The organism is Rhizobium sp. FKY42 (assembly GCF_005222835.1).
Classification (GTDB): Bacteria; Pseudomonadota; Alphaproteobacteria; order Rhizobiales; family Rhizobiaceae; genus Neorhizobium.
The window spans coordinates 114389-171798 of record NZ_STGA01000021.1 but is presented as its reverse complement, the minus strand read 5'-3'; the positions used below and the strand labels follow the sequence as shown (position 1 = coordinate 171798).

At 56.7% G+C, this 57410-nt stretch carries 54 protein-coding genes (2 of these 54 running past the window's edge); 26 read left to right on the top strand and 28 right to left on the bottom strand.

From position 1 onward, the window contains the following. On the top strand, nt 1–941 hold the 3' portion of the coding sequence (glp, locus tag E8M78_RS08660) for a gephyrin-like molybdotransferase Glp (RefSeq protein ID WP_137134685.1). The gene continues 289 nt to the left of window position 1, outside the view; the window shows 941 of its 1230 coding nt (coding positions 290–1230); its start codon lies beyond the left edge, outside the window; the stop codon is at nt 939–941. 59 nt (nt 942–1000) lie between these two features. Next, a complete protein-coding gene (locus tag E8M78_RS08655; protein WP_137134684.1) occupies nt 1001–2461 on the top strand; it encodes a deoxyribodipyrimidine photo-lyase in 1461 nt (486 codons plus the stop codon). Between the two features lie 69 nt (nt 2462–2530). Here E8M78_RS08655 and E8M78_RS08650 read toward each other — a convergent pair whose 3' ends face one another. The 4 genes from E8M78_RS08650 to E8M78_RS08635 form a co-directional block, all read right to left on the bottom strand. Further along, nucleotides 2531–4159 carry a CTP synthase gene (locus E8M78_RS08650; RefSeq protein WP_170973370.1) on the bottom strand — a complete coding sequence of 543 codons (1629 nt, stop codon included), beginning with the start codon at nt 4157–4159 and terminating at the stop codon, nt 2531–2533. Nucleotides 4160–4294: 135 nt separating this feature from the next. Beyond that, nucleotides 4295–4687 carry a preprotein translocase subunit SecG gene (gene secG / locus E8M78_RS08645; RefSeq protein ID WP_137134682.1) on the bottom strand — a complete coding sequence of 131 codons (393 nt, stop codon included), beginning with the start codon at nt 4685–4687 and terminating at the stop codon, nt 4295–4297. A gap of 104 nt (nt 4688–4791) precedes the next feature. Further along, on the bottom strand, nt 4792–5562 hold the full coding sequence (gene tpiA, locus E8M78_RS08640) for a triose-phosphate isomerase (protein ID WP_137134681.1): 771 nt from the start codon (nt 5560–5562) through the stop codon (nt 4792–4794). A 146-nt stretch (nt 5563–5708) separates the two neighbouring features. After that, on the bottom strand, nt 5709–6593 hold the full coding sequence (locus E8M78_RS08635; protein WP_137134680.1) for an alpha/beta hydrolase: 885 nt from the start codon (nt 6591–6593) through the stop codon (nt 5709–5711). A gap of 207 nt (nt 6594–6800) precedes the next feature. Between E8M78_RS08635 and parE the strand changes: the two genes are divergently transcribed. After that, the gene (gene parE, locus E8M78_RS08630) at nt 6801–8861 is read left to right on the top strand and encodes a DNA topoisomerase IV subunit B (RefSeq protein ID WP_137134679.1); all 2061 of its coding nucleotides are present in this window, start codon (nt 6801–6803) and stop codon (nt 8859–8861) included. A gap of 47 nt (nt 8862–8908) precedes the next feature. On the opposite strand, the gene E8M78_RS08625 is transcribed toward parE, so the two are convergent. Both E8M78_RS08625 and E8M78_RS08620 read right to left on the bottom strand, forming a co-directional pair. Beyond that, nucleotides 8909–11461 (bottom strand): HWE histidine kinase domain-containing protein, encoded by a 2553-nt coding sequence (locus E8M78_RS08625; protein WP_137134678.1) that lies wholly within the window; start codon nt 11459–11461, stop codon nt 8909–8911. Continuing rightward, nucleotides 11454–11852, bottom strand: a complete 399-nt coding sequence (locus E8M78_RS08620; RefSeq protein WP_137134677.1) for a biliverdin-producing heme oxygenase — start codon at nt 11850–11852, stop codon at nt 11454–11456. The genes E8M78_RS08625 and E8M78_RS08620 overlap by 8 nt, the downstream gene beginning before the upstream one ends. A 355-nt stretch (nt 11853–12207) precedes the next feature. Here E8M78_RS08620 and E8M78_RS08615 point away from each other — a divergent pair, with 355 nt between their 5' ends. After that, nucleotides 12208–13359: an AI-2E family transporter gene (locus E8M78_RS08615; RefSeq protein ID WP_137134699.1), complete on the top strand. Its 1152-nt coding sequence runs from the start codon at nt 12208–12210 to the stop codon at nt 13357–13359. Here E8M78_RS08615 and E8M78_RS08610 read toward each other — a convergent pair. Then, entirely contained in the window at nt 13337–13798 is a 462-nt protein-coding gene (locus tag E8M78_RS08610) for a GNAT family N-acetyltransferase (RefSeq protein ID WP_137134676.1), read from the bottom strand. The two genes, E8M78_RS08615 and E8M78_RS08610, sit on opposite strands and share 23 nt — an antisense overlap. 78 nt (nt 13799–13876) lie before the next feature. On the opposite strand from E8M78_RS08610, the gene E8M78_RS08605 reads away from it, so the two are divergent. Then, nucleotides 13877–14287, top strand: a complete 411-nt coding sequence (locus E8M78_RS08605; RefSeq protein ID WP_137134675.1) for a hypothetical protein — start codon at nt 13877–13879, stop codon at nt 14285–14287. A 38-nt stretch (nt 14288–14325) separates the two neighbouring features. Here the strand turns inward: E8M78_RS08605 and E8M78_RS08600 are convergent, their stop codons facing one another. The 3 genes from E8M78_RS08600 to E8M78_RS08590 form a co-directional block, all read right to left on the bottom strand. Next, on the bottom strand, nt 14326–15459 hold the full coding sequence (locus E8M78_RS08600) for a DUF2336 domain-containing protein (RefSeq protein ID WP_137134674.1): 1134 nt from the start codon (nt 15457–15459) through the stop codon (nt 14326–14328). A 259-nt stretch (nt 15460–15718) separates the two neighbouring features. Further along, nucleotides 15719–16324, bottom strand: a complete 606-nt coding sequence (locus tag E8M78_RS08595; RefSeq protein ID WP_137134673.1) for a flavin reductase family protein — start codon at nt 16322–16324, stop codon at nt 15719–15721. Continuing rightward, entirely contained in the window at nt 16324–16911 is a 588-nt protein-coding gene (locus E8M78_RS08590; RefSeq protein WP_137134672.1) for a nitroreductase, read from the bottom strand. Before E8M78_RS08590 ends, E8M78_RS08595 begins: the two co-directional genes overlap by 1 nt. Nucleotides 16912–17006: 95 nt before the next feature. Between E8M78_RS08590 and E8M78_RS08585 the strand changes: the two genes are divergently transcribed. After that, nucleotides 17007–17975, top strand: a complete 969-nt coding sequence (locus E8M78_RS08585) for a hypothetical protein (protein WP_137134671.1) — start codon at nt 17007–17009, stop codon at nt 17973–17975. Nucleotides 17976–18033: 58 nt separating this feature from the next. On the opposite strand, the gene thrS is transcribed toward E8M78_RS08585, so the two are convergent. From thrS to E8M78_RS08570, 3 genes are all read right to left on the bottom strand, one after another. Then, nucleotides 18034–20055, bottom strand: a complete 2022-nt coding sequence (gene thrS / locus E8M78_RS08580) for a threonine--tRNA ligase (protein ID WP_137134670.1) — start codon at nt 20053–20055, stop codon at nt 18034–18036. A 109-nt stretch (nt 20056–20164) separates the two neighbouring features. Next, nucleotides 20165–20545, bottom strand: a complete 381-nt coding sequence (gene yidD / locus E8M78_RS08575) for a membrane protein insertion efficiency factor YidD (protein WP_137134669.1) — start codon at nt 20543–20545, stop codon at nt 20165–20167. Between the two features lie 3 nt (nt 20546–20548). Next, nucleotides 20549–20992 (bottom strand): iron-sulfur cluster assembly scaffold protein, encoded by a 444-nt coding sequence (locus tag E8M78_RS08570; protein ID WP_137134668.1) that lies wholly within the window; start codon nt 20990–20992, stop codon nt 20549–20551. A gap of 268 nt (nt 20993–21260) precedes the next feature. On the opposite strand from E8M78_RS08570, the gene folE reads away from it, so the two are divergent. The 3 genes from folE to E8M78_RS08555 all read left to right on the top strand — a co-directional run bounded on the left by folE (nt 21261) and on the right by E8M78_RS08555 (nt 23417). Next, on the top strand, nt 21261–21869 hold the full coding sequence (folE, locus tag E8M78_RS08565) for a GTP cyclohydrolase I FolE (protein WP_137134667.1): 609 nt from the start codon (nt 21261–21263) through the stop codon (nt 21867–21869). Between the two features lie 21 nt (nt 21870–21890). After that, the gene (gene hisI / locus E8M78_RS08560; RefSeq protein WP_137134666.1) at nt 21891–22352 is read left to right on the top strand and encodes a phosphoribosyl-AMP cyclohydrolase; all 462 of its coding nucleotides are present in this window, start codon (nt 21891–21893) and stop codon (nt 22350–22352) included. 105 nt (nt 22353–22457) lie between these two features. Beyond that, nucleotides 22458–23417, top strand: a complete 960-nt coding sequence (locus E8M78_RS08555; protein ID WP_137134665.1) for a patatin-like phospholipase family protein — start codon at nt 22458–22460, stop codon at nt 23415–23417. A 38-nt stretch (nt 23418–23455) separates the two neighbouring features. Here E8M78_RS08555 and E8M78_RS08550 read toward each other — a convergent pair whose 3' ends face one another. Together E8M78_RS08550 and E8M78_RS08545 are read right to left on the bottom strand one after the other, a co-directional pair. Then, nucleotides 23456–23890, bottom strand: coding sequence for a CBS domain-containing protein (locus E8M78_RS08550; RefSeq protein WP_137134664.1), 435 nt, complete (start codon nt 23888–23890; stop codon nt 23456–23458). A 108-nt stretch (nt 23891–23998) separates the two neighbouring features. Beyond that, nucleotides 23999–24826, bottom strand: a complete 828-nt coding sequence (locus E8M78_RS08545) for a rhomboid family intramembrane serine protease (protein ID WP_137134663.1) — start codon at nt 24824–24826, stop codon at nt 23999–24001. A gap of 163 nt (nt 24827–24989) precedes the next feature. Here E8M78_RS08545 and E8M78_RS08540 point away from each other — a divergent pair, with 163 nt between their 5' ends. The 6 genes from E8M78_RS08540 (at nt 24990) to E8M78_RS23795 (ending at nt 30605) form a co-directional block, all read left to right on the top strand. Beyond that, complete coding sequence (locus E8M78_RS08540; protein WP_170973369.1) at nt 24990–25577, top strand: PAS domain-containing protein; 588 nt, start codon at nt 24990–24992, stop codon at nt 25575–25577. 89 nt (nt 25578–25666) lie between these two features. After that, nucleotides 25667–26272, top strand: a complete 606-nt coding sequence (locus E8M78_RS08535) for a PilZ domain-containing protein (RefSeq protein WP_137134661.1) — start codon at nt 25667–25669, stop codon at nt 26270–26272. Nucleotides 26273–26850: 578 nt separating this feature from the next. Beyond that, complete coding sequence (locus tag E8M78_RS08530) at nt 26851–27459, top strand: transglutaminase-like cysteine peptidase (RefSeq protein WP_137134660.1); 609 nt, start codon at nt 26851–26853, stop codon at nt 27457–27459. Nucleotides 27460–27604: 145 nt separating this feature from the next. Then, a complete protein-coding gene (locus tag E8M78_RS08525) occupies nt 27605–28354 on the top strand; it encodes a hypothetical protein (RefSeq protein WP_137134659.1) in 750 nt (249 codons plus the stop codon). Nucleotides 28355–28546: 192 nt separating this feature from the next. Beyond that, nucleotides 28547–29971 carry an SPOR domain-containing protein gene (locus tag E8M78_RS08520; RefSeq protein ID WP_246658273.1) on the top strand — a complete coding sequence of 475 codons (1425 nt, stop codon included), beginning with the start codon at nt 28547–28549 and terminating at the stop codon, nt 29969–29971. Nucleotides 29972–30329: 358 nt separating this feature from the next. Continuing rightward, a complete protein-coding gene (locus E8M78_RS23795) occupies nt 30330–30605 on the top strand; it encodes a hypothetical protein (protein WP_137134657.1) in 276 nt (91 codons plus the stop codon). 36 nt (nt 30606–30641) lie between these two features. On the opposite strand, the gene E8M78_RS08510 is transcribed toward E8M78_RS23795, so the two are convergent. Together E8M78_RS08510 and E8M78_RS08505 are read right to left on the bottom strand one after the other, a co-directional pair. Continuing rightward, nucleotides 30642–31079, bottom strand: coding sequence for a DUF1489 family protein (locus E8M78_RS08510; protein ID WP_137134656.1), 438 nt, complete (start codon nt 31077–31079; stop codon nt 30642–30644). A 71-nt stretch (nt 31080–31150) separates the two neighbouring features. Further along, on the bottom strand, nt 31151–32548 hold the full coding sequence (locus tag E8M78_RS08505) for an L-serine ammonia-lyase (RefSeq protein ID WP_137134655.1): 1398 nt from the start codon (nt 32546–32548) through the stop codon (nt 31151–31153). Between the two features lie 454 nt (nt 32549–33002). Between E8M78_RS08505 and E8M78_RS08500 the strand changes: the two genes are divergently transcribed. Together E8M78_RS08500 and E8M78_RS08495 are read left to right on the top strand one after the other, a co-directional pair. After that, a complete protein-coding gene (locus E8M78_RS08500; protein ID WP_137134654.1) occupies nt 33003–33695 on the top strand; it encodes a DUF599 domain-containing protein in 693 nt (230 codons plus the stop codon). A 21-nt stretch (nt 33696–33716) separates the two neighbouring features. Further along, nucleotides 33717–34706 carry a DUF1624 domain-containing protein gene (locus E8M78_RS08495; RefSeq protein ID WP_246658269.1) on the top strand — a complete coding sequence of 330 codons (990 nt, stop codon included), beginning with the start codon at nt 33717–33719 and terminating at the stop codon, nt 34704–34706. A 43-nt stretch (nt 34707–34749) separates the two neighbouring features. Here the strand turns inward: E8M78_RS08495 and E8M78_RS08490 are convergent, their stop codons facing one another. Then, entirely contained in the window at nt 34750–35136 is a 387-nt protein-coding gene (locus tag E8M78_RS08490) for a MerR family DNA-binding transcriptional regulator (RefSeq protein WP_062554511.1), read from the bottom strand. Between the two features lie 83 nt (nt 35137–35219). After that, nucleotides 35220–36635: a magnesium transporter gene (mgtE, locus tag E8M78_RS08485; protein ID WP_137134653.1), complete on the bottom strand. Its 1416-nt coding sequence runs from the start codon at nt 36633–36635 to the stop codon at nt 35220–35222. Between the two features lie 197 nt (nt 36636–36832). Between mgtE and E8M78_RS08480 the strand changes: the two genes are divergently transcribed. Beyond that, nucleotides 36833–37330: a peptide deformylase gene (locus E8M78_RS08480; RefSeq protein WP_137134652.1), complete on the top strand. Its 498-nt coding sequence runs from the start codon at nt 36833–36835 to the stop codon at nt 37328–37330. Nucleotides 37331–37392: 62 nt separating this feature from the next. Then, on the top strand, nt 37393–37890 hold the full coding sequence (locus E8M78_RS08475; RefSeq protein WP_137134651.1) for a BON domain-containing protein: 498 nt from the start codon (nt 37393–37395) through the stop codon (nt 37888–37890). A 29-nt stretch (nt 37891–37919) separates the two neighbouring features. Here E8M78_RS08475 and E8M78_RS08470 read toward each other — a convergent pair whose 3' ends face one another. From E8M78_RS08470 to gyrA, 6 genes are all read right to left on the bottom strand, one after another. After that, complete coding sequence (locus E8M78_RS08470; RefSeq protein WP_137134650.1) at nt 37920–38351, bottom strand: OsmC family protein; 432 nt, start codon at nt 38349–38351, stop codon at nt 37920–37922. A 29-nt stretch (nt 38352–38380) separates the two neighbouring features. Then, a complete protein-coding gene (locus tag E8M78_RS08465; RefSeq protein WP_205910229.1) occupies nt 38381–39457 on the bottom strand; it encodes an alpha-hydroxy acid oxidase in 1077 nt (358 codons plus the stop codon). Then, nucleotides 39454–40107 carry a tetratricopeptide repeat protein gene (locus E8M78_RS08460; RefSeq protein WP_137134649.1) on the bottom strand — a complete coding sequence of 218 codons (654 nt, stop codon included), beginning with the start codon at nt 40105–40107 and terminating at the stop codon, nt 39454–39456. Before E8M78_RS08460 ends, E8M78_RS08465 begins: the two co-directional genes overlap by 4 nt. Continuing rightward, on the bottom strand, nt 40104–40790 hold the full coding sequence (locus E8M78_RS08455) for a Fe2+-dependent dioxygenase (protein WP_137134648.1): 687 nt from the start codon (nt 40788–40790) through the stop codon (nt 40104–40106). The genes E8M78_RS08460 and E8M78_RS08455 overlap by 4 nt, the downstream gene beginning before the upstream one ends. Before the next feature lie 77 nt (nt 40791–40867). Continuing rightward, nucleotides 40868–43153 (bottom strand): TonB-dependent siderophore receptor, encoded by a 2286-nt coding sequence (locus E8M78_RS08450; RefSeq protein ID WP_137134647.1) that lies wholly within the window; start codon nt 43151–43153, stop codon nt 40868–40870. Nucleotides 43154–43457: 304 nt separating this feature from the next. Continuing rightward, nucleotides 43458–46289 carry a DNA gyrase subunit A gene (gyrA, locus tag E8M78_RS08445; protein WP_137134646.1) on the bottom strand — a complete coding sequence of 944 codons (2832 nt, stop codon included), beginning with the start codon at nt 46287–46289 and terminating at the stop codon, nt 43458–43460. 277 nt (nt 46290–46566) lie between these two features. On the opposite strand from gyrA, the gene E8M78_RS08440 reads away from it, so the two are divergent. After that, the gene (locus tag E8M78_RS08440; protein WP_137134645.1) at nt 46567–47196 is read left to right on the top strand and encodes a MarC family protein; all 630 of its coding nucleotides are present in this window, start codon (nt 46567–46569) and stop codon (nt 47194–47196) included. Between the two features lie 76 nt (nt 47197–47272). On the opposite strand, the gene E8M78_RS08435 is transcribed toward E8M78_RS08440, so the two are convergent. After that, nucleotides 47273–47815: a single-stranded DNA-binding protein gene (locus E8M78_RS08435; RefSeq protein WP_137134644.1), complete on the bottom strand. Its 543-nt coding sequence runs from the start codon at nt 47813–47815 to the stop codon at nt 47273–47275. A 261-nt stretch (nt 47816–48076) separates the two neighbouring features. Here E8M78_RS08435 and uvrA point away from each other — a divergent pair, with 261 nt between their 5' ends. Both uvrA and E8M78_RS08425 read left to right on the top strand, forming a co-directional pair. Further along, entirely contained in the window at nt 48077–51004 is a 2928-nt protein-coding gene (gene uvrA, locus E8M78_RS08430) for an excinuclease ABC subunit UvrA (protein WP_137134643.1), read from the top strand. Between the two features lie 25 nt (nt 51005–51029). After that, the gene (locus tag E8M78_RS08425) at nt 51030–51851 is read left to right on the top strand and encodes a DUF72 domain-containing protein (RefSeq protein ID WP_137134642.1); all 822 of its coding nucleotides are present in this window, start codon (nt 51030–51032) and stop codon (nt 51849–51851) included. Here E8M78_RS08425 and E8M78_RS08420 read toward each other — a convergent pair. After that, nucleotides 51838–53325, bottom strand: a complete 1488-nt coding sequence (locus tag E8M78_RS08420; RefSeq protein ID WP_137134641.1) for an NAD(P)H-hydrate dehydratase — start codon at nt 53323–53325, stop codon at nt 51838–51840. The genes E8M78_RS08425 and E8M78_RS08420 overlap by 14 nt on opposite strands. 315 nt (nt 53326–53640) lie before the next feature. On the opposite strand from E8M78_RS08420, the gene E8M78_RS08415 reads away from it, so the two are divergent. The 4 genes from E8M78_RS08415 (at nt 53641) to hspQ (ending at nt 56892) form a co-directional block, all read left to right on the top strand. Beyond that, a complete protein-coding gene (locus E8M78_RS08415) occupies nt 53641–53979 on the top strand; it encodes a P-II family nitrogen regulator (protein ID WP_062554525.1) in 339 nt (112 codons plus the stop codon). A gap of 58 nt (nt 53980–54037) precedes the next feature. Beyond that, nucleotides 54038–55447, top strand: coding sequence for a type I glutamate--ammonia ligase (gene glnA / locus E8M78_RS08410; RefSeq protein ID WP_062554526.1), 1410 nt, complete (start codon nt 54038–54040; stop codon nt 55445–55447). Nucleotides 55448–55560: 113 nt separating this feature from the next. Beyond that, the gene (locus tag E8M78_RS08405; protein ID WP_137134640.1) at nt 55561–56475 is read left to right on the top strand and encodes a DMT family transporter; all 915 of its coding nucleotides are present in this window, start codon (nt 55561–55563) and stop codon (nt 56473–56475) included. Between the two features lie 87 nt (nt 56476–56562). Then, the gene (hspQ, locus tag E8M78_RS08400; RefSeq protein ID WP_137134639.1) at nt 56563–56892 is read left to right on the top strand and encodes a heat shock protein HspQ; all 330 of its coding nucleotides are present in this window, start codon (nt 56563–56565) and stop codon (nt 56890–56892) included. A 73-nt stretch (nt 56893–56965) separates the two neighbouring features. On the opposite strand, the gene E8M78_RS08395 is transcribed toward hspQ, so the two are convergent. After that, nucleotides 56966–57410, bottom strand: the 3' portion of a protein-coding gene (locus tag E8M78_RS08395; protein WP_137134638.1) for an invasion associated locus B family protein. The gene runs 191 nt beyond the window's last position; only the last 445 of its 636 coding nucleotides appear in the window; its start codon lies off the right edge, out of view; its stop codon occupies nt 56966–56968.

Sequence of the window (57410 nt, the reverse complement as noted above, 5' to 3'; positions counted from 1 at the left end):
TTTTTACCGGCGCTCCTTTGCCAGAAGGTGCCGACAGCATTCTCATTCAGGAGGATGCCGAGCGTCTGGCCGAAAACCGAATTCGCACGAAGTTTCCGATAACCGTCGGACGCCATATTCGTCCCCGCGGACAAGATTTTGCTGAAGGCGAGATCGTGCTGCGCGCAGGTGTCCGGCTCGACTATGCCCATTTGACCGTTGCGGCGGCGATGAACCACCCGGAGGTCGAGGTTCTGCGTCGGCCGCGCGTTGCGGTCTTGGCGACCGGTGATGAGCTGGTGCACCCCGGCGGCACTTTGCAGCCTTCACAGATCATCGCATCCAACACCTTCGGCATCAGCGCGCTGATTCGCGCAAACGGTGGCGAGGTCATCGATCTCGGAATCATTCATGACCGGCAGGATCTGATTGAAGATGCCATTTCCAAGGCCGTGGCGGAAAAAGTTGACGTACTTGTCACGCTTGGCGGGGCCTCAGTTGGCGATCACGATCTGGTACAGGCCAGCCTGAAGGCGCAGGGAATGTCGCTTGATTTCTGGCGTATCGCCATGCGCCCAGGCAAGCCGCTGATGGTTGGGGCGCTCGGAAATATGCGCGTGCTGGGCCTTCCGGGCAACCCGGTTGCGAGCCTTGTCTGCGGAACGCTGTTTCTGGAACCTGTCGTTGCGAAGCTTTCCGGCACACGACCGAAGACACATGCTGCCGAAGCCCTTGCCGGGAAACTGCTTGCGGCAAACGACCACCGACAGGATTACCTTCGGGCAAGACTGAGCCGCGACGCTGACGGCCGCCTGATTGCGGAACCGTTCGACAAGCAGGATTCTTCGATGATGAAGATTTTTGCCCATTCCGATTGCCTGATCGTGCGTCCGCCACACGCACCGGAACTTGCCGCACTGACGCCCTGCCCTATCCTTCTGCTGCGGGATTTCGACCGGTGATCCGCCATTTATGATGCGACGTAAATTCCGGTAATTGTTCGATAACCGGAGTTTACGCCTTGTCGTCAGATCATCAGCCGCCAATCCTTCTCTGGTTTCGCAAGGATCTTCGTCTCGACGACAATGGCGCACTGTCCCAGGCGTGCGAAAGCGGTAGGCCCGTCATCTGCGTCTATATCCGCGAGCCGAAGCAGGACGGTGTTGGTCCGCTGGGTGGTGCTCAGGAATGGTGGCTGCATCATTCGCTGGAGGCCCTGGCGACGGCTCTGGCCGATAAGGGTAACAGGCTTATCTTACGGAGCGGCGAAGCAGCCAAGGTGCTTTCCGGACTGGCCAAGGAGACGCAGGCCGAAGCGCTCTATTACAATCGCCACTATGAGCGCGATGCAACAGATAAGGACATCGTGAGCGCCGTGAAATCGACAGGACTGGACATCAAGCGCTTTCGTGGCCAACTGCTGCACGATCCAGAGACGATGAAGACCGGTTCGGGTGGCGCTTACCGCGTTTATTCGCCCTTCTGGCGGGCGCTCGAAAAGGATGGTAAGCCGCGCGATCCTGTTCCCGCTCCGTCCGAAATACCCGCGCCGAACTCCTTCCCAAAATCCGAGACGCTCAAGGAGTGGGACATGTTGCCCAAGAAGCCAGATTGGGCGAGCGAATTCGGACGGATGTGGCAGCCAGGAGAGGAAGGCGCGCATAGGAAACTGAAGACGTTCCTGATGAAGCCCATACAGACCTACAAGAGCGATCGCGATCACCCCGGCCTTGAGGATGCGACCTCTATGCTTTCCCCTCACCTCGCTTTTGGCGAAATATCGCCAGCTCGGATCTGGCACGAAACCAAGGGACTGCAGGCGACGGATGACGTGGTCCATTTCCGAAAGGAATTGGTTTGGCGGGAATTTTCCTACCATCTCCTCGTCGAGTTTCCGAAGCTTGCCACCGATAACTGGAACGACAAGTTCGACGCGTTCCCGTGGCATTTCAGCAAGGCCCAGTTTTCAGCTTGGACCAAAGGCAAAACCGGCTATCCGATCGTGGATGCCGGGATGCGCCAGCTTTGGCGCCATGGTTACATGCATAATCGCGTTCGCATGATCACGGCTTCCTTCCTGATTAAGGATCTGATGATTGATTGGCGCAAGGGCGAGGAGTGGTTCAAGGACACGCTTGTGGATGCTGATCCAGCCTCAAACGCCAGCAACTGGCAATGGGTCGCGGGATCAGGCGCTGATGCCTCCCCCTTCTTCCGCGTATTCAACCCAATCCTGCAGGGCGAGAAATTCGATCCGGATGGCGACTATGTTTGTCGTTTTGTGCCGGAACTACGTAAACTGCCAAAGAAGTATATTCATCGCCCCTTTGAGGCGCCGAAAGAGGTTCTTGAACGGGCTGGTATCAAACTTGGCGACACCTATCCCAAGCCCATCGTCAATCACGGTGAGGCGCGCGACAAAGCTCTGGCCGCCTACGCGCATGTAACGGGCCGCAGTGGTGAAGCAGATCCACGTGATTGAGCGTTTGAATGCGACAAGGGCCGGAGGATAATCACCACCGGCCCTTTGAATTTCAAATTTGATAATCGATCAGACCAACCGGCTCTGTTCCAGCGCCGCCGTGATGAAGCTGGAAAACAGTGGATGCGGGTCCAGCGGACGGCTCTTCAGTTCAGGGTGATACTGAACGCCGATAAACCATGGATGATCCGGATACTCGATCGTTTCCGGCAACAACCCATCCGGTGACATACCGGAGAAGACAAGGCCGCAGTTTTCCAGACGATCCTTATAGTCCACGTTCACCTCATAACGGTGACGGTGACGCTCAGATATATCTGTCGAGCCATAGATCTCGGCGATCTTGGTGTCGCGCTTCAGCGCCGCCTTGTAGGCGCCTAGGCGCATGGTGCCGCCCAGATCGCCCGCTGCCGAACGCTTCTGCAACTCGTTGCCTTTGACCCATTCGGTCATGAGACCAACGACAGGCTCCTTGGAAGGACCGAACTCAGTGGAGCTTGCGTCTTCAATGCCAGCAAGGTTGCGGGCTGCTTCTAGAACCGCCATCTGCATGCCGAAGCAAATGCCGAAATACGGCACCTTGCGCTCACGCGCAAAGCGGGCCGCATTGATCTTGCCCTGTGCGCCGCGCTCACCGAAGCCACCGGGCACCAGGATGCCATTGACCTTTTCAAGGTAGGGGGCCGGATCTTCCTTCTCGAAGATTTCCGACTCTATCCACTCGAGCTTGACCTTGACCTGGTTGGCGATGCCACCGTGATAGAGCGCCTCGATCAGCGATTTGTACGCATCCTTAAGGCCGGTGTACTTGCCGACGATCGCGATGGTAACTTCGCCTTCCGGTGTGCGGATGCGGTTGGAAACCTCTTCCCAAGGCTCCAGACGCGGTTTTGGTGCCGGTTCGATGCCAAATGCCGCCAGGACTTCCGAATCCAAGCCTTCCTTGTGATAGGCCATGGGTACGTCGTAGATATTAGACACGTCCAGTGCCTGAATGACAGCAGACGGGCGAACGTTACAAAACAGCGAAAGCTTGCGGCGTTCCGCTTCCGGAATCTCGCGGTCTGCACGCACAAGAAGGATGTCCGGCGCAATGCCGAGCGCCTGCAGTTCCTTGACCGAATGCTGCGTCGGCTTTGTCTTCAATTCGCCGGCAGCCGGGATGTACGGCATGAGGGTGAGATGCAGATAAACGGCGGTTCCGCGCGGCAATTCGTTGCCCAGCTGACGGATCGCTTCCACGAAGGGCATCGCCTCGATGTCACCGACGGTGCCACCGATTTCACAGATCACGAAGTCGTAGTCGTCATTGCCCTCGACCACGAAGTCCTTGATCTCGTTGGTGACGTGCGGAATGACCTGAACCGTCGCGCCGAGATAATCCCCGCGCCGTTCCTTGTCGATGATGTTCTTGTAGATCCGACCCGTAGTAATGTTATCGGTCTTCGTCGCAGAGCGCCCCGTAAAGCGCTCGTAGTGACCGAGATCGAGGTCGGTCTCCGCACCGTCATCGGTCACGAAGACTTCGCCGTGTTGAGTCGGGCTCATGGTGCCCGGGTCAACGTTGAGATAAGGATCGAGCTTACGTAGCCGAACCCGATAACCTCTGGCCTGTAGCAAGGCTCCGAGGGCTGCGGCCGCAATTCCTTTTCCGAGGGAAGAAACCACGCCGCCTGTGATGAATACATATCGCGCCATGGGAGTCACCGGATACCTTTTCACGATCGATTCCGCCAGCCCAAAAATTCTTCGGGACGGTTAAAGCTGTGGAATCTGAACAAAAGAAAACCGGCAGGCTTTTCGACCTGCCGGATGATGGGAGCGTGACGCGGCTTAGTTGCCGGTCGGAACAGACGACGGATTCGCCGGAGCCGGAGCTCCCGGTGCAGGCGCTGTGCCGTTTACCGGAGCACCAGGCGTTGCCGCCGGACCGAGCGAGTCAAGAATGCCGTTGCCCTGACCCTGCTGCGTTGCCGGGATGCGGTTCAGAATGTCCGTCGGACGAGACTCGTGACGCGCCATGATGCCAAGCGCCATGGAGGTCACGAAGAACAGTGTCGCCAGGATTGCGGTCGTGCGGGTCAGGGCATTTGCCGTGCCGCGCGCCGACATGAAGCCGGAACCGCCGCCAATGCCAAGGCCACCGCCCTCGGAACGCTGGATCAGCACTACGCCAACAAGCGCGAGCACGATCATGAGATGAATAACGATCAATACGGTCTGCATATCAGTCCAGTCCTGCGCGCGGATTGCGGCACATATAAAGCTTTGCTGGTCCTTTAGCTCAGCCGGACCGGCATTCCAAGGGGCTAGTGCCGATTAAACGAGATTTAACGCACCAATGCCTCATACGCGCCATAGATGGCGAGGAAGTCTGTTGCTTTCAAGCTGGCGCCGCCAACGAGAGCACCATCAACATTGCTAATGGCCATCAGCTCTGCCGCGTTGGAAGGCTTGACGGACCCGCCATAGAGAATGCGAAATTTCGCGCCTTCTGCACCGAAGCGGCTCTTCAGTTCATCGCGCATGAAAGCATGCGCCTTTTCGACATCGTCAACGGTCGGCGTGAGGCCGGTGCCGATGGCCCAGACAGGCTCATAGGCAATAACCGTGTTCTCGGCATTGGCATCGTCGGGAACCGACCCTGCGAGCTGGCGCTTGAGAATCTCGAGTGTCTGGCCCGCCTTGCGCTCATCCGCAGTCTCGCCAATGCAGATGATGGCGGTCAAATCGGCAGCATAGGCGGCTTCTGCCTTGATGCGAACCAGATGATCGGTCTCGGCGTGGTCCACCCGGCGCTCGGAGTGACCGACGATGACATGGGTGCCAAAGCAATCGGCAATCATTTCGGCTGAGATGTCACCGGTATGAGCGCCGGACTTGTTCTGATGGCAATCCTGCGCGCCAATCATCAGCGGACTATCGGTGCACAAGGCGGTCGACACATAGAGCAGCGTTGCCGGAGGGCAGATGAGTGCGTCAACCTTCTCAGCCAGCGGACCACTCACTCCGGCAGAAATCGCCTTGATCTGATCGAGCGAGTCCCGCGTTCCGTTCATCTTCCAGTTTCCCGCTACAAGCGGACGAACATCCGGCGTCATATCTGCGAATTCCTTATGCTCCCGGCCAGCAGGCGCTGGCCACCCCGTTAACTTCTCGAACCGTCATAACCGCAATGTAGCCGCAAGCCCATTGCTTTAAGAGGATCACTTTCAGGAATGTGGGTTTAACGAATGCGGTCATAGGATCAACCTGCCGCGAGCATAAAATTGAGAATTTCCCGCCAATCGCTCATGCGGATCGGCGTTCCATGACCACCAGTCTGGAACAGCCGGAAAATCGTGGGGTAACCGGCCTTTCGCATCTTTCGGTATAGCGCGATCTGCTCGTCCGCCTTGTATACGCTGTCGGCGCTGCCGTGGGAGAAATAGACCGGTATCTTCAGCTTGGCCGCAGGTGTCGTCAGAAACCCCGGATCCGAAGGCCCACCCATGACGACCAGTCCCTTGAGGTATCGAACAGCTTCCTTGTCGCGCGTCACACTCTGACAGATAAAGTTACCCATAGAGGCGCAGGCCAGAACAACGGGGCGACCAGACGACAACTCGAAGACATGACGAATGAGGCCTGCAATATCGGCTGCGCCATTGGGATCGAAGGATTTGACCGAGGGGGCGTAGTAGGCGCCGCCGCTCTGCACGACGAGATTTTTCAAACGGTTGAAGTTGCCCCCGAATGTGTAGTCATTCACTCCCAGCCGACGATCCCCGCCCCTGCCATGAATGAAGATGATGGTGAATGTGGCATCACGCACGCGCCCGACGCGCGCGACATCCAGGCGGCTGGAAGCAATTGTCAGCGTTTCGTTTGCCTGAAACTCCCGCACCCCAAGATCGACATAGTCTCGCTTGACGCGACGCTCCGGCTCTTCATCGCGCTGGTTGATGTCACGCAATTCCTGATAATCAAGCACCTTGAAAGCGCCCTCATCCTCCGTCTTCAGGGCAGTCTGGGAAGAGAACAAGGCATCCTTGAAAGGGCGAATCGGCCCATCTGCTGCTGCAGTAGCGGTCGCGAACAAACACAGGCAGAGGGCCGCCAGCACACGCAAACTCAAATGATCTGTGGACATAGGCGACCGGTTTCGTTTCCTTGAAGCAGCACGACTTGCGTTCTTCAGCGCTGCGGCGCAAATCCTGATGCGAACCATTCGTGAACGAACAGGTCGCGAGACGCCGTTTTATCTGGCACACTCGCCAGCGATTCGAAAGCCGATAAGGGTATTCAACGCGACTCCGTTCAGCATGCCATCCATTCAAGGCAAGGCCAGCGAACCCATATGGATAACAACGACCTTTTTGCCAGTCTCCCATCGCAGCCTGCAAAGCCATCAGAGCCGAAGGGCAAGGCCGAGGCTGCCAAGCCCGCGACGACTGCGGTTAGCACTGCGGCACCATCCCCGGCGGCCAACCCAGACACCTATGACGCCTCGTCGATCCGGGTTCTGGAGGGGTTGGAGCCGGTCCGCATGCGCCCCGGCATGTATATCGGCGGCACCGATGAAAAGGCGCTTCACCACCTGTTTGCCGAAGTCATCGACAACTCGATGGACGAAGCGGTGGCAGGCCACGCCAACTTCATCGAAGTCCATCTGGATGCTCAGGGCTTTCTGACAGTGACTGACAACGGTCGCGGCATTCCGGTGGAAAACCATCCGCAGGTACCAGGCAAATCCACGCTCGAAGTCATCATGACCAAACTGCATGCGGGGGGCAAGTTCGACGGTAAGGCCTATGAGACGTCCGGCGGTCTTCACGGTGTCGGCGTATCCGTCGTGAACGCTCTTTCAGACGTGCTGGAAGTAGAGGTTGCGCGCAACCGGAAACTCTATCGCCAACGGTTTTCTCGCGGTGTTCCGCAGGGCGGACTGGAAGAATTGGGTGATGTGCACAATCGCCGCGGCACCCGCGTGCGCTTTCATCCCGATCCGCAGATCTTCGGCGATCATGCGAAATTCGACGCAGGCCGAATTTTCCGCATGGCGCGCTCCAAGGCTTACCTATTTGGCGGTGTGGAAATCCGCTGGAGTTGCGATCCGGGCGTCGTCATCGCAGGCGGCGAGATTCCCGACAAGGCCGTGTTCCATTTTCCGGGCGGGCTGAAGGATTATCTCTCCGCGACGCTTGGCAAGGATTTCACAGTCACCCGTGAGATCTTTTCCGGAAAAACGGAAAAGACCGGCGGCCACGGTGCATTGGAATGGGCGGTCACCTGGTATGGCGGCGACCCGCAGATCCATTCCTATTGCAACACGATCCCGACACCTGAAGGCGGTACGCACGAGGCGGGCCTGCGTATTGCGCTGCTCAAGGGTTTGAAGAATTATGCGGAACTGACGCAGAACAAGCGCGCCAAGGACATTACGACCGACGACGTGATGATCTCGGCAGTCGGTATGCTTTCCGTCTTCATCCGCGAGCCGGAATTCGTTGGCCAGACGAAGGACAAGCTCGCTACCGTCGAGGCACAGCGCATTGTGGAAAATGCGCTTCGCGATCCGTTCGACCATTATTTGGCGGGAAATCCGGGCGAAGCGGCAAAGCTTCTCGACTGGGTCATCGAGCGGGCAGAAGAGCGCCTGCGTCGCCGTAAGGAAAAGGAAGTCAATCGCAAGACTGCCGTTCGCAAGCTGCGCCTTCCCGGCAAGCTGGCCGATTGTTCCCAGAACACCGCGGAAGGCGCGGAACTGTTTATCGTCGAGGGCGACTCGGCTGGTGGTTCCGCAAAGCAGGCCCGCAACCGCACGAACCAGGCCATTCTGCCGCTTCGCGGCAAGATCCTAAACGTGGGAAGCGCCAGCCGTGAAAAGCTATCGGCAAACCAGCAAATCGCCGATCTTATACAAGCGCTTGGCTGCGGGACCCGAACCAAGTACCGGGACGAGGATCTGCGCTACGAGCGCGTGATCATCATGACCGATGCGGACGTGGACGGGGCCCACATTGCTTCGCTTCTGATCACCTTCTTCTATCAGGAAATGCCGGAGCTGGTGCGCGGTGGGCACCTGTTTCTGGCAGTACCACCGCTTTACGTGATCCGGCAGGGAGCAAAGACTGTCTATGCCCGAGATGATGCGCATCGCGCGGAACTGATGGAGACTGTGTTCAAGGGCAAGAAGGTCGAGATTGGCCGCTTCAAAGGTCTCGGCGAAATGATGCCTGCCCAGCTAAAAGAGACCACCATGGATCCTGCCAAACGCACGCTGCTGCGCGTGGCGATTGACGAGGTGGATTTCGAAGGCACACGCGAAGCCGTCGACAACCTTATGGGCACCAAGGCAGACGCCCGCTTTCGCTTCATTCAGGAACGGGCTGCCTTCGCACACAACCTCGATATCTGATGATCACTCGAAAGATCCGGATCGGGTTTTTGGAGCTCGATCCGAACCTAGTTACTGCCTTCTCGCGCCGCAAGAATGCGTAGAAATGCGCCGACCAGAGCTTTTGCCTCGTAAGGCTTGCGGACAACCGGCGCCGAAAAGCTTGCCGGGACAACCGAACGGTCACTATAGCCTGTTGCGAAGATGAATGGCACACCTCGCCGCTCAAGCTCCTCGGCAATGGGAAGCGAAGTGCCCGTGCCGAGATTGACGTCGAGAATGGCGACATCCGGCGAAAAATTCTTCAGCCGCTTCATGGCTTCATCGACCGAGGGAGCGGTGGTGACGTTGTTCACGCCGTTCTCTGCCAACATGATCTCGACGTCTGCAGCGACCAGCATTTGATCTTCCACGAGCAGAACTTCGATGTCCTGCAGTACATCATTGATCTCTCGTGTCGAGGCGGAATTGAGATCCGCTTCTGAGGCAATTTCGCCCCCCTCACCGCCTTGAACATGTTTTGCCGGAACCAGGAACCGCGCCTGCAATCCGCTTTCGAGATATTCGACGGAACTGTCGCCAGAGAGTTCATAGGGGATGCTTCGCTCGATCAGAACTGTGCCGAAACCGGCTCGGCTGGGCTTTCTCACCAGTGGTCCGCCAGACTCGCGCCAGGAAATCTCCAGATCCCCCGCCTCCGTGCGCTTCCAGTTCACATCCAGCCTACCGCCGGCTTCCGAGAGCGATCCATACTTTGCCGCGTTGGTAGACATTTCATGGAGGACGAGCGCCATGACGGAGAAGGCACGGCTATCGAGCCAGAATTCGCCACCTTTCATCGAGATGGTGCGATGCTCACCGCTATAGGGCTTGAGTTCGGCCTCAAGCAATTCTTTCAGAGATCCACCATCTGCGCCGCGTACGACCTGATCATGCGCGAAAGACAAGGCTTGAATTCGCCCCTTCAGTGTCGAAACATACTCACCAATGTCGTGCCCTTCCCTGACCGGATGACCGACAAGCGCCTTGATGACCGCAAGAATGTTCTTGACCCGATGATTCAGTTCCTCGTTCAGCATACGCTGGCGCACGTCCGCCTTACCGCGCTCATCCGCAAGCAGCTCATTGTGATGAAGGACGACCTCAACGAGTACGGCGCGAATGGCCTCTGCGATCTCTCGCTCCTCTTCCGTCCAGCGTTGCGCCTTCAGATGAACCGTTTCCTTCCAGATGGCAAAGCTTTTGCGCGGCGTCAGTCGATCACCAAGGGGGCCAATCTCATAGGATTTCTCTGGATTTCCAGCCCAATTCAGCGTCTGGACAAGCTCTTTGCGGAAGAAGAACAGGTAGTCTTTCGGTCTTTGCGAAAGGGGTATAGCCAAAACACCGCAGGTGGCGGAGGCGTAGGATGCCGCTTCCGGCAAATGGAGCGTCAGTTGGTCCGTACCCCAGATACGCCCACCGGACACTGTTCCCACCAGTTCTGCAATTTTTGCGATATCGGGAAGTGGCGGCACAGACCCCATGCTCGTCCAGCCGCCCTCGAGCCACAGCCCAACACCGTCGCTCGGCATGATATGCGCAAACTCAGTCAAGGAATTGCGCAGCAATTGTGTGATGTCGGCGCTCTGTGAAGCGGCCTGAAGAAAGCGATCAAGAGAGCGGCGCGCACGATTGGCTGTGTCCAGAATTTGTTTCTGTTTCAGGACGCTCAGATGCAGCGATAAAAACTCGCCGAACATTTCCGCGGCCACCCGTTGCTGCATGGCCAACGACTTAGGCGAGTAGTGATGGCAAGCAACAAGCCCCCAAAGTTCTCCGTCCACGACGATGGAGATCGACATGGAAGCCGCTACGCCCATGTTGCGGAGATATTCACAGTGGATGGGCGATACGCTTCGCAAATGAGCGAAGGACAGATCCAGCGGTTCTTCCGATGCGCGACCGTTCGATAGAATTGGAATGCGCTCGTCTTGCGCGTCAGAAATGATGCGTATGGTATTCTTTAGATACAGGATACGTGCCTGTTGTGGTATGTCGCTGGCCGGAAAATACTGTCCCTTGAAGCTCTCAAGATCCCGCCGCTTGTGCTCGCTGACCACCTTGCCGGATCCATCATGCTCGAACCGATAGATCATGACACGATCATAGGCGAGCATCGCAAAAATCAGGCGAACCGACTTATCAACCAGCTCATCAATGCTACCGATAGAGCGAATCCGGCTGATGAGCATTCGTGCGGTTTCGAGAGGTTGGTCAGAATGTTTGGCGTGCGGCTCAAATTCCATGAACGCAGCCTGAGGAGTCCTGTGAACCGCTGCATCGAAAAATCCGCCAGGAAGCTCCAGGCCCATTCGCAACGCCGGGCGGCTAGGGTCATCGCTCGTCGCCAGTGCATTGCGCAGCGTATGGGCTACATCGGGCCCCACGGCGTCCTCAAGCCGACTGCCTTCTACCGGTGCCGGGATACCCAGCATGTCTGCAGCATTAGCGGAATAAGCAAGAACGTCGCCGCCGGTACCGTCACAAACGATGAGAGCGCCATGCGCCTGGATGCTTCCAGGTATATGAATCGGTTCCCGGTCACAATTTGTCAGATCGACCTCTGGCGCTTCATTCATTCACATTGTCCTTGAAGGCCGTCTCTGCCCATTGGAAGGCCAGGTCTGAAGCCCCTATTACCTTGTTCATATCGACATCGGGTGCGGCATCGAGGATCTGAAGAAAACGGGAGAATCCATCCGATGCGGCTTGACCCTGAAGATGCCTTGCCCCGTGCGTACCGCTCAGTCCAAGCTCAGTTGCCCTGCGGTACAAAACGCGCGCGCCCAGCGTAGAGCCTTCCAGTACGTAGAGCGTACCCAGCAAGCTTTCCAGATCGGCCCTGACGTAAATCGGATCGGCTGCCTTTTTCGGCGTAAGTGCCAGATCGTTCATATCCACGACAATAAGAGGGCTTATGGCCTGAGGACGCCAGGTTCCGAATTCAACAGGGAAACGGCATGATAACATTTGGTCATCCAAGGGCCTGCGGAAGGCATGCAGACCTTGCAAATATGCCTTGTAATGTACCAATGTACGAAATGAGCCTACGGCAGCGTCAACCGCTGCGTGGCGAGCTGACGTACGCTCCCGCAGGAGGAAGCGGCGTGAAGATGGGGGCATATATTGTAAAGCTGAGTTGACGTTACCCATATTTCTAGCGCATCTGCGCTTTACGGCAAGCTTGAATCTTCAATATCTCTAATCTTACCTCTCGTCAGGTGCGCCTGCAGGCAAACGAGAGACGCAAACAGGATGGCAGTCAATCGTGCGTGAGAATGACAGACCGAGGACGGAACCGCGCTGGCTAGGGCCCGTCGCGCCAATGCGCATAGCGCTCATTCCGCCCATATCGGCTGCGCGATGGCTTCTCATTTTCATTGTCTTTGCCGGGATCTACTTCTTCCACGGCTTCGTCATCCCTGTTCTCGCGGCACTCGTCATCGGTTTTGCGAGCTGGCCGCTCTATCGCGATCTGTTGCGCCGCATCGGCGGCAACACGACCATCGGCGCGACCATTGCCATTATCTGCGTTTTAAGTTTCATCATCATCCCCATCAGTATCGCCCTGACCTATGCGATTGGCGAATTGCGCGACTGGATTGGCTGGGCACTCCAGATCAATCGTGTCGGATCTGCTCCGCCACAATGGATCGTGGAACTGCCTGTCGCTGGTGAATGGCTATCAACGCAATGGGAGCGTCATATTGGCGAACCGGGCGCCATTGGCCAACTGGTTCAACTGGTCAGCGGCGCCAATATTGGAAATATCTACCGCGCAGTGATTGCCGCCGGTGACGGAGCGTTCCATCTGCTTCTGACGCTGCTGTTCATGCTGATCGCCCTGTTCTTTGTCTACCGAGACGGTGCGGCCTTCGCGCGCCAGATGGATTTGCTGGGTGAACGCATACTGCCGTCCCGGTGGGAGCGAATATCGCGAGTGGTTCCCGCTACAATAAGTTCCACAGTGACCGGTATGACGCTGATCGCGATTGGTGAAGGCATCATTCTCGGCATTGCCTACTGGATCGCGGGCGTTCCGTCCCACGTCACACTTGGCGTTCTCACCGGCATCATGGCGCTCATCCCGGGCGGAGCGCCGTTGTCGTTCACGCTCGTTTCAATCTACCTCGTGGCAAGCGGATCGCTTTTCGCAGGTGTTGCGCTGTTCGTCTGGGGCTCTGTAGAGCTTTTCATCGTCGACAAGACAATACGCCCACGGCTGGTCGGCGGCCCTATCAAGCTTCCATTCCTGCCAACCTTTTTCGGCCTCGTGGGTGGCGTGAAGACGCTCGGCTTTCTCGGCTTGTTTATCGGCCCAGTGTTGATGGCGCTGTTGGTTGCGATCTGGCGCGAGTGGATGCGCGAGATCGAACTTTCCTCCGGCACGGACGCGGTAGAGACCGCAACTGTTCCGGATCATCACAAACGCCTGAAGGTCGAGCCGGCGCCTGTCAACGAAGGCGCTTCTCCATAAACAGGCTCAGTGGATCAAGCTTGTAGTCACCGAATGGCGGAATCTCCTCGTATCCGGCATTGCGATAGAGACCAATCGCCTCTGGCTGGTAGATACCGGTTTCAAGGCGGATGATCGAAATGGCGAGGCGCAGGGCCTCGCTTTCGAGCTGGTCGAGCAGCCGCTTGCCGAGTTTCAATCCCCGTGCGGATCCGTCAACGAACATGCGTTTGATCTCTGCCGTGCCATCTTCATGCCGGACAAGGGATGCGCAACCAAGAATCTCGTCACCCTTTCGCGCAACGAAGAATGAAACCGTCTCGGCCTCCAACTCCTCGATAGGCAGCATATGGTTGCTTTCGGCAGGATAGAGCGAAGCGGCGTAAGCGTCGGACAATTCCAGCAATTTCAGGACACCCGGCTGTCGCGGCGCCTCTCTTTGAATAATTAAATCCTGCATTGCCTGTCCTGCCTGCCTTTATAAAGTCGCTATGCTGGGTCTTATCGTGCTGCAAAGATTCTATGCAAGGAAGTTCTCATGCGCACCGCAATGGTCATCATGACAATACTTGGCTGCGACGACAGCGCTACGGACTGCCAATATATAGCGACACTGAACCAGCGCTGGCCCAGTATTCAACTTTGCAATGCGGTTTCTGAAAAGGAATTGGGCCGGTTCGCAAATGTCTCCTACCCCGTCGTCATTGCCGTTTGCCAAGATCCAACCGTGGCGAGCGCATCCCCGGCCGCCCCGAAATCTACAGATACAACAGGTGCCCCTGCCCAGACAGCGGAGGAAACAAGACAGGAGGAGCGGTCGATGGCCGCCAAGGCTGTGGACCGCGTAAAAACCATGCTGCCGACGCGGGATAACGTCGAGAGCCTTATCAAGGGGCCGGTACGGATCGTGGAAAGCGGATATTCCTGGGTCGCCCAGCGGCTGCGCTAGAAATCATGCGCCAGAGATTTATGCGATGGCGAAAGCCTTCAGGCAGCGTAGGCAGTCTGCTCTGCGTATGCGCGGGCCATATCCCGATACTCCTGGCGCTGCAGTGACTCTACGATGTCCAGAAGCTCGTTGATGGTGGTGTAGGTATCAACCGTTCGTGGATATCGTTCAACCAAGGCGTCGAAGATTCCCTCGCCGCTGCTGTTGATCTCCCTCAGCTTCTCGCGCCAGAGCGTGGTCGCCTCTACAAAGACTTCCGAGATTTCACGAGACAAACCGCAGGATTCGTAAAGAGCGCGGATGGCATGCTTCCGGCCCGTCGCCATGATGGAGCGAACGCGACGATCGTCCAGACCCGAAAGATCCGTCATGGCAGCCGCAAAGAATTCAATTCGTCCCGAGCAAAGCGCGTGCATGAGGAAAGCGGACGTGAGGCGCCCATCTTCTCGCATTGTCTGAACCAGCAGCGGAATTTCATCCGACAGTGCGTTTCCAACGAGACGCAGCGTGGCTAAAGTAGCTGCCTCTTCTGTCAAGTAAGCAATGCGCGGTGCACTCAGTGTCGCCTGAACCAGCAGCGAACCGGCCAAGGCGCGGCTGATTTCGCGGACCAGAACATCGCGCGCTTCCGCGGGGAGATCCTCACGGTCCAGAAGCAGGTTACGTACCTCGCAACTACGGGCATGGCGCTCAGCCAGCCGCTTGAGTACGTACCGGGAAAGATCAGCCGAATCGTTTTCCAACAGAATGACCGCCTCAGCCGTATCACCGATTTCGGCGATCGCTGCGGCAACGCCACGACCCAGTTCCGGACGAGCGGCGATCAAGCCGCGCGTCATGCTGGACCCTCTGCCGGCGATATCCACGAGATCCATATCCGTCAGCACCGGCGAAAGCGTGATCACCGGGCATGCTATATCCGGTTGATCCTCGGCAAGGGCCAGCACGACAGCACGTGGCGCTGTCGGCTCTTCAGCAAGGCTCTCAGAAAGAGCGAAGCGAACGGCTGACGAAGGGTCATCCAACAGGTGAATCATGGCATGCAAGGCTGCTTGCTTTTGCGGATCATCAGGAAGGAGACGGAAATAGGCCTTGGCCAAGGCGCGCGCTGCCTTGGCGCGATCTGCCGCGCCTGCTGTTTCCGCCCATCGCAAAAAAGCCTGGATAATCAACTGACCTACCTCAAACGCCGGAGCGACTCTACGCTCTCCATTCGTCCATGAGGTCAAGCTAGTCAGAAATAGTTTACGATCGGTTCACCATACGTCTTAAGCATCATGAAAACAGGCGAATGAGTGTCAAATATAGTGCACTCGCATCATGTCAGTGAACCAACAGAACAACAATCAATCCACTGCAGGATAGACGCAAAGGTCTATAACACATCCGGCCCGCCTCATCGCATAACGCATCTCTAATATTCAAGATGTATTAGCGGGTCGGTCGTTGTAGTTGGAAGACATCGCTGCCGCCATCCGCATAATCCATATAGCCCATACGGGCCACGGGTTTTGCCAGACTCATGTCGATGCGACCGTCCCGAAGAATGGCTTCGCTTATATGGATGCCGATCACCTGACCGAAAACAATGACCGACTCGGACATGGTCCCGTTCAAGCCCTTTGGTTGAAGGACCTCCGTCACCGTGCATTCTAGCGCAGCATAGGCTTCGGCGACATATGGAGCGTCAACCAGTTCACCGTATTTTGGGGTTAGGCCAGCGAGATCGAATTCGTTGACACCATAAGGCACTGGTGCAGATGATGCGTTCATGGGTTCAACGAGATTTCGGCTGACCAGGCTTGCGGTAAATACGCCCGTCTCTTCGGCATTCCGACTGCTGTGTTTCGGCGTGCTAGATGAAAACATCACGATCTTCGGACTGTCCGAGACGATGTTGAAAAACGAATAGGGCGAGAGGTTCAGCGAACCATCCCGGCCCTTCGTTCCGATCCACCCGATCGGCCGCGGCGCTACAATGGCCTTGAACGGGTCATGCGCAAGACCATGCTGGTTAAGATCGGTGGTGTAAAACATTACTCGCTTCCCTCACCAACCCAGCTGACAATGTCCGCCAATAGAGGGCGCGGACGGTCGGTTTGCGGGAATGTGGTAGTACCGATGTAAACGAGGCCGGCAATCTTTTCTTCCGGCTTCACGCCGAGAACCGCCTTGGCATCAGCGTCGTAGGCGATCCATTCGCTCAACCAATTGGCGGCATAACCATGGGCATTGGCAGCCATGAACAGGTTGAGGCAAACGGCGCCGGCAGACAGTTCCTGTTCCCAGACCGGGATCTTGAAGTGCTCCGCCGCAGTGCTGACAACAGCAATGACGACTGGCGAACGCGTCAACCGCGACCGCTCGATTTGCCGGGCTTCTTCGGTCATTTCGGGGCTCTTCTTCTGGGCAATGGCCAGAAGCTGCTCGCCGAGTTCTGCCCTCGCCTGTCCCTGATAAACGATGAAGCGCCAGGGAGCCAGCTTGCCGTGATCAGGAACGCGTGAGGCGAGGGTCAGGATCTGCTCCAACTCAGTCCGGTCCGGGCCCGGTTCCGTCATCTGAAGAGCGGGAATGGATCGACGTGTGCTGAGATAATCGAAGAGTGGCTTCTGAATGGGCATCCGACGACTCTGTGAATGGAGGGATCTTGAAATTGCCGCTAGGTTGGTTTTGAAGTGACGTTTCGGAATTCAAGAGTCAACGGTCAGCAACTACTATGAACGCAGTTTCTCGGAAGGTCTCGCTCTCGATGGCGCTGCTGGCGGCGCTTGCCCTGGCGCCCTCCGCTCATGCTCAAGATGCATTCCAGCCTTTCAAGCAGTTGGAAGGCACGCCGAAGATGCCGAAGCTGAATGCTTTTACCGCGCCATCAGCCCGTAAGGTTCCGGCACTTCGCGATGTAACGCTGGAAGCGAAATTGACCGCAGATGGAACATCTCTCCAGACCGGGCTGAACTGGCGTGTGTTCAGCCCGAGCCCCGGCCCGGATGGCAAGCTTCAGCTTGTTGCCTCCTCGGAAGGAGGCGAAGCCCATCTTCAGTTGGCGCCAGGTGATTATTTCGTCAACGTCGCATTCGGACGCGCTGGAATCACAAAGCGACTAAATGTTCCTGAAAATGGCGACGTCAAAAAGCTGTCATTTGTTCTCGATGCGGGCGGCCTTGTGTTGAACGCCGTTGCGGGCAATGATCAACGGATACAGGCCAACAAGCTGAAATTCTCGATCTATTCCGCAGATGTGCGCGAAGACGGCGAGCGCGCGCTGGTGATGGCCAATGTGAAGCCGAACACAATCATCCGGCTGAATACCGGCACCTACCACATTGTTTCCGAATACGGTGATATCAACGCCAGCGTCCGGGCTGACCTTCAGGTCGAGGCAGGCAAGTTGACCGAGGCGACGCTGCAGCACAAGGCGGCGCAGATTACCCTGAAGCTTGTTTCTCAGCATGGCGGCGAAGCAGTAGCGGATACGGCATGGTCTGTGCTGACTGCCGGTGGTGACGTGGTGAGTGAAAGCGTCAGCGCTTTCACAACCATGGTGCTGGCGGAAGGTGAATATACCGCCGTCGCTCGCAACAAGGACAAGATCTATCAGCGAGAGTTCACCGTTCAATCCGGCAAGAACGCGGATATCGAAGTTTCCATGAAGGAACAACAGGCGTCCGTCGTCGGTCAGGATTGATCACCGCGATCGCTTGAAGCAAAAAACCCGGTGGATCGCTCCACCGGGGTTGTTTCTTTTACTCGGCAGCCATCTTGCGTGCTGCCTGACGCCGCTTGACATCCGGCGGCGTTGCTTCTTCCGAAAGCGATGCAACGGCATCTTCGAGCGACATCGGTGTCTGCGCCTGCGAACCCAGGCGGCGGATGTTGACCGAGCGGTTTTCGGCTTCCTGACGACCACAGACAATGATGACCGGAACCTTCGTGACCGAATGCTCGCGGATCTTGTAGTTGATCTTCTCGTTGCGGAAATCCTCTTCCACGATCAGGCCTGCATCGCGCAGTTGTTGAGCAACCTCGCGGCCATAATCATCCGCATCGGAGGTGATCGTCGCGACGACCACCTGAAGCGGTGCGAACCACAACGGCATGTGACCAGCAAAGTTCTCGATCAGGATGCCGAGGAAGCGCTCCATCGAGCCGCAGATGGCGCGGTGGATCATGACAGGCTGGGTCTTTTCCGAGTTGGCATCGATGTAGAATGCACCGAAGCGCTCTGGCAGGTTGAAGTCGACCTGCGTCGTTCCGCACTGCCAGTCACGGCCGATTGCGTCCTTCAGAGTATACTCGAACTTCGGCCCGTAAAACGCGCCCTCACCTGGCAAAATTCCGGTTTTGATGCGTCCGCCAGACTGCTCTTCAATCGTCTTGAGAACATCCATCATGACCGATTCCGCGCGGTCCCAAAGCTCGTCGGATCCCACACGCTTTTCCGGACGGGTGGAGAGCTTCACCACGACTTCCTTGAAGCCGAAGTCCTCATAGACCGACAGGATGAGATCATTGATGCGCAGGCATTCGGCTGCCATCTGCTCTTCCGTGCAGAACACGTGGGCATCGTCCTGCGTGAAGCCGCGCACGCGCATCAATCCATGCAATGCACCGGACGCCTCGTAGCGATGGACAAGGCCAAATTCTGCAAGACGAACAGGCATTTCGCGGTAGGACTTCAGACCATGCTTGAAGATCTGAACATGGCCGGGGCAGTTCATAGGCTTCAAGGCGAAGACACGATTATCGGCTTCCTTGTCATCCGGATGGGTGAACGCGTAGGCCGATTTCACGGCAAACATGTTTTCCTGATACCAGCCCCAGTGACCGGAGGTTTCCCATAGTGAGGCATCGAGAACCTGCGGCGCGTTTACCTCTTCATAGGTATTGGCCAGACGGCGGCGCATGTAGGCGGTCAAGGTCTGGAACATGCGCCATCCCTTGCCATGCCAGAACACCACGCCGGGGCCCTCTTCCTGAAAATGGAACAGGTCCATCTCGCGGCCAAGCTTGCGGTGATCGCGCTTTTCTGCTTCGGCCAGAACGTGCAGGTATTGATCCAACTGCTCCTGCTCTGCCCAGGCGGTGCCGTAGATTCGAGTCAGCATCGGGCGCGTGGAATCACCGCGCCAATAGGCACCGGCCACTTTCATGAGCTTGAAGGCCGTTCCAATCTGTCCGGTCGAGGCCATATGCGGACCACGGCAAAGGTCGAACCAGTCGCCCTGCGCATAAATCTTGACGTCCTGATCTTCCGGGATCGCATCAACGAGCTCGACCTTGAAGCTCTCGCCCTTGGCGGCAAACACATCCTTGGTCTTCTGGCGTGACCAGACTTCCTTGGTGAAGGGCTTGTTGCGACCAATGATCTCCTTCATCTTCTTTTCGATCTTCGGCAGATCGTCAGGCGTGAAGGGCCAGTCATCCTTTGTGTCTGGATGAACGCGCTTGAAGTCGTAATAGAAGCCGTTTTCGATCACAGGGCCGATCGTGACTTGCGTGCCGGGCCAAAGTTCCTGGACGGCTTCTGCCATCACATGCGCAGCATCGTGGCGAATGAGTTCCAGAGCGCGCGCGTCGGTGCGAGTGATGATTTCGATCTTGCCTTCCGTCACAGGGTCGGAAAGGTCACGAACTTCGCCATCGATGGCAATCGCAATCGCCTTCTTGGCGAGCGACTTCGAGATGGACTCAGCCACTGCGAGGCCGGTTGCACCGGCTTCATACGAACGGACAGAGCCATCGGGGAAAGTGAGGGAAACGGACATGTTTTCTCCTGTTATCCAGTCCCGCCAACGAATGCGGGTGGTGAATTGCGCTGCGCGGATGCAGCGATTAATCTGGGCGTCATAGAAAAAAACTGGCAGAACGTAAAGATTACTGCGCTGAATCTTCGATCTTCGAGGCGGCGGCATAACGCCAGGGTGTCCACCATCTCTGGCGCGCGAGCAAACTCTCCGGCACGGGATCTAGCCCGGACGAGCCGAATGGTCCGCAACGGGCAAAGCGGTAGGCCGTCATCCAGCCACCGAACCAGAGGCCATGACGCCCGACAGCCTCATAACCGAACTCTGAACATGTGGGGATGTGACGACAAGAATTTCCGATGAAGCCGGATAACGTCAATTGATAAAGGCGGATCAGACCCATCCCGAAAAGACGATCCGGCGTTTTGCGGAAATGACCAGACCAGTTCCGGCCTTTTCTCCGCGGCCTTTCATCCTCATCATCGCCCAGACTAGAGCAGTGCTTGCACATGCATCAGACCGCCTGTGGATGCACTGTGACTTCAATCTGATCGATACAGTCCACCACGGCATCGAAGGTCAACATGGTCGAGGCATGTCTGGCCTTGTAATCTTTCACGGGTTTCAGAACACGCATTTCCTCAAAACGGCCGACAGGACCTTCGCCATCCTCCTTTAACATGGCAAGCATATCCCGGCGTGCCTGACGGATTTCCTCGACGGATGCGCCCACAACCACCCGCGCCATGGCCGATGAAGACGCCTGTCCTAGAGCGCAAGCACGCACCTGATGCGCGAAGTCGGTCACGATCCCATCGCGCACCTTCAGGAAGACGCGCACCTTCGAGCCGCAGAGCTTCGAGTGCTTCTCGCTGGTCGCATCTGCATCATCGAGCGTACCGGCACGCTGGATGTTGCCTGCCAGTTCAAGAATTCGACTGTTGTAAATATCGTCCATGCCGAAGAATCCTGACGCTTCCTGCGTCGCTTGCCAGTGGACAGTGTGTGCTTCAGCCCGCCGACTGGTCGTCCATAGTCTCATGCTCTATATGATGCCGGAAACGATCGGTTCAAGAAACATGTTTCGCCAAGTCTTCAATCGAGAGTAACTCGTATCTTGTAAAAAGGGATCCGACAGGTCAGATAACACGTAGCCTGCTTTGAACGTCATTGCAGTTCAAGGAACTTCGGCAGGTGCGGCCTTGAACCGCACGGGAGATATGAACATGGATTCAGTCGTGAAGAATTTCCCTGCGGGGCAAAAGCAACCTCGCCCGACACAGCAAGAGGCCGAGGATGCGGTGAGGGTTCTGCTGCGCTGGGCCGGTGACGATCCGTCCCGAGAGGGCCTGCTCGATACGCCGAAGCGCGTCGCCAAATCCTATCGTGAACTCTTTGGTGGCTACGATCAGTCGCCGGAGGAGATTCTTGGCCGCACCTTCGAGGAGGTCGGCGGCTATGACGACATGGTCCTCGTAAAGGACATCCCGTTCTACTCACATTGCGAGCACCACATGGTGCCAATTATCGGCAAGGCTCATGTCGCATACCTGCCGAAGGGGCGCGTGCTGGGCCTTTCGAAAATTGCTCGACTCGTCGAAGTGTTCGGACGTAGGCTTCAGACCCAGGAAAACATGACGGCGCAGGTGGCGCATACCATCCAGTCCGGTCTTGCTCCGCGCGGTGTCGCCGTAATGGTTGAAGCTGAGCACATGTGCATGGCGATGCGTGGAATTCAGAAACAGGGCTCAACAACCCTGACCACGACTTTTACCGGCGACTTCAAGGACAATGCGCAGGAGCAGGCCCGCTTCCTCAGCATGATCCGGCGCTGATTGAGATTGATAGAGACATTCATGACCATCGAATTCGATCCCGTGCCCTCCGACAAAACTCAACTTGAGGGCAATGGCAGCTTCACGCCACGTTTTGACGACCACGGTCTGGTGACGGCCATTGTTACGGACCATCGCGATGGTGAACTTCTGATGGTTGCCCACATGAACAGCGAGGCGCTGGCTCTCACTCTCCAAACCGGCATTGCGCACTATTACAGCCGTTCGCGCGCAAAAATCTGGAAGAAGGGCGAAACATCTGGAAATCTTCAGACCGTGGTCGAGCTCCTGACTGATTGCGACCAGGATGCCGTTTGGCTGAAGGTGCAAGTGGCCGGACATGACGCCAGCTGCCACACCGGACGCCGCTCGTGCTTCTATCGCGCAGTGGAAACGGTTGACGGCAAGGCACATGTGAGGATCGTTGATGAGCATCGCCATTTTAATCCCGACTCGATCTATCCGGACAAGGGAACCGTTTAGGCAACTGCTTCGTTTTTCGGCAGGTCCGACGGACATGAACTGATTCTAAACCAGTGTCTGCGTTCAATGATAGTCTGGCTTACATAGCCTGAAGGGCGGGATCAGATGCTGAACTGGAACTGGAATCGCGGTGAAGCTCCAACATCCGGAGCAGATGCAAATGGCGGCGGGAACAAGCCGCCTCTTACTCCCGAACATAAACCTAGAAAGCCGAAGCTTGCGCTGGCGCTTGGTGGGGGTGCCGCCAGGGGCTGGGCGCATATCGGCGTTCTTCGTGCTTTGGAGGAGGCAGGCATCGAGGTCGGCATGGTTGCTGGCACCTCCATCGGCGCGTTGGTGGGCGGTTGCTATCTGGCCGGCAAACTGGATGAACTCGAAAACTTCGCCCGCTCGCTGACCATGCGGCGCATTGCCGGCCTGCTGGATCTGACCATTGGCGGCGGCGGCTTGCTGGGTGGGATGCGGCTGACGAAGCGCATGCAGGAGCATCTCGAAGACGTCGCAATCGAAGACCTAGATCGTCCCTTCGTTGCTGTCGCGACGGAGCTCCACAGCGGCCACGAAGTCTGGATTACGAGTGGCTCGTTGATCACCGGCCTTCGCGCATCCTACGCTCTTCCCGGAATCTTTGAACCGGTAAAATGCAACAATCGCACGCTTGTGGATGGCGCACTGGTCAATCCGGTTCCCACATCCGTCTGCCGAGCCTACGAGCAGCCGCTCGTGGTCGCCATCAATCTGAACTATGATATTTTCGGTCGCTCCGCTGTCGTAAAACACAATGCAAGCGTTCAGCCCGTTCATCAGGGACAGCACACAAAGGTTCAGGAAGCACGAATTGGCATGACCGGCACAATGGTGCAGGCCTTCAACATCATTCAGGAACGCATTTCACGCGCTCGCCTGGCAGGCGATCCACCAGATCTGGCACTGCATCCACGCCTGAGTGATATCGGCCTTTCCGAATTTCACCGTGCCGGCGAAGCAATTGACCGTGGCTATCAGGAAGCGCAGAGCCGCATCACCGAGTTGAAGCGGATGCAGGACATCTTCACCCAGCCCTAAGAGGAACAGCCGCCCATACAGGCGGCTGAACCGACGGATCAACTTGCGATGTAGGCGCGAATATGTTCGGCTTCGGCCTCAACTTCCTGTATACGCGCCTTGACGACATCGCCAATCGAAATGATGCCGGAGAGCTTCCCACCGCTTTCGACCGGCACGTGGCGAAAGCGCCCACTGCTCATCATTTCCATGAGTTCGTTCAAGGTGGTTTCTTCCCGGCAGCGTGTCACAGACGTTGTCATTGCCGATGAAACCGGATTGGAAAGAGCCACCTGACCATCTTTCGCAACGCAGCGAACAAGGTCACGCTCCGTAAAGATCCCGGCAATCCGATCTTCAAGACTTGTGACGACGATCGCGCCAATTCGCTTCTGCTCCAGGATCTTTGCGACCTCCTCAATCGTCGCATCGCGTGACACGGTCACGACATCCCGGCCTTTTCTATCGAGCATGTGCTTCACGGAGATAGACATCAATTCCTCCTATTGATCAGCTCTTCGACCTTCGATTCGCTCCTCCAAGCGTTTCGAAAGTCCTAAGATGGTGCTCCTCAATAGGACGGAATGCAAGCAGCGCAGGCTTCAGGCTCTATCGGGTCTTGTGGCAACAACGGGATCGAAGGCAGAAAACAGCAGATAGCCAAAGAGGAAGCCGCCGATATGCGCGTCCCAGGCAATGGCGGAATCATCGCCGCCCACAAGCGGAATGCCCAAAGCGATCAGCACGTTTCCTAGGAACCAGAGGATGGTAAAAATGAAAACCGTCCTGTTGCGCATGGCACCGACGATTCCCTGGCGCGGCAGGAAATGAACATCGCGACCAAACATGCCGGTGCCGCTTGCGGGAAACGCAAATCGACATGCGGCGCCCATCAACGCGGAAACGACACCCGATGCGCCGATCAGGATTGTCTCCTGACCCCAGCTCAACGCGGCGTGGAAAAAAGCGGAACAGGCGGCCGACAAGGCCCAAAAAACCACAAACCGCTTGAAGCCGATGCGACGGAAGACGGGCGCACCAAAGGCGGCAAGCCAGAGACCGTTGAAGGCCAGATGCTCGACACTCCCATGCAGGAAAGAGTAGGTGACCGGAGTCCAAAGCCATACCAGCCCCTGCCCCTGCCCCTGCCCCGATAGCGGAAAGACATACCGCAGCGGTCTAAACGCAAGCTGGAGCAGAAAGTAGGCTCGCATATCGTCCGACAGCACGTAGGCATCCAGGACAAACAAGACGATCAGAAGCCCGAGAATTACGAGCAATGGTCCCGGCAGGTTGATTGCCGGTTCACGGCGCTGCGACTCGCGGCGATTATAGTCATTGATTCCATGATCATGGTGAATGCCTCGCTGTGCGGGCGTTTCTTCCTCTGGCGGGGGAGCTCCCCAGGGCGTTTCGGGCGGTTTTTCCATGCGGATCGGGTTCCTCTGCCGAAATCTATTAGCAGATCGCAACTCCATGAGCGAGCAACGATTGCGGGATTTGCCGCTTGTGCGGCGCGCCAACCCGTTGGAGTGGCATGCTTTTCGCTCCTTAACAGAGAAATGGCAGGCATGACGCCTGATGCGACATAGAATGGAACACAACGTGCAGATGTTGAGCAACCGCAGTAACGAAGTGTTGAGCTATTGGTACAGCCTGCGCCGTTCGAACAAGGCGCCACTCCGGACCCAACTTGATCCCACGGCCATCCGCTCCCGTCTGCCCGATCTCATCATACTGGGCTGGCAGGATCTCGATCTTGTTTTTCGTTTGGCTGGCACACGGGTATGCGAACTTTTCGGCGAAGAGTTGCGAGACCAAAACTTTGACAAGTTGTGGAACCCACGATCCCGTGACCAAGTCGTCGAAGCCACCCTGTCCGCCTTCAGATCAGAGACCGCGATCCACTGCAGCGTGAACGCCACTCAAAACGGCCATGTCGTGCGGCTGGAGACGCTTCTACTCCCCTTGCGTTCAGCGGACGGGGCATGTGATCGCTTGCTGGGTTCCATCGTATTGGGAGAAGACGCACACCCCTCCTATCTTATTGATCCCGGCAGTCTCGTACTCGAAACATGGCAGCCAGCCTTCCCGCCCGGAACCGTGCGGGCCTCGTCCACGGAATTCGCCAGAGACGGCATCAGCCAAAGCTTCATCAGGCGGCTTTTCCATCTAAGCTGAGCAGTCATTACAACCTGTGAGGTCTAATTGACCCAATGTTAACCGGCTGAGAGTAAGCATGTCTGGCAGATGACGGACGAAAGAGTGCAATGTTCTCATTCCAGCCAGCAGCACAAACACAGAAGCCCGCTCCTCCCCGTACCTTTCAAAGGGTGACGGTGAACATGAGCGGTCGTCTTATGCTTGCGTCGCGCGAGGAATACCCCTGCCTTGCCTCCGAAATGTCGCCCGGCGATGTCATGCTTGAATGCATCGGCGCCCCGCGTGTGGGCGAGCGGATCATTGCCTACATCGATCACCTGGGTCGACTGGAAGGGCAGGCATTGCAACTGACAGATACCGGCTTCGTCATGTCTATCACGGCCACGGATCGCAAGCGGGAAAAGCTTGCCGCGCAGCTGACATGGCTCGCAAACCGACACGAACTCGGCCTGCCGGAAGATCGACGTCATGACCGCCTCTCACCGCGCATCACGCGCGCCGAACTGCGGCTTGAAGATGGTACGAGCTATCCTTGCCGTCTCGTCGACCTCTCGCTGTCCGGTGCGGCGGTGGATTGCGATGTTCGCCCAACCGTCGGCACCCCCGTTTTCCTCAACAATATGCGTGGGCGCGTCGTTCGCCATTTTGCCGAAGGTGTCGCGATCGAATTTGCAATGGTGCAAACACGCGAAAGCTTGCGCGAGTTTCTTTGACGATCGAGCCAATCTGGCCCAGAACGAACCCGGCCTTCGCGCCGGGTTTTTGATTCCTGATACCTCGCGAGTTCCGTTACTCGAAATGCGGTTCGATGCGTGCCGATTTTAACCAATGCTCCACCATGTTTCGCAGCGAAAAGAGTTTGTGGAGAAAAAAATGTACGAAAAAGACGCGTTTTTTTGACGGCAATCACAGCCTCAACGTCCATTTGGACGCCGCTTCCGCATAAAATTTCGCGCTTGAGCAGCCAGATTTCAGGTGTGGAGACGAGGTTGATCATCTCCAGTAGCTGGCTATTGCCGACCCGAAGAGGACAAAACAGCTGCATATGATCCGAAAAAGGCGAAGCTATCTCAACATCTTACCTGATCATATATCGAACTTTCCTCAAACTTGCGCATAATTTGAATGAAATTTGGGTCAAAACCGATTCAGATTCGAATTGCATTTTGTTCAAATCAGCGCTCAATTTTAGACGCATTCAATTCAATTAAGCATCTGATTTTACTGTCGATTTTGGCACAGTTTGAAGATGCGTGTGAGACATTCCCCACATCGAAACGGGGAGAACAAAATGTTTCACATCAAGAAGATCGCCGCAGGTTTGGCCATCGTCGCAGCAGCACTCAGTGCAGGTAATGCCCACGCCGCAAGCACCGCACAAATGCAAGTGACCGGCAAGGCCAATCCACCAATCGGCCATTATGAATTCTGCCAGACCTATCGCAGCGAATGCGTTCCGACGGGCGGTGACCGTGGTCCTCTGGTTCTGACGGAAGATCGCTGGAGAAAAATTCTCGATGTGAATTTCACCGTCAACTCGACGATCACTCCCATGACCGACCAGGAGATCTACGGTGTCGAGGAACGTTGGGCCTATCCGCGGACAGTCGGTGATTGTGAAGACCTCGTTCTCCTGAAGAGGAAGCTTCTGATCAATCAGGGCATCAGCCCTTCAGATCTCCTTATCACCGTTGTTCTGCAGCCGAATGGCGAAGGCCATGCCGTGCTGACGGTCCGGACCGATCGCGGCGATTTCGTTCTCGACAATATGCGCAACAAGGTCATGCTGTGGTCCGAAACCGAATACACTTATCTCAAGCGTCAGGCCGTCGATGATCCGGGCGCTTGGGTGAAATTGCAGGATGGCCGCGCCAATGCAGTGGCCAGCGTGAGAAAATAAGCTTCATCCCCGTGAAGCCAAAGGTGCCGCTCCACTCCCCGTGGGCGGCGCCTTTTTTTGTTTCATGATTGGTTAACCATAAACGCGAATGCTTCGGACAATGATGCGCAGCTAGTTTTGCGCTTCCGGAATATGGTGTGCGATAATGGTTTCTCATACGAATGACACCGATGAAGGCTTCGAGCCAATCATCTCTAATCGGCTTGCCATCAAATTGCTATCGGCTCTCGCAGGGCTGGTCATTATCGCCGGCGTCATTACGGCGGCAGGCCACTGGCTTGGTCAGCGAATGGCATCCGGCGGGCATACAGACAGCGCTCAGGAATTCGACATTGCCATTGGTTCGGACACCATTTCAGTGCCGGCCAACATGATCAGGCTGGCCGAGCAACGTGCATCCGGTACGGCTGCGGGTTTGAACCTCTACCTCACCTGGCCTGAAATGCAGGGCTATTCGGTCGCGGAGAAGGGTCGCTTTGATGCCGCCGATAAGTCCACTGACCTGATCTTCATCGAAGTTTCGGAAGCAACCATGTCCCGCGACATGTCCGGACGGTTGGAGCCGATCTATCAGCGGCTCATGTCCGGCGTTTCCTCAGACTTCGGCCATGGCCTCACGCTGCATCATCTGAAAGCCGATAGCGGATATGGCGACGAGGTTCTTCTGTCCGCCCGCCGTCCAGGAAAGCCAGACTATGTGGTGCGGTGCCTTCTGCCACAAGGCGGACAGGAGGCGAGCAGCGCTGATTGTCAGCGGGATATTCATGCCGGAAACGGATTGAGCATCCTTTATCGCTTCTCATCCACACGTTTAGCCGAGTGGGATCATATTGATGCCGCTATTGGCGCTTTTGTCGCAAACAGGCTAACGGGCCAAAAATCCGACAATCGATGAAAAGTCGAACAGAGTTTGTAAACGTCTGTTCATCATAAACCACTTGGTAAGGCTAAGCCCCTAAAGTGATGAGAACGGTGCTGCGGGGGCAGCCGGACCCGATAACATGAATTGCAGTGAGTGAGTGCAAACGTGCTGAATTACATCAACACGACATCCTTCCCCAAGGGTGGCGCCTCGATTTTCCAGAAGATCGTCGGCCTCGTTTTCGTCGTAGCCTTGTTCGTCTTGCTAGGCGGGCATACGGCACACGCCAATCCGAAATATGCAGGTATCGTGGTGGATGCCAAAACCGGCAAGGTGCTCTATTCTGACGATCCGGATTCGCTTCGCTATCCGGCATCGCTCACCAAGATGATGACCCTTTACCTGACATTCGAGGCGCTTGAAGCTGGCCGTATCACGCTCGATACAGCGGTTCCGGTCTCTGCCCATGCGGCAGCGGAGCCGCCATCGAAACTCGGCGTTCGCGCCGGTGGGTCCGTTACCGTCGAGCAGGCCATCTTTGCGCTCATCACCCGCTCTGCCAACGATATCTCGACCGCTCTCGGTGAGTATCTGGGTGGGAGCGAAGCCCGCTTTGCGATGATGATGACGAACAAGGCCCGCGCACTGGGCATGACGCGCACTACCTATCGTAACGCCAATGGTTTGCCCAACACGGCGCAGATGACGACGGCGCGGGATCAGGCACGTCTTGGCATCGCATTGCGTCAGCATTTCCCGCAGTATTATGGCTATTTTTCCACGCGCTCCTTCAAGTTCGGCAAGCAGGTCATCGGCAATCATAACCGTTTGGTCGGCAGTGTTGCTGGCGTGGATGGGATCAAGACAGGCTACACACGCGCCGCCGGTTTCAACCTTGTTACCTCAGCTCAGCTGAACGGTCGGTCAATCGTTGCGGTCGTACTTGGCGGCACCAGCACTGCCGCCCGTGATGGCCAGATGCGCAAGCTGGTTGCGACCTATCTGCCGCAAGCTTCTCAGGGTAACGCCAGCAACCTGATCGCACAGGTTCGCACTTCAGCCCCACCTGTGGCGGCATCCGTTCCGACACCAGTTGCTCCGCAGCCTTCGCCGGTTGCCGCTGCGACTCAGGAGGTTGCAGTTAATCTTCCTGCTGGCGCGCCGCGTCCGACCGCCCGCTATGCCGAGGAAAAACTGCCGGGCGCCTCTGCCTATTCGTCTGAGCCGAAGGCCAAGAATGCTGTTGCGGCCGTAACCGCAGCATTGGATACGCCACCCTCCGTAATCCCGACCCCTGCCCCTGAATACATGCCGACCGCCCGCCTAAAGGATCCGACCGATTCCTTGACGACTGCTTCGACACGCCCGGCGCCGGAAATGGCCCGTGCCTCGGCAACGCAACCTTCGGGCTGGGTTATCCAGATCGGCGTGTCTCCGAACAAGGATTCCGCACTGGAGATGCTTGAAACCGCACAGGCGAAGGTTGGTGGCGCGCTTCGTTCCGCAAAGCCATTCGCCATGCCGGTCGATGCGAATGGCGGTCAGGTGTACCGTGCGCGTTTCGCCGGTTTCGATGACCAGAAGGCGGCTGTAAATGCATGCAACAGCCTGAAAAAGAAGGGCGTTGCCTGCTGGGCGGCACAACAGTGAAATGAGTAATACCAAATGTCGATGATAGGAACCTATTGCGTGGGACCGGAGCCCTTCATCCGACGAGAAGCATACCGGAGAGCGATGCTCCTGCATCGGTCGAGGATTGCGACAAAGTCGGTGAAGGAAATCCGGCCCATCCAGAGGACCGGGCGCTTTTGGTCTTCGGACGTCGTCGAAAATCCGCGCCGGACGGATTGGTCCGGCTGTGGTTTTCTCCTCGCCGCAAACCAAAATCGCTCCGGCGCAATCGGTCCCTACCTCCGACATTTGGTATAAGGGAGGCAGTCCGCCTCCCGACACCATCTGCGTTTCGGATGGAAACAGATCCTCGCTTGTATTGCGTTACGAGGTCACTATGGCAACGAATGAGAACAATCTCGACTTTGACTTGCCGACAGGCTCGAAGTCGAAACTCCGTGGAGGCGCACTTCATCCTCTGCACGAAGCCGCCATGCGGCTGGCCGGTATGGGAATGGGCATCGGTCGACCGAAGGAGAAAACGCGCGATCTCGTGTCGCTTCTTCTTTCCCATGGAGCCCGGGCTTGGCGCCATACTCAGCCAAGAGCCAATATTCATCTGCATTTGGCTGCAAGGAGCGGTCGGTCACCGCTGCGTCTGCGGCTAAGATGATTTGGCGAGGGCGCAGCGGGTGCGCCCTTTTCGCTTTCAGAGCAAGCCGAGTTCGGCCAGTTCTCGTCGCAGATCCTCCGGCATGGATGCGACATCATCGCCAATCGCACCCAGATCTCGCGGAGCATCCTCCTGCGTCAGATAACGCCAACCCTGGAAAGGTCGCTTTGGTTGAGGGACCGTTTCAATGATCTCCGGTCCCAGCACGAGGTTGCATCGGCCGATGCCATCTCCCCCGGTGAAGGTCACGATATCCAGCAGAGGTTGACGTGCCGTGACCTGCCCCTTGATAACCCAATAGAGCGAGCCGCCATCGAGCAGTTCCTCGACCCGTTTGGGCACCATACGCGTGGTGTGCGTCGAGTGGGGTTGAAGTCCCGCAGCAATAGCCGTCAATGAACGATCGGCCACCCATTCCCTCAGATCCTGAAGGGAGTCGGCGCCGACGCAGAGCTTGATCAGATGAAGAGCCATAGGATGCTAAAAGACCCTCTTGCCTTTCGGGTCAAGAGGGTCCTTCAGAGTCCAATCCTAAATTCCTGTGATCAACATTCAACGACGTTGACTGCGAGGCCGCCTGTCGAGGTTTCCTTGTACTTCTCGCTCATATCGTTTCCGGTCTGACGCATCGTTTCGATGGCTGCATCGAGCGGAACAAAGTGCGAGCCGTCGCCCTTGATCGCGAGCGACGCTGCCGTGACGGCTTTCACGGCCCCGAGCGCATTGCGCTCGATGCAGGGAACCTGCACCAACCCAGCCACTGGATCACAGGTCATGCCCAGATGATGCTCGAGCGCAATCTCTGCGGCATTCTCGATCTGCTCTGGCGTTCCGTCCATCACGGCTGCCAGACCCGCCGCCGCCATGGCTGCGGCTGAGCCAACTTCGCCCTGACAGCCGACTTCAGCACCCGAGATTGAAGCATTGTGTTTTATGATGCCACCGACAGCCGCAGCGGTTAGCAGGAAGGTGCGCACATCCTTGATCGTTGCATCTTCATGGAAGTGTAAAAAGTAGCGAATGCTGGCCGGGATGACGCCAGCGGCGCCATTGGTGGGAGCGGTGACCACACGTCCGCCACCGGCATTTTCCTCGTTGACCGCCATTGCATAGACGCTCAGCCAGTCGTTTGCGAGAACCGGGTTAAGCCGGTTGCTGCGTGCATCATTCGTCAGCTTTTCATAAATTGACTTGGCACGGCGGCGGACCTTGAGACCTCCCGGCATGATGCCGTCTACCTTCAGGCCCCTATCGATACAGCCACTCATGGCGGACCAGATTTCATCCAGCCCACTATTAAGGTCTTCTTCGCTCATGCGCGTCAATTCATTGGCACGCTTCATATCAGCAATGCTGAGGCCGGACGCCCTTGCCATTTCCAGCATCTGTTTCGCCGTCGAGAAGGGGTACGGAACCTTAGCTGCTGCAGCGTTTTTTTGCCCGCGCATTGCTTCCAGTTCCGTATCAGTTACGACGAACCCGCCACCAATCGAATAATAGATCCGCTTCAGGAGAAGACGACCGTCCTTATCGAATGCCGAGAAGCTCATCCCATTCGCGTGACCGGGCAAAGGTTGCTTCTTGTCGAAAATAAGATCCGTCGCTGGCTGGAAATCATAGCCAGGATGGCCCGGCGGCGTAATCCTGCCACTGCGTTCGACCTGTTCGATGACATCGTCCATCCGGTCCGGATCGACAGTATTAGGCGCTTCCCCCATCAAGCCCAGGATAACCGCCCTGCCCGTTCCATGGCCGATCCCGGTGAAGGCGAGTGATCCATGCAGGCTTGCCTTGATGGCGGAAACATGTGAACCGGCCGGACGCGGCCATTCATTGGATACGATCAGGTCCAGAAACCGATTGGCGGCCGACATGGGTCCCATCGTGTGTGAACTCGACGGACCAACACCAATTTTAAAGACATCAAATACGGATAAAAACATGCTGCTAGCGTTCCCACATCGATCTCGTCAGGATGCGACAACCTAGCCGGACTGAACGCCAAGTCCAGTCCCTGCAGCGACATGTCTATATATAATTAGGCAGCATTTCCGACGAGAAACGTCCCACCGGTTTATGGATCAGAATGAGCTAACAAGATAAGCGATTGCGAGAATACCTGCGAAACCGCATAGGGCCTTGAACGTGACACCCCAGCAGGATTTAACGACGCTGTCTTCCATGATTTCCTCAGTTGACGCCCAGGAATTTCGGCGCCGGGATCGATTGTTAAGGATCTATTAATCTCCGAGGCGTTTCGCAAGTGCGAAATTTAATCCATTCACTATTGGTTAATCCCAACCTCAGGACGCCTCACAGCCAGCCAGCCGCGGAGGCGGCTTGAGCCGAATCCAGAAGTGGCGCATAGAAATCTCAAATCCATCGGCAGGGCGCCTCATGACATCGGTCGACATCATCGCACTTCTTCTGTTCGTGGCACTTTGGGTTGGATACTCGTGGTTGACCAGCGGCGACCCGGTTCTGCCGCGCAAGAGTCTGAACCAGGTGATGGCGGAACGACGCCGGGACTGGATTTACAATTCCCTGAAACGCGACCTCAAGATGATCGATACGCAGATCATGGCAGGGTTGCAAAACGGAACCGCCTTCTTCGCATCAACCTCCATCTTTGCAATCGGTGGCTGCTTCGCATTGTTGGGTGCCACCGATCGCGTTGATGCAGTATTTCGGGATCTTGCATTTGTTGAATATTCCGGGCGCGCTGCTTTCGAATCCAAGGTCGTGGGTCTAACCGCGCTCTTCGGCTATTCCTTCTTCAAGTTCGGCTGGTCCTATCGCCTCTTCAACTACTGCACCATCTTGTTTGGCACCTTGCCGATGGCGAGCGACACTTCAATGCCGCGCAACGAGGTGGAGCGTATTGCAGAAAATGTAATCAGGATGAACATAATCGCTGCGCGGCACTTCAATGCCGGGCTGCGCACAATTTTCCTATCGATTGGCTATCTCGGCTGGTTTATCGGGCCCTATATGTTCATGGCATCCACGCTGTGCGTCATCGTGGTACTCATGCGGCGTCAGTTTTTCTCGGAAGCGCGCCGTGCGCTCATGGACCAGCCGGTCCCGTAATTTTCAAGGATAGACAGAGAGTTGAGCCATTCATCGACCGACGTGAGCATCCAGCCTGTGCCCCGACTGCCGTTCATCGATACCCTGCGCGGCATCGCTCTCATCGCCATGGCATCCTATCACTTCACGTGGGATCTGGAGTTCTTCCAGTACCTTGAAGCGGGCACCGCCACGCACGGTTGGCTGAAGATTTATGCCCGAGGCATAGCCTCCACCTTTCTGTTCCTGGTTGGCTTCAGCCTCGTTCTGGCGCATAACAATGGCATCCGCTGGCAATCATTCCTCAAGCGCCTTGGCATGGTGGCGGGCGCGGCAATTCTGATCAGCGCTGGGACATACATCGCACTACCGGATCAATGGATCTTTTTCGGCATTCTCCACAACATTGCCGTATCCAGCCTGATCGCATTGGCCTTCCTGCGCCTTCCGCCTCTCATCACCGGCCTTGTAGCGGTACTGCTGCTCGGCGGAATGATTGCGGATAACTGGGTTCAGCCAGGTATTCTGAGCTTCTCGCTTTTTGACTCCCGTTGGTTGGCATGGATTGGCTTTGCAGAGACCATTCCGCGCTCGAATGACTACGTCCCGCTTTTCCCGTGGTTTTCAGCCGTTCTATTTGGAGTAGCCGCTGCCGGTTTCTGTCTGCGCCATGGGGTTTTCACTCACCTTGAACGCTTGCAACAGAAGCCTAACCTGCTGACAAAGGCCGGGCGTCACAGCCTTTTGTTCTATCTGTTGCATCAGCCGATCCTGATTGCCTGCGTCTATCTTGCATCGCTGGTCATTCCGCCGCCTGCACCTGATCTGGTGTCCGGCTATGAGCGGGACTGCCGCCCTTCCTGCGAGGCACAGGGCAATGACGCAGGTCTGTGTGAGCGCTTCTGCGGCTGCACAGCGCGGGCGTTGAGCGGTCAATCCCTGCTTCAGCCATTATACCGGGGGGAGATCAGCCTTGATGGCGATGAGCGGGTGAACAAGATCATTCAGGAGTGTTCGATCCAATCGCGGTAGCTGCTGGCGGGCGAAGGCTAATGCGCCGTCGTCCCGGCTTCGATCAGGTTCCGACGCCGATTTCCGCAAGACGCGTGAGGCATGCCTCTTCGACGTTATCCAGTTCGCTCAGCGTATCGTCGATATCCTTGCGTTTCTGGCGAAGCTCATCGCGCTTGACATCGACGCGCTTCATAAGAAGCTTTAATTGGCCGATCTCGCCAGGCGGTTCCTTGTAGACCTGGATGATTTCCCGTATTTCCGCGATCGTAAAGCCAATGCGGCGACCGCGCAGGATCTCCTGAATCAGGCGCCTGTCTGCGGCACGAAACAGCCGGGTCCGCCCGCGGCGCTCGGGGTGGATAAGACCCTCGTCTTCGTAGAAGCGCAAGGTTCGGGTGGAAACGCCGAATTCCCGCGTCAGCTCAGTGATGGTATAATACTTATTCACGCCAGTATCCCGTATGAAGACCTCAAAATAATTGACTTTTACGTGCAAGTCAATTTCGGGTGCCACGGTCTGACTGGCTGGACTCAGCTGATGGCAAACCACCATGTCGCAAGACCGAGGAACGAGAAGAATCCGGTCACATCCGTCACGGTGGTTACGAAGACGGCGGATGCAACGGCGGGATCGGCGCCAACCTTGTCAAGGAGAAGCGGAATCATGATGCCGGCCAATGCAGCGGCCATCATGTTGATCAGCATGGCAGCCGCAATGATTCCGCCGATGTTCACATCCTGGAACCACAGTCCAGCGGCAATGCCGATTAGGACGCCAAAGATGATGCCATTCAGTAGGCCCACACCCGCCTCGCGTCGCACCACGCGCCACGCATTGTAGATATCGAGATTGCGTGTTGCCAGAGCGCGTACCGTCACGGTCATCGTCTGGGAACCGGCATTGCCGCCCATGCCTGCAACGATTGGCATCAGCACAGCGAGTGCTACGATTTGCTCGATTGTGGCCTCAAATACTGAGATGACCGAGGCGGCCAGCAGGGCTGTCAGCAGGTTCACCAACAGCCATGGGACGCGGGAGCGCGATGTTTCAGGAATGGTGTCCGACAGCTCTTCGTCACCCACGCCGCCCAGGCGCATGATGTCTTCCTCGGCTTCTTCCTGAATGACGTCAACGACATCATCAATGGTGAGAATACCGACGAGCCGGCCGTTCTCATCCACAACAGCGGCGGAGAGAAGGTCGTACTGTTCGAACAGTTGGGCCGCCTCTTCCTGGTCCATATCGGCGGGGATTGGATAGTTGGTTTCCCGCATGATGGTTTCGATCTTCACCTGGCGCTTGGTGCGCAAGATGCGGTCAAGATCCACGATGCCGAGAAGCTTGAATGTGGGATCGATCACGAAAATCTGCGTGAAACTCTCCGGCAGATCTTCTTCATCCCGCATGTAGTCGATGGTCTGGCCAACGGTCCAGAACGGAGGCACCGCCACAAACTCCGTCTGCATTCGACGACCGGCGGAACTTTCTGGATAGTCCAACGCGCGGCGCAGACGAACGCGTTCGGTGAACGGCAGTTGGGCGAGGATCTCTTCCCGATCTTCCTGATCGAGATCCTCCAGAATGTAGACGGCGTCGTCAGAATCAAGCTCTCCGATAGCAGCAGCGATCTGCTCATTGGGCATCTGATCGACGATTTCGAGGCGGATGGCCTCATCGACTTCTGTCAGAGCCGTCAGGTCGAAGTCGTTGCCGAGCAGTTTGACGAGCGCCAGACGCTGATCCGGCAGGATGGACTCCAGCAGGTCACCCAGCTCGGATTCATGCAAGGAGGCGACATTCTGCCGGAGGAACAGCAAATCGCGGTCCGCAATCGCAGCGCCAACCATGGCCAGGAAGTCGGAACGAATAGAGCCGTTCTCTGCGTAGATATCCTCGTCTACGTCATCGGTTTGCGGTTTCGCACGGCTTTCGTCAAGTTCCGTCATTGCCGCTCCTTGTACCAAACGCCTGCGCCGAAGTGGATCCGCCCGAGTCGGCAGAATGGCTGCGAAAAGTCGATTGTCAACAAATGGATAGGCGAAGCCAGCATAATGATGATCTTTATCGGAAAGGCTGCACGCCATGCATTGGACGTGCTAACAGATATCGACCGCAGATTAACAAAGACCAATTTGTTGACACGATGGCTGTACACACGATTCTTCGTTACCCCGACCCATTGCTTTCGCGGCCCTGTACCCGCGTTACCTCTTTTGACGCCCAGCTGAAGAGCCTCTGCGACGACCTTCTGGATACGATGAGAGCAGCGCCCGGCGTCGGGATCACGGCTGCACATATCGGGGTGGATCAGCGCGTTTCGGTCATTCAGCTTGCGCCTGACCAGCCGCTGCACATCCATATCAATCCCGAAATCGTTTCAGTTTCCGACGATCTGCAGCGTTTTACGGAGGGAAGCGTGTCCATGCCCGGCATGACAGACGAAGTGGAAAGACCCTCCCGCATAGAATTCCGCTATCAGGATCTCGACGGACAGATTTTCACGGATCATGCGGACGGGTTTCTCGCCACCTGTATCCAGCACGAAATTGATCAGTTGGACGGCATATTCTGGATCCGAAAACTTTCCCGTCTCAAGCGGGACCGGCTGCTGAAGAAATGGGAAAAGCATTCTGTTCGCTGAAGAATGAGAACCATAACGCCTTCTGTACGTTGTGCGGCTGAGCAAACTCAGGAGGTCTCATCATGCCCGCCAAGAAATCGGTCAACGACATTTCCCGCGAGGAAGATTACCGCGATTACGACACCCGGAACATCGACGACGGATGGCCCTATGCTGATCAGGCCGGTGCGACCGCGGCGCCAGTTGCCAACGCTGCCTATGGCGATACGGCTGCGAATTTCGACCGCGAGCGCAACAAGGGCTTTCAGGTGGACAACGCCGATGAAACCGGTCTGGAAGAGGGCGTCACCGATCGCACCACTCCGGCGACAAAAGGAATGGAGCTGAGCGACGATCTGGAAGAGCGGGTGAGCGACGCAATTGAAGCGCTCGACCTCGTCGCTATGGAAACCATCGACATTCGCGCCGACGGGACCACGGTGACCATTGAAGGCGAGGTCGATGACGCGCAGACCGCACGCAAGCTCGTGGCGCATGTCAAGCGCGTGCCAGGCGTTGGAAAAGTCGTCAACGAGCTCACGCTGCTTGGGATCGACAGCCTCATTCCCGATGAGGATTAAGCAAAATCGATCAGCGGGCTTTAGAAAGGTTATGCTGCCGAATTGACCTGCAATTGGATAGGTGGAGCGGCGGCAATCGTGTTGCTAATCGTGCAAAGATGTTTCGCCAGCGTTGCAATTTCGTGGCGCTGGCTTTCATCGTAGTCACCTGCAATATTCAGTGTGGCTGTGATGCTTTCAACGCGGGAAGGCTCATCATGCGCTTTTTCTCCGGTGACAATTGCTTCCACGCCCTCAAACCTATCCAGCATTTGCAGCTTGATCACCGCGCCTTTGACGCTGAGCACAAGACAGGCCGCGAGCGAGGAGTAAAGCAGATCGAGCGGGTTGAAGCCCGGCTCCGAAACGCCTGTGACCACCTCGAGTTCACCGCCGGTCACCGTCCGCAAGGCTGCGCGCCCCCGCACACCCAAGACGGACGTCGCTCCGGTTTCTCTTGTCTTCACCCGAATATCGACCACCGCTTTTTCCTCGACTCATCTATGTGGGATTAGAAAAGCACCGAACGATCGATCTCGGCAAGCGAAGCTTTTCCGAGCAGAGCCATCGCCACTTCGAACTCTGTCTGCAGAACCGTCAGCATGTGAGCAACCCCCGGCATACCACCAATGTGGAGGGCATGCAGGACCGGTTCACCCACCATGACGGCAGATGCACCGAATGCCAGCGCCTTGACGATATCCGTCCCGCGACGAATGCCCCCATCAAGGATAAGAGGGATACGACCATCGAGCCGATCAGCAATCAGCGGCAAAACATCAAGACTGGCGGGAAGGCCATCCAGTATACGGCCACCGTGGTTGGACACCACGAGACCATCGACGCCAAGTTCGACGGCGCGCAGTGCATCCTGCGGATTGAGGATGCCTTTCAGGATGAGCGGTAGGCGAGAATTGTCTCTCAGCCACGCGATATCCTCCCATCGAGCCGCTTCGTCGAGCATGCCTTGAAACACAGGGCTGCCATTGACAGCCCGAACCGGCGCGGAGCCTTCCAACCCATCCAGATTGACCGGTCGGATCTGCATCGGAAGCTTGAAACCCGCCCTCGCCTGCGCGTTCCGCATTCCATTGACCGGCGCGTCCACCGTTACGACGAGAGCGCGGTAACCGGCCGCTTCAGCCCGCCGGACGAGGGACAGCGTTTCCTCTCGTCTCCGCTGAAGATAGAGCTGAAACCAAAGCGGTGACATCGATTTTTTTGCGATCGCTTCCAGACCGACACTTGAAAGCAGGCTGACCGTCATCACTGTTCTGGCCAGGCCCGCCGCCTCAACAGTTGCAAGTTCTCCTTGCGGGTGCACTAGCTGGTGATAGGCAGTCGGGGCCAGAAGAATGGGGTAGGCCATCTCTAAACCGAGAAGGACTGTTTTCGCCGAAGCGCCGCGCATATCTCTCAAGACGCTTGGCATCAGACGATGACGCTCGAAAGCCTCGCGGTTTGCGCGTTTCGTCTGCCCGTCTCCAGCAGGACCATTGATGTATGATCCAATTGCCGGATCGATCCGTGCGCGAAAATGACGTTCATAATCAAGCAGTGAAACAGTGTCGTCCGGGATAGCGATCACGGCAGGCCCTTTTCCGCCAGCAGCATATCCAGACGTGCCTTTAGCGCATCCGCACGCGCGCCTTTGAATGACAAGAGCGCAGCCTCCAAATGCTTCCAGAAATCCGGAAATCCAAATGATACCGACCTTTCAAGAAGATCAAATGCATCACAATGGCTGCCCTTGGCCAACAGAAGTCGAGCTGCATTCAGGTGCGCCCAGCAATCTCCCTGCGCGGCTCCCGCGCGATAGAATTCAAGCGCGATATTTTCATCCGGCGCGCCTGTCCGACCATCCTCGTGCAGTAGCCCAAGCATGTTGAGTGACTTGGCATGCCCTTGCCGGGCTGCATCCACGTAGAGGGCGTAGGCCGCGGCGTCATCCTGATCGACCCCATCACCGCGCAGCAATAGATCCGCCAGGTTGAATATTGCCCACGCATCTCCCAAGTCCGCCGCTTGGCGATAATAGACTGCGGCAGTCGAGCAATCTGGAGGTACGCCCCAGCCTCGCTCATAGGCCCGACCCAGCATATTGATTGCGCGCGCGTCTTTCGCACGGGCCGCCGCGCGCAGCAGATCCAAGGCGCTTTCGTATTCCTGTCGGTCAAGATGCACTTGTGCGAGCGCCAATTGCACCTCTACCAGCGTCTCATGACTACCTGCCGTCACAGTTCCGCCCAACGCCTTAGGAGATTGTGGTAATGATTGACAAGGCCAAGCACCGCCGGATTGTCATCACCCAGTTGCTGGCGGGTCTGGATAATCGCGACGTCCAGGTCATAGAGCATAGCGCGCAGGCCATCATCCTTCACCATGGACTGTGTCCAGAAGAAGCAACCCCAGCGACTGCCGCGCGTGATCGGCGCGACCCGGTGGAGGCTGGACGAGGGATAGACAACCATATGGCCGGCCGGCAGTTTGACCGCATGGGTGCCGAACGTATCTTCGATGACGAGTTCGCCGCCATCATATTCATCCGGATCGGTCAGAAAAATCGTCGTGGATACGTCAGCGCGCATCCGCATGCCGCCAGAGCCTGGGATGGTGCGAATGGAATTGTCCACATGCGCGCCGAAGGTCATCCCGACGTCATAGCGATTGAACATCGGAGGGAGAACGCGAAGCGGCAAGGCGGCAGAGTTGAAGGTCGGGTTTCTTCCCAGCGCATTGAGCACCAGTTCCCCCAGCACGCGCGCCTCTTCGCTGTCGACGGGGATCTGCAGATTGTTTTTGGCTTTCGCTGCCTGATCACCGGCAGTGACCTTTCCATCCACCCATTGCGAACCCTCGAGAACGGCTCGGCAATGGTTCAACTCTTCCTTCGTCAGGACATCAGGGACCTGGATCAACATGTTATTTCATCCTGTCACGCAAAGACGATGCGCCACCGTCAGGCAGCGCATCGCGTATTGTTGTCTCTGGCCAATGATCAGAAGGTGGTGCCGACGGTCAGCATGAAGGTGCGGCCCGAGGACGGAACGGCACGGCCGCTCTGGCCCGACTGGTAGTTCTGGTGATCCGTCAAGTTATAACCATTGAGGGACACACGGAACTTATCTGTTTCGTAGGACACCAGAGCATCCAGCGAGAAGGCGTTCGGGATCTTCTGCGTGTTGGCCGTATCCAGCCAATAGGAGCTGGCATAGAGGAAACCGCCGCCGACCTTCAGCTTACCTGGAAGGGTTGCCGAGATCTCTTCCGCGATCGTATAGGTGGTCCACAGGTTGAAGTTATGCTTGGACACGTTCGGCGCTTCATTGCCGATCTGCGCGACCGTGGCAGACTCGGTGATCTCACCGTCCAGGAAGGCGTAATTGGCGAAGACGGACCACTTGTCTGTCACCTCGCCGCTGAGGCCAGCTTCGAAGCCGCGAACCCGGCGACCGGTTGCCGCATCGCCTGCACCGGCCGGGAGACCAGTCACTTCGTTATAGGAATTGTCCTTGTCGACCTGGAAGATCGCGCCCGTCAAACCGAGCTTGCCGTCAAGGAGGTCAACCTTGCCGCCGATTTCCCAGGTATCCGAACGCTCCGGCGACAGCGGCGCGCTGCTCGACGGCAGTTCTGCAGCATTGCCTGTCAGAGCCGCAATGTCGGTAGAGACCGGCTTGTGGGTACGAGCGAAGGATGCATAGAGCGACAGGTTCTTGTTCGGCTCCCAGACAATGCCAGCAGACGGATTGTATGCCGTATCGCTCTGCGAAACGGAGGCGCCGCTCTGCTCCAGCTCCGTTTTGAAGTAATCGATGCGCAAACCGCCAAGCACCGAGAACTCATCAGTCAGATAAGCGCGATCGCTGACAAAGAAGCCAACATTCGTCGCATCAAGCGTCCGCTTGCCGGCATAATCATAGACCGGCGAGAAATTGTAGTAGTAGCGGGGATTGAACAGGGACTCGATATTGCGGTTCGTCCAGGTCGGCCAGGAACCGTTGACGCGCTCATCGTTCTGGAAGCTGACATCAAGACCCACAACGGCCTTATGGCGAACGGACCCGGTTTCAAATTCCATCTGAGCGGCTGTGACGTTCTGGATCGCCCAACCTTCCTGATCGTAAGTCAGGCCGCCACCTGCACTAAGGCTGTAGTTTGCAGCACGGTTTCCGCGGAAGAAATCTGTTGCGCAGGTTGATGTAGCGCTATTGGCGCAAGAACCTACTGTAGTGCCGCTGAAGTCGCGATTGTAAATCGTCAGGCGCGTGTCGTTCGTGATTGTTAACCAATCCGTCAGTTCAGAGCGGAGGGATGATCCCAACATATGGTTGTTGGTGACGTCCTTGTTGGTCGAGCGCACATAGGAGATCGACGGATCGAAGCCATACTCCGCGGCTGGAAGATAAATGCCATTCGAGCCCTGTACCATCGGTTGACCGTAGTCCGGAACACCATCGCCGTGCAGATAGCTGTAGCTCAGATGCCATTCCGTTTCGGTGCCGATACCCATGCCGAAATCGACGCCGAAACCACGGCGATCTGACGTGACGTTGTCACGGTCCGCGACGTCCTGCTTGTGATAGACGCCATTGAAGCGGATCGCCGTCGTATCATTGATCTGGTAATTCGTATCGACGGTCGTGCGGTAGGTTGGCCCCGTGCCAACGGACTGGTCGACCTTCGTGAAGTTTTCGAGACGAGCCTTTTTGCTGCTCTGGTTGATCAGGCCGCCCGTGTTTCCAGCGCCGAAGTTATCACCGGAGGGACCCTTGAAGACCTGAACATCTTCCGTGTTGAACGTATCGCGGGAATAGACTCCGAAATCGCGCAGGCCGTCGACATAGACATCGCTGCGCGCCTGGAAACCGCGGATACGGAATTGGCTACCGTTCTGTCCGCCATTGCCTTCGCCCGTGGAAAGCGTGATGCCGGGAACGTTGCGCAGTGCCTGCTCCAGTGTCGTAGCGCGCTGCTCTTCTATGATCTGTGCTGGCACGACATTGATCGTTTTGGGCGTTTCCTTGATGGAGGCCGAAAGCCGAGAAATGCCCGTCGTACGCTCATTGGTGTTGGGGCCCTTGCCACCTTGGCCGCTTACTATCACGCGGTTCAACACCGTCTCGTCATCAGTCGCCGCGGCAGAACCTGTGCGCGCATTCGTTGCCGCCTGCTGGGCGTTGGCTACGACAGGCAAACCAGCAATCGATATTGCCAGACCGGCCGTCGCGGCAGCGCCAGACATCAACGGCCGCAACGAGGCCAAATTTCTCTCAATTTCCATCACACTCTCCTGAACCCCTGAGAGGCAGCAAAGGCACGTTCGCGGGATCGGCAGGACCGCCAGGCAAACGTCAGGCCTAAAACTTGTCTCGATTTGTCCAGTATTGTGTCAGGAAAGTGGAGTCAATGAGTCGTATATAAGATTCCAAAAATTCCGCTGCGTTTTCCAAGACTTTGTCCCCCGTTTAAACACGGGGACCATGTCAGTGCGGCGTGCCATTTTCGAGAAGCGAAGGTCTCCCTTAAAACGCAAAGGCCGCACCGATCAGATCGGTGCGGCCTTTGCAACTTCGCTAGTGCGGCTATTACTCGTTGGTCGGGCCGTCGCCTGAACCTTCTGATGGTGCGGCGCCAAGGTCACCGGTTTCCCCGGCGATTTCCTCCGGCAAATTGCCCGACTCGTCGCCCTCCGGCTCACTGATACGCTCGACTGACACCACCTTCTCATCCTTCGCAGTCGAGAAGATTGTAACGCCCTTGGTTGCACGGCTGGCAATACGGATGCCATCGACCGGAACACGGATGAGCTGGCCACCGTTTGAAACGAGCATAAGCTGATCCTTATCCTCGACTGGGAATGCCGCGACAAGTTCACCAATCTCGTTGGTCTTCGAGGTATCCGTCGCGCGGATCCCCTTGCCACCACGGCCGGATGTCCGAAAATCGTAGGACGACGAACGCTTGCCGAAACCACGCTCCGAGATTGTCAGAACGAACTGCTCGTGTGCCTTCAGATACTCGTAACGCTCATCCGAAAGCTGGCCTTCCTCAGTCACTTCCTCGCCGACAAGCGCAATATCATCCTCGTCGACTCCTGCGGCGCGACGCTCCGCAGCCGAACGCTTGAGATAGGCCGCACGCTCCCATGGTTCTGCTGCAACATGCCCAACAATCGTCATCGAAATCAGACGGTCGCCTTCTGCCAGGGTAATGCCACGGACCCCAATGGAATTGCGACCGGCAAAGACACGCACGTCTTCCACAGGGAAACGGATGCACTGACCAAGTGCCGTCGTCAGAAGAACGTCGTCGCCCGGCAGACCGAGGTCCGCATTCGGCGGAGAGCAGGTCTCGACCGAGAGGATCTCATCGCCCTCTTCCTCGAGCTTCATCGCAATTTTGCCGTTGCGATTGACCTGGATGAAATCGGACAGCTTGTTTCGACGCACGGTACCACGTGTCGTCGAGAACATGACGTCAAGATTTGCCCAGCTGTCTTCGTCCTCCGGCAACGGCATGATGGTGGTGATGCGTTCGCCCGGCTCTAGCGGCAGCATATTGATGAGCGCCTTGCCGCGGGACTGCGGCGTGCCAATAGGAAGACGCCAGACCTTCTCCTTGTAGACTATACCGCGCGACGAGAAGAACAGAACTGGCGTGTGCGTGTTGGCAACGAACAGGCGCGTGACGAAATCTTCATCCCGGGTCGCCATGCCGGAACGGCCTTTGCCACCGCGACGCTGAGCGCGATAGGTCGTCAGCGGTACACGCTTGATATAGCCGAGATGCGAAACAGTGACGACCATATCTTCACGGGCGATGAGATCCTCATCGTCCATGTCCGGGCCGCCTTCCATGATCTCCGTCCGGCGCGGGGTACCGAACTCGTCACGGACTGCGGTCAGTTCATCCTTGACGATCTGCTGGATACGCAGACGCGACGAGAGGATATCGAGATAATCGCTGATCTCGGCACCAATCTTGTTCAATTCGTCAGCGATCTCATCGCGTCCGAGTGCCGTCAGGCGAGCAAGGCGCAATTCAAGAATCGCACGGGCCTGCTCTTCCGACAGATTGTATGTGCCGTCTTCGTTGATGCGATGACGCGGATCATCGATCAGGCGGATCAAGGCATCCACATCCTTCGCCGGCCAGCGGCGCTCCATCAACTGCTCACGCGCGGTCTGCGGATCGGGGGCACGACGGATGAGATTGATGATCTCATCGATATTGGCCACGGAAATGGCAAGGCCCACCAACACATGGGCACGATCGCGCGCCTTGCGAAGCAGATACTTGGTGCGGCGGCTGACGACTTCCTCGCGGAAGCTGACGAAGGCCCGCAGCATGTCGAGCAAAGTCAATTGCTCAGGCTTACCACCATTCAGCGCAACCATGTTGCAGCCGAACGATGTCTGAAGCGGCGTGTAGCGATACAGCTGATTCAGAATGACCTCGGCATTCGCATCACGCTTCAGCTCGACGACGACACGGTAACCCTGGCGATCGGACTCATCTCGAAGATCCGAGATGCCCTCAATGCGCTTTTCGCGCACGAGCTCGGCCATCTTTTCGATCATTGCCGACTTGTTCACCTGATAGGGAACTTCGGTAATGATGATCTGCTCGCGATCGCCGCGCATCGGCTCAATGGTTGCGCGGCCGCGCATGATGACCGAACCACGACCCGTCTCATAGGCCGAACGGATGCCGGACCGGCCGAGGATCAAGGCACCGGTCGGAAAGTCGGGACCCGGAATGATCTGCATCAGATCAAGGAGTTCGATTGCCGGATTATCGATGAGCGCAATACAGCCATCGATGACTTCGCTCAGATTATGCGGCGGAATGTTGGTCGCCATACCGACGGCGATACCACCAGCGCCATTGACGAGCAGGTTCGGAAACTTTGCAGGAACGACAACAGGTTCCGACAGGGTACCGTCATAGTTATCGCGGAAATCGACGGTTTCCTTGTCGAGATCGTCCAGCAGCGAGTGGGCGGCCTTTTGCAGACGGCATTCCGTATAGCGTTCAGCCGCCGGTGGATCGCCATCGATGGAACCGAAATTCCCTTGGCCATCAATCAGCGGCAGCCGCAACGACCAATCCTGCGCCATACGCGCCAATGCGTCATAGATCGCGGCATTGCCGTGCGGATGGTATTTACCCATCACATCCCCGGTCACGCGGGCGCATTTGACGTATTTTTTGTTCCAGTCGATGCCGAGTTCGGACATGCCGTAAAGGATGCGACGATGAACAGGCTTCAAGCCATCACGCACATCGGGCAGCGCCCGGCTCACGATTACGCTCATGGCGTAGTCGAGATAGGAACGCTGCATCTCTTCCATGATGGAAATGGGTTCGATGCCTGGAGGCAGCTTTCCGCCGCCGGGTGTGCTCTGGTCAGTCAAATCGGGTACGATCTCTGTTCGGAATCAGTCTTGTGTGTATAGCCCATGCACAATTCAAACGCCAATTTTGCGGCAGGTTTTGAACAGGCTTTTGGCTATCTTCTAGCTGACCATAGTGTTTGCCCTCATAGATGCGCACAAGCCAAACATGAAATGCACAAGATGAATGCCTCAATCGCGTAAAGCGCGCCAATTATCTGCTGGTAGACCGCTTCCACGACGCGTACATTTGGCCTAAACGGTGCGTAGAGAACAAAGAGTAGCAGACGAGGGAATCATGGCATCTGCCGACAATATCATGAGTGCCTTCACAACCCTGCTGGTTACACTCGATCCCCCCGGTCTTGCGCCGATCTTCTTGGGACTGACTGCAGGTCTTGATGCGATACAGCGTCGCCAGGTTGCTATTCGCGGAACGATCATTGCCTTCGGGATCTTGGCGACGTTTGCCGTTTTCGGTGCTGGAATCCTTTCGATCCTTGGTATTTCCATGGGCGCCTTCCGCATTGCCGGCGGTCTTCTGCTATTCTGGATTTCCTTCGAAATGATTTTTCAGAAGCGCAACGAGCGGAAGGAAGAAACGTCAAAGGCCGCCATCTCCATCGATCATGTGCAGCACATCGCAGTTTTCCCGCTGGCCCTGCCGCTAATTGCCGGGCCCGGCGCAATTTCCGCAACCGTGCTTCTTGCGGGTTCCTTTGCAGCACCTCTGGACCGTGTGTTGCTGATTGGCATGCTTGCTTTCGTCATGCTGCTTGTGCTGCTGGCGCTGATCGTTGCTGAGAAACTTGACCGCTATCTCGGCGTCACAGGTCGGGCGCTACTGACCAGACTGCTGGGCGTGTTGCTGGCTGCACTGTCTGTGCAATTCGTGGTCGATGGCATCAAATCGGCATTCAATAGCTGACGAACCAGTCCATCGGATCAAGCGGGCCAAACAATTAAGGCGACCGACACCCTCGGCCGCCTTTTATTTTCACACATCAAAATGGGATGTCGTCATCCAGATCACGAGCGAAACCGCCGCCGCCGGAGGACTGACCGCCTCGCCCGGAACCCGAGCTGGAACTGGCCGGGGCGCGATCATAATCATCGCCATAGCCACCACCAAAATCTCCTCCAGTGGACGATCCGCGGCCGCCCCCGTAACCGCCGCCGGCTCCACCGCCCTCACCGCGACCATCCAGCATGGTCAGCGTCGAATTGAAGCCCTGCAGAACGACTTCCGTCGAATAGCGGTCGTTGCCGCTCTGGTCCTGCCATTTGCGGGTCTGAAGCGCGCCTTCAATATAAAGCTTGGCACCTTTCTTCACATACTGTTCGACGACCTTGCAGAGGCCCTCGTTGAAAACGACGACGGTGTGCCATTCGGTCTTTTCTCGACGCTCGCCGCTGTTGCGGTCACGCCAGCTTTCCGAGGTTGCGATTCGCAAATTGGCGATCGGACGACCGTCCTGCGTGCGACGAATTTCTGGATCGGCACCAACATTCCCAATCAGAATGACCTTGTTGACGCTACCTGCCATCTTAACACCTTGTCTGCCGATCGAGCGGCATCTCCTATTTCGCTTGGGCAATACCTTAAAGCATCCGCCCCGTCGGCGCGATGTTGATACATTTAATCCACAACCAAATTTGTTCTTTATTTGTTCTAGTATTTGGTTATGATCCTGTCAACGGGATCACACGTAACCAGCGTACGAGATATTAACTTATGCCAAAGTGCCTCGACAGTGGCGAAGAGATCACTAGATATGAGGCCAGACCTCCCACAGAGCCAAGAGACGATGAGCGAACTCAAGACGATTTCCATTCGCGGTGCCCGCGAGCATAACCTCAAGGGTGTAGATCTCGATCTGCCGCGCAACAGCCTGATCGTGATGACCGGCCTTTCGGGTTCGGGGAAATCCTCACTCGCCTTCGACACCATCTATGCCGAAGGTCAGCGTCGCTATGTCGAGAGCCTCTCGGCCTATGCACGCCAGTTCCTGGAAATGATGCAGAAGCCGGACGTCGACCAGATCGACGGGCTGTCTCCTGCCATCTCGATCGAACAGAAAACTACGTCGAAAAACCCGCGCTCGACCGTCGGCACGGTGACCGAGATCTACGACTACATGCGCCTGCTTTTTGCGCGCGTGGGCGTGCCCTACTCTCCGGCAACCGGCCTGCCGATCGAAAGCCAGACGGTCAGCCAGATGGTGGACCGTGTTCTGGCTCTTGGAGATGGGACACGCCTTTATATTCTTGCTCCCATGGTTCGCGGACGCAAGGGAGAGTACAAGAAGGAACTGGCGGACCTGATGAAAAAGGGCTTCCAGCGCGTCAAGGTTGACGGCCAGTTCTACGAGATTGCCGAGGTACCGGCGCTCGACAAGAAGTACAAGCACGATATCGATGTCGTGGTGGATCGTGTCGTGGTGCGCAACGATATCGGCGCCCGGTTGGCGGACAGTCTGGAGACCTGCCTGAAGCTGGCGGATGGTCTTGCCATCGCAGAATTCGCCGACAAGCCTTTGCCACCAGAGGAAACCTCAGCCGGGGGATCTGCGAATAAGTCGCTCAATGAAACGCATGAGCGTGTTCTGTTTTCCGAGAAATTCGCCTGCCCGGTCTCCGGTTTCACGATTCCGGAAATCGAACCTCGCCTTTTCTCCTTTAACAATCCTTTCGGCGCATGCCCGACCTGTGATGGCCTTGGTGCGCAGCAGAAAGTGGACGAAAACCTGATCGTTCCAGAACCCGATAGAACGCTGAAAGACGGCGCGATTGCGCCCTGGGCGAAATCTTCTTCGCCCTACTACAATCAGACACTTGAGGGGCTGGGCAAGGTTTTCGGGTTCAAGCTCTCCGATCGGTGGTCAAAACTATCGGACAAAGCGCAGAAGGCAATCCTTCACGGGACCGAGGAGAAGATCGAATTTCAATATGCGGATGGAGCAAGGTCCTACAAGACGACGAAGACCTTCGAAGGCATCGTTCCGAACCTCGAACGCCGCTGGAAGGAAACGGACAGTGCCTGGGCGCGCGAGGAAATCGAGCGCTACATGTCCGCGGCACCCTGCCCGGCCTGTGACGGCTTCCGTCTGAAACCCGAGGCCCTGGCGGTCAAGATCGATACCCTGCATATCGGGCAGGTAACCGACATGTCGATCCGCAAGGCGCGAGACTGGTTCGAGGACCTTCCTGCTCGTCTGAACGCAAAACAGAACGAGATTGCTGTTCGTATTCTGAAGGAAATTCGCGACCGGCTGCGCTTCCTGAACGATGTGGGGCTCGATTATCTCAGTCTGTCCCGAAATTCCGGCACGCTTTCGGGCGGCGAAAGTCAACGTATACGGCTTGCGTCACAGATCGGTTCTGGTTTGACTGGTGTTCTCTATGTGCTTGACGAGCCGTCGATCGGATTACACCAGCGAGACAATGCCAGGTTGCTGGAAACGCTGAAGCATCTTCGCGATATCGGAAATACGGTGCTAGTTGTCGAACATGACGAGGATGCCATTCTGACAGCCGACTACGTTGTCGACATCGGCCCGGCCGCCGGTATCCATGGCGGTAAAGTGGTTGCTGAAGGCACGCCGCAACAAATCATGGATAACCCGAACTCCCTCACGGGCAAATATCTGTCGGGTGAGCTCGGCGTTGCGGTTCCGCCAGAACGACGCAAACCCAAGAAGGGTAAGGAGATCAAGGTTGTCGGTGCACGCGGCAACAACCTGAAAAACGTTACTGCATCGGTGCCGCTGGGCGTCTTTACAGCCGTCACCGGCGTTTCCGGCGGCGGCAAGTCGACCTTCCTCATCGAAACGCTTTACAAATCCGCGGCACGTCGGGTTATGGGCGCTCGCGAGATTCCAGCGGAGCACGACCGCATCGATGGCTTCGAGTTCATCGACAAGGTCATCGACATCGACCAGTCGCCGATCGGCCGCACACCGCGTTCGAACCCGGCCACCTATACCGGTGCTTTCACGCCGATCAGAGACTGGTTTGCAGGCCTGCCGGAAGCAAAGGCGCGCGGCTACCAGCCGGGACGCTTCTCCTTCAACGTCAAGGGTGGACGATGCGAGGCGTGCCAGGGCGACGGCGTCATCAAGATCGAGATGCACTTCCTGCCCGATGTCTACGTGACCTGCGATGTTTGCCATGGCAAGCGCTACAACAGAGAGACACTCGACGTGCTGTTCAAGGGCAAATCGATAGCCGACGTTCTGGACATGACGGTCGAGGAAGGCGTTGAGTTCTTCTCCGCGGTGCCCGCGGTCAGGGACAAACTTCAGGCGCTTTTCGATGTAGGTCTCGGTTATATCAAGGTCGGTCAGCAGGCTAATACGCTCTCGGGCGGCGAGGCGCAGCGCGTGAAACTGGCGAAAGAGCTCTCAAAGCGCTCGACAGGCCGGACGCTCTACATTCTGGATGAACCGACAACCGGGCTTCATTTCCACGATGTCGCCAAGCTACTGGAAATGCTGCACGAGCTGGTCAACCAGGGCAATTCTGTTGTGGTGATCGAGCACAACCTTGAAGTCATCAAGACTGCCGACTGGATCATCGACATTGGTCCCGAGGGCGGAACCGGTGGCGGTGAAATCGTGGCTTGTGGCCCTCCGGAAGAAATCGTCAAGGAAAAGCGCAGCTATACCGGGCAATTCCTGAAAGAGCTTTTGACGCGCAGGCCGCAGGTCAAGGTCAAGGCCGAAGCGGCAGAGTAGTGGATGAGATCGAGGGTTTGGCGAGATGACAGTAATACGCGCAGCCACCGGAAAAATCCGCACCGGGATCGGTGGCTGGACCTTCGAGCCATGGGAAGGAACTTTCTATCCGGAAAAGCTGGCCAAGAAACGGCAGCTGGAGTTCGCCAGCCGTGAACTGACGGCTATCGAGGTGAACGGTACCTACTATTCAAGCCAGAAGCCGGAGACCTTTGCAAAATGGGCCTCCGAGGTTCCAGATGATTTTTTGTTTTCGCTGAAGGCCAGCCGCTACTGCACGAACCGGAAGGTATTGGCAGAGGCTGGCCCATCCATCGACAAGTTCCTAAATCAGGGAATTGCCGAGCTTGGGCCTCATCGCGGGCCGATCCTCTGGCAATTCATGGCAACGAAAGCTTTCGATCCCGCTGATTTCGAAGGTTTCCTGCAACTGCTTCCAAAGTCGCTTGGGGGGTTACCGCTTCGCCACGTCGTGGAACCGCGTCACGCAAGTTTCTGTTGCGAGGCATTCGTGGATCTTCTGGCGAAGTACGATGTGGCTGCCGTGTGTGCAGACCATGAGGAATATCCGATGTTTGCGGATGTGACGTCGGACTTTGTCTATCTGCGCCTGCAGCGTGGTTCCGATGATGTGCACACCTGCTATCCGGTACCTGACCTTGATCAATGGACAGACCGCATCTCAATCTATGCAGATGGCGGCACACCGGACGATTTGTCGCTGAACGCCCCAAACCGGAAGGCCGCCAAGGCCCCTCGAGATGTTTTCGCCTTCTTCATCACAGGCGGCAAAGTAAACGCACCCAACGGTGCCAAACGGCTTCTCGAAAAGCTCAAAGGAGATTGAGCCTGTCGACCGCGGACGGAATTGCAGTGACAAGGTCCTCTGCGGTCATGCCTCTTCTCGCGTTTTGCGCCGCTTGCGCATGAAGCCAGACTGCAGCGGCGGCGGCCTCATAGGCGGGCATTCCCTGCGCCAAATGTGCGCCTGCAATTCCGGCCAGCACATCGCCGGATCCCGCAGTGGCCAGCCAGGGCGGCGCATTCTCATTTATCAGGCAACGTCCATCGGGTGAGGCGATCACCGTATCCGGTCCCTTGTCGATGACGACTGCGCCTGAGCGGGCGGCAGCAAGTCTGGCCCGTTCGAGCTTGCCCATACTGTCATTTTGAGCCAAATCCGGAAACAGCCGTGCAAACTCGCCCTCATGAGGTGTCAGAATGTACGAACTTCCGGTTTTCTTGAATGTTGCGAACAACTGATCGGGGTTAGACGCGAAGGACGTGATTGCGTCGGCATCGATAATACAGGGCTTTGCCGCCAGGACCTCAATATAGGCTCGGATCGTCTCGCCGACACCAAATCCGGGGCCGATGACGCAGGCGTGGATCCTGGCCACGGACAACCATTGTTCGACATCTGATCGGGAACTGACTGATCTGACCATCACCGCGGTCAGCGATGCTGCGGCGACATCGAGCGCATCCGGCGAAACGCCTACCGTGACAAGCCCTGCCCCGGCATGAAGGCCCGCAGCGGCAGCGAGACGTGCGGCTCCGGTATGGCTGCGTCCTCCGGAAAATACGGCTAGATGCCCGCGACGGTACTTATGCGTATCGGCTTCAATCAAGGGGTATTCATTTTGCCAAGCTTTCGGACTGTTGACCCAGACCGATTGGGTATGTTGCTCGACGATCCGTCGAGGCATGCCGATAGGCTCGACTTCCACTGTGCCGCAGAATGCGCGGCCCGGCATCAGGAGATGCCCCGGCTTGCGGGCCTCGAATGTGACCGTGATATCCGCAGCAAACGCTGCACCCCGAATGCGCCCTTGATTCCCGCAGATGCCGGACGGTAGATCGACCGCCAGGACCGACACATCGGCTCGCTTTACAGCCTCGATCAGATTCTGGACAGGCTCGGGCAAAGGGCGCGTCAGTCCAGCACCAAACAAGGCATCGATAACCAGATCACCTCGTTCAGGAACGTAGGCGGAAATTGGATCTATCGGCAGCAGGCATCGCGCTTGCGCAGCTCTCGCCGGACCCTCGATGGCCGGACTTCCCCAGGAGAACACGGCGACGTTGCATCCATGGCCAGCAAGAACCCTTGCGGCGACATAACCATCGCCGCCATTGTTACCCGGACCGCAGAGAATCGCTATCTTCCGAGCCTCTGGAAAATGGCGAAGCGCAGAGGCAGCCACGGCATAGCCTGCCCGTTCCATAAGATCAGCGATGTCAATTCCACTCTGCGCCGACGCTATATCAGCCGCCGCGGCCTCCTGCGTGGTGAACAGGATTGTTTCATCACGCAGCATCTTTGAGCATTTCCGCAAGTTTTCATCCTTGAGCTTCAGGTTGGAAGTCAATACGAGATTATTATTTGTGCTTTTGCACATTTTTTGATCTTATTGAAATGCGGATTTCTTGTGCATTTTTGGACGGATTCGCTCTCATCAGCTTCCCCTTGCATTGTGCATCGTGAGACCATAGCCTGCAATCAAGCAGGAGGAGGGTTCTAGATCCGGAACCAAAAATTCTTTGCCGCTCCATGCGGTTGGCACGCTACGTGCATCTAGTTGGGCAAACGGGCATAACCCGTTTTCGAGGGAGAAGCGGAGAGTTATTTTCTCATGAAAAAGATTGAAGCGATCATCAAGCCTTTCAAACTGGACGAAGTCAAAGAAGCGCTTCAAGAGGTCGGGCTGCAAGGCATCACCGTAACGGAAGCGAAGGGTTTCGGGCGGCAGAAGGGGCATACCGAGCTTTATCGCGGCGCCGAGTATGTTGTTGACTTCCTTCCTAAAGTTAAGGTCGAAGTGGTGCTGGCCGATGAAAACGTGGATGCTGTGATCGATGCAATTCGCAACGCGGCCCAAACTGGACGCATTGGCGATGGCAAGATCTTCGTCTCCAACGTTGAAGAAGTTGTTCGCATCCGTACCGGCGAAACCGGCGTAGACGCAATCTGACAAACCCGGCCGACTAGAGCCGGGCAAACGACTAACATATTGATTAATGGGAGATTCCATGACGACCGCAAGCGACATCATGAAGCAGATCAAGGAGAATGACGTCAAGTTCGTGGACCTGCGCTTTACCGACCCCAAGGGTAAGCTGCATCATGTCACGATGGACGTCGTAGCCGTCGACGAGGACATGTTCGCCGATGGCGTCATGTTCGATGGTTCCTCCATTGGCGGCTGGAAAGCAATCAACGAATCCGACATGGTACTGATGCCCGATCCGGCAACGGTACACATGGACCCCTTCTTCGCTCAGTCCACCATGGTCGTGATCTGCGACATTCTGGATCCGGTTTCAGGCGAAGCCTATAACCGCGACCCACGCGGCACAGCCAAGAAGGCCGAGGCATACCTCAAGGCGTCTGGCATCGGCGACACGGTTTTCGTCGGACCCGAGCCAGAATTCTTCATCTTCGATGACGTGAAATACAAGGCTGATCCCTATAATACCGGCTTCAAGCTCGACTCGTCGGAATTGCCATCGAACGACGACACAGATTACGAGACCGGCAACCTTGGCCATCGCCCGCGCGTCAAGGGCGGCTATTTCCCGGTTCCGCCCGTCGACAGCCTTCAGGACATGCGTTCCGAAATGCTGACGGTTCTGGCAGAAATGGGCGTCGTTGTTGAAAAGCATCACCACGAAGTGGCGGCCGCGCAGCACGAGCTTGGCGTGAAGTTCGACACCTTGGTTCGCAACGCCGACAAGATGCAGATCTACAAGTATGTCGTGCATCAGGTCGCCAATGCCTATGGCAAGACGGCGACCTTCATGCCGAAGCCTATTTATGGCGACAACGGTTCGGGCATGCACGTTCACCAGTCCATCTGGAAAGACGGCAAGCCGACGTTTGCTGGCGACGAGTATGCCGGCCTTTCCGAAAGCTGCCTGTACTATATCGGTGGCATCATCAAGCATGCCAAGGCAATCAACGCCTTTACCAACCCGACGACGAACTCCTATAAGCGTCTGGTTCCCGGCTATGAAGCACCGGTGCTGCTGGCCTATTCCGCCCGCAACCGTTCTGCTTCCTGCCGTATTCCGTTCGGAACAGGCCCCAAGTCCAAGCGCGTTGAAGTACGCTTCCCGGATCCGGCTCAGAACCCCTATCTTGGTTTTGCTGCCATGCTGATGGCTGGCCTCGACGGTATCAAGAACAAGATCCATCCTGGCAAGGCCATGGACAAGGACCTGTATGATCTGCCACCAAAGGAGTTGAAGAAGATCCCAACGGTTTGCGGATCTCTGCGCGAGGCGCTTGAAAGCCTGGACAAGGATCGCAAATTCCTGACGGCTGGCGGTGTGTTCGATGATGACCAGATCGATGCCTATATCGAACTGAAGATGCAGGAAGTCATGCGTTTCGAAATGACGCCGCATCCGGTCGAATTCGATATGTACTACTCTGCCTGAGAAACTTCGGAGGGGGGCGCCTCATAGGGCGGCTCCCCTCATTCTTCCTGCGCTTATCCTTCGTGCCAGCTTTGCTGATACGTTAGCGCCAAGACAACTACGGCGCTGTGAAAATGACTAAGTCGATCTCGACGCAGCCTCCAGTGGCTTATGACTGGGCACTCTTCCTTCTGGCTCCCGTATTCTTCTCCAGCAACATCATTTTCGGCCGCGGAATTCTGGGCGAAATTGGTCCGTTTATCACCGCGTTCATTCGATGGTTCGGCGCGGCCCTGATAATCCTTCCCTTTGTCTGGCATGACCGATTGGCTGGTATTGCGTTTGTGCGCAGGCATACCGGCTATTGGTTGATGCTTGGCATCCTCGGCATGGGTATCTGCGGCGGCGTCGTCTATTGGGCGCTTACGGCGACCTCGGCATCAAATGCCACGTTAATCTATACGACGTCATCACTCTTCATCATTCTGTTCCAGTGGCTGTTTCAAAGCCGCCAACTGATTGCACGCGAGATCGTTGGCATGGTTATCGCCTTTACAGGAGTTGCTGCCATTGTTTTGCAGGGAGATCTGAGCGCCCTCCTCCACCTTCGCTTCAACATTGGCGACTTTGGCATTCTCATTGCCGCCATTGCCTTTGCGGCCTATTCGTTACTGCTGCGTAGCCCGCGGGCTGCCGAGGTTGCCCCGCTCTCTCTTTTCTGCCTGCTGGCGGCATCAGGCGCGATTTGCCTGCTTCCTCTCGCCATCATCGATTACCACTTTGGCGGCCTTCTGCCTCACACGCAGATGGCCTGGTTCAAGCTGGCAGGCATCATTGCCTTTGCTTCGCTTGCCGCCTTTTACTGCTTTCAGCATGCCGTGCGGGTGTTCGGTCCCGCCATGGCGGGCGTTACCTTATACCTCATGCCGCCGCTTTCGATCATCATGGCAGTTGTGTTTCTGGGCGAAGCCTTTCACGCCTATCACGCCGCCGGCATTGTTCTCGTCACCGGGGGCGTTATCCTGGCAACCATGCCAAAGAAGCAATAAGCCGTCTTCGAGGGTTCTTGAGGAAAGATTCAGGTCTTGATGTCAGATTTATGAATTCCCACATCTACCGGGAAAGGAATCTGAGCCATGAAACAACGCAGCGCAAAATTTACGATCGGGGAAGTCGTGCGTCACAAGATCTTTCCGTTCCGGGGAGTTGTGTTCGACGTGGATCCCGAATTCTCGAATACCGAAGAGTGGTGGAATGCGATCCCGGCCGAGATCCGTCCGCACAAGGATCAGCCCTTCTACCATTTGCTGGCAGAGAACGACGAGACAGCCTACGTGGCCTACGTCTCCGAGCAAAATCTCGTGCACGACGACAGCGGCGTGCCCTTGAAGAACCCGCAGGTCGCGCAAGTATTCGAGGTCGCGCCAACCGGTCAATTCAAGCCCAAGGCCATGATGGCGCACTGACGCGAACAACGTAGAATCAAAAAGGGGATACCAATCGGCATCCCCTTTTGCCATAGCAACTTTGCGATCCGCCTTACTGGCCGGTCTTTGCAGCGTTCTGGGCGTCCTCAAGCTTCTTACGCGCTTCTTCTGCCTTCTTTTGCATGCTTTCCTGCAGATTGCGCTGGCTTTCTGCCAGTTGCGACTGTGAGATCGGTGCGCCATCAAATGCACCCGTAAAGCCGCTCAGTGCGACCTTGATCGGGTTCGGAGCGCGACGGAAGTTGATGGACGTGAACACGACTTCACTGCCCTTCTTCAGGCTCGCGATCATGGCGTCGGTCAAGACCACTTCAGCCGTGCAACGGTCCGGGATACAGAGTACGTAATCGAGCTTCTGGCCCTTGCCGCCATCGATCTGCATGACCACGCCAGGCTGGATCAGGCGAGCAGACGGAACCGAAACTTGAAGGATCTTGCGGTTGACCTTGCCTTCGACGGTGATCAGGCCGACAGCCGTGATCAACTGACCGTTCTGC

Excerpts from the sequence above, each read along its gene's own strand:
- E8M78_RS08590 (WP_137134672.1), bottom strand. The coding sequence starts at position 16,911 with ATGCCCATTCAGAAGCCACTCTTCGATTATCTCAGCACACGTCGATCC.
- E8M78_RS08480 (WP_137134652.1), top strand. The coding sequence starts at position 36,833 with ATGGCTGTACACACGATTCTTCGTTACCCCGACCCATTGCTTTCGCGG.
- E8M78_RS08435 (WP_137134644.1), bottom strand. The coding sequence starts at position 47,815 with ATGGCAGGTAGCGTCAACAAGGTCATTCTGATTGGGAATGTTGGTGCC.
- folE (WP_137134667.1), top strand. The coding sequence starts at position 21,261 with ATGGATTCAGTCGTGAAGAATTTCCCTGCGGGGCAAAAGCAACCTCGC.
- E8M78_RS08530 (WP_137134660.1), top strand. The coding sequence starts at position 26,851 with ATGTTTCACATCAAGAAGATCGCCGCAGGTTTGGCCATCGTCGCAGCA.
- E8M78_RS08535 (WP_137134661.1), top strand. The coding sequence starts at position 25,667 with ATGTTCTCATTCCAGCCAGCAGCACAAACACAGAAGCCCGCTCCTCCC.
- thrS (WP_137134670.1), bottom strand. The coding sequence starts at position 20,055 with ATGTCCGTTTCCCTCACTTTCCCCGATGGCTCTGTCCGTTCGTATGAA.
- E8M78_RS08550 (WP_137134664.1), bottom strand. The coding sequence starts at position 23,890 with ATGTCTATCTCCGTGAAGCACATGCTCGATAGAAAAGGCCGGGATGTC.
- E8M78_RS08415 (WP_062554525.1), top strand. The coding sequence starts at position 53,641 with ATGAAAAAGATTGAAGCGATCATCAAGCCTTTCAAACTGGACGAAGTC.
- E8M78_RS08555 (WP_137134665.1), top strand. The coding sequence starts at position 22,458 with ATGCTGAACTGGAACTGGAATCGCGGTGAAGCTCCAACATCCGGAGCA.
- uvrA (WP_137134643.1), top strand. The coding sequence starts at position 48,077 with ATGAGCGAACTCAAGACGATTTCCATTCGCGGTGCCCGCGAGCATAAC.
- E8M78_RS08500 (WP_137134654.1), top strand. The coding sequence starts at position 33,003 with ATGACATCGGTCGACATCATCGCACTTCTTCTGTTCGTGGCACTTTGG.
- E8M78_RS08510 (WP_137134656.1), bottom strand. The coding sequence starts at position 31,079 with ATGGCTCTTCATCTGATCAAGCTCTGCGTCGGCGCCGACTCCCTTCAG.
- parE (WP_137134679.1), top strand. The coding sequence starts at position 6,801 with ATGGATAACAACGACCTTTTTGCCAGTCTCCCATCGCAGCCTGCAAAG.
- mgtE (WP_137134653.1), bottom strand. The coding sequence starts at position 36,635 with ATGACGGAACTTGACGAAAGCCGTGCGAAACCGCAAACCGATGACGTA.
- E8M78_RS08405 (WP_137134640.1), top strand. The coding sequence starts at position 55,561 with ATGACTAAGTCGATCTCGACGCAGCCTCCAGTGGCTTATGACTGGGCA.
- hisI (WP_137134666.1), top strand. The coding sequence starts at position 21,891 with ATGACCATCGAATTCGATCCCGTGCCCTCCGACAAAACTCAACTTGAG.
- E8M78_RS08615 (WP_137134699.1), top strand. The coding sequence starts at position 12,208 with ATGCGCATAGCGCTCATTCCGCCCATATCGGCTGCGCGATGGCTTCTC.
- E8M78_RS08450 (WP_137134647.1), bottom strand. The coding sequence starts at position 43,153 with ATGGAAATTGAGAGAAATTTGGCCTCGTTGCGGCCGTTGATGTCTGGC.
- E8M78_RS08570 (WP_137134668.1), bottom strand. The coding sequence starts at position 20,992 with ATGGACGATATTTACAACAGTCGAATTCTTGAACTGGCAGGCAACATC.
- glnA (WP_062554526.1), top strand. The coding sequence starts at position 54,038 with ATGACGACCGCAAGCGACATCATGAAGCAGATCAAGGAGAATGACGTC.
- E8M78_RS08595 (WP_137134673.1), bottom strand. The coding sequence starts at position 16,324 with ATGTTTTACACCACCGATCTTAACCAGCATGGTCTTGCGCATGACCCG.
- E8M78_RS08540 (WP_170973369.1), top strand. The coding sequence starts at position 24,990 with ATGGAACACAACGTGCAGATGTTGAGCAACCGCAGTAACGAAGTGTTG.
- E8M78_RS23795 (WP_137134657.1), top strand. The coding sequence starts at position 30,330 with ATGGCAACGAATGAGAACAATCTCGACTTTGACTTGCCGACAGGCTCG.
- E8M78_RS08620 (WP_137134677.1), bottom strand. The coding sequence starts at position 11,852 with ATGTTATCATGCCGTTTCCCTGTTGAATTCGGAACCTGGCGTCCTCAG.
- E8M78_RS08635 (WP_137134680.1), bottom strand. The coding sequence starts at position 6,593 with ATGTCCACAGATCATTTGAGTTTGCGTGTGCTGGCGGCCCTCTGCCTG.
- hspQ (WP_137134639.1), top strand. The coding sequence starts at position 56,563 with ATGAAACAACGCAGCGCAAAATTTACGATCGGGGAAGTCGTGCGTCAC.
- yidD (WP_137134669.1), bottom strand. The coding sequence starts at position 20,545 with ATGTGCAAGCACTGCTCTAGTCTGGGCGATGATGAGGATGAAAGGCCG.
- E8M78_RS08505 (WP_137134655.1), bottom strand. The coding sequence starts at position 32,548 with ATGTTTTTATCCGTATTTGATGTCTTTAAAATTGGTGTTGGTCCGTCG.
- E8M78_RS08610 (WP_137134676.1), bottom strand. The coding sequence starts at position 13,798 with ATGCAGGATTTAATTATTCAAAGAGAGGCGCCGCGACAGCCGGGTGTC.
- E8M78_RS08545 (WP_137134663.1), bottom strand. The coding sequence starts at position 24,826 with ATGGAAAAACCGCCCGAAACGCCCTGGGGAGCTCCCCCGCCAGAGGAA.
- E8M78_RS08420 (WP_137134641.1), bottom strand. The coding sequence starts at position 53,325 with ATGCTGCGTGATGAAACAATCCTGTTCACCACGCAGGAGGCCGCGGCG.
- E8M78_RS08605 (WP_137134675.1), top strand. The coding sequence starts at position 13,877 with ATGCGCACCGCAATGGTCATCATGACAATACTTGGCTGCGACGACAGC.
- secG (WP_137134682.1), bottom strand. The coding sequence starts at position 4,687 with ATGCAGACCGTATTGATCGTTATTCATCTCATGATCGTGCTCGCGCTT.
- E8M78_RS08525 (WP_137134659.1), top strand. The coding sequence starts at position 27,605 with ATGGTTTCTCATACGAATGACACCGATGAAGGCTTCGAGCCAATCATC.
- E8M78_RS08650 (WP_170973370.1), bottom strand. The coding sequence starts at position 4,159 with ATGGCGCGATATGTATTCATCACAGGCGGCGTGGTTTCTTCCCTCGGA.
- E8M78_RS08425 (WP_137134642.1), top strand. The coding sequence starts at position 51,030 with ATGACAGTAATACGCGCAGCCACCGGAAAAATCCGCACCGGGATCGGT.
- E8M78_RS08585 (WP_137134671.1), top strand. The coding sequence starts at position 17,007 with ATGAACGCAGTTTCTCGGAAGGTCTCGCTCTCGATGGCGCTGCTGGCG.
- tpiA (WP_137134681.1), bottom strand. The coding sequence starts at position 5,562 with ATGACGCCGGATGTTCGTCCGCTTGTAGCGGGAAACTGGAAGATGAAC.
- E8M78_RS08455 (WP_137134648.1), bottom strand. The coding sequence starts at position 40,790 with ATGTTGATCCAGGTCCCTGATGTCCTGACGAAGGAAGAGTTGAACCAT.
- E8M78_RS08625 (WP_137134678.1), bottom strand. The coding sequence starts at position 11,461 with ATGAATGAAGCGCCAGAGGTCGATCTGACAAATTGTGACCGGGAACCG.
- E8M78_RS08475 (WP_137134651.1), top strand. The coding sequence starts at position 37,393 with ATGCCCGCCAAGAAATCGGTCAACGACATTTCCCGCGAGGAAGATTAC.
- E8M78_RS08440 (WP_137134645.1), top strand. The coding sequence starts at position 46,567 with ATGGCATCTGCCGACAATATCATGAGTGCCTTCACAACCCTGCTGGTT.